The sequence below is a fragment of the Pseudooceanicola sp. genome (genome assembly GCF_041987405.1).
Classification (GTDB): domain Bacteria; phylum Pseudomonadota; class Alphaproteobacteria; order Rhodobacterales; family Rhodobacteraceae; genus Pseudooceanicola.
Genome location: NZ_JBHIWR010000006.1, coordinates 1 through 55,198 on the forward strand (window position 1 = coordinate 1; position 55,198 = coordinate 55,198).

Annotated in this window: 54 protein-coding genes, 1 tRNA gene and 1 pseudogene (1 of these 56 cut by a window edge); 31 read left to right on the forward strand and 25 right to left on the reverse strand. The window is 62.9% G+C overall.

The window, feature by feature from the left end; translation table 11 throughout:
* Window positions 1-157: 157 nt before the first annotated feature.
* The 4 genes from ACFC2Y_RS14660 (at window position 158) to ACFC2Y_RS14675 (ending at window position 4,301) form a co-directional block, all read left to right on the forward strand.
* A complete protein-coding gene (locus tag ACFC2Y_RS14660; RefSeq protein ID WP_375176055.1) occupies window positions 158-394 on the forward strand; it encodes a BrnT family toxin in 237 nt (78 codons plus the stop codon).
* 1,036 nt (window positions 395-1,430) lie between these two features.
* Window positions 1,431-2,321, forward strand: coding sequence for a sce7726 family protein (locus tag ACFC2Y_RS14665; RefSeq protein WP_375176056.1), 891 nt, complete (start codon window positions 1,431-1,433; stop codon window positions 2,319-2,321).
* Between the two features lie 7 nt (window positions 2,322-2,328).
* Entirely contained in the window at window positions 2,329-3,264 is a 936-nt protein-coding gene (locus ACFC2Y_RS14670; RefSeq protein ID WP_375176057.1) for a sce7725 family protein, read from the forward strand.
* 5 nt (window positions 3,265-3,269) lie between these two features.
* Window positions 3,270-4,301: an RES family NAD+ phosphorylase gene (locus ACFC2Y_RS14675; RefSeq protein ID WP_375176058.1), complete on the forward strand. Its 1,032-nt coding sequence runs from the start codon at window positions 3,270-3,272 to the stop codon at window positions 4,299-4,301.
* 96 nt (window positions 4,302-4,397) lie between these two features.
* Here ACFC2Y_RS14675 and ACFC2Y_RS14680 read toward each other — a convergent pair whose 3' ends face one another.
* The 4 genes from ACFC2Y_RS14680 to ACFC2Y_RS14695 form a co-directional block, all read right to left on the reverse strand.
* Window positions 4,398-5,870, reverse strand: a complete 1,473-nt coding sequence (locus ACFC2Y_RS14680) for an N-6 DNA methylase (protein WP_375176059.1) — start codon at window positions 5,868-5,870, stop codon at window positions 4,398-4,400.
* A gap of 73 nt (window positions 5,871-5,943) precedes the next feature.
* Complete coding sequence (locus ACFC2Y_RS14685; RefSeq protein WP_375176060.1) at window positions 5,944-6,783, reverse strand: hypothetical protein; 840 nt, start codon at window positions 6,781-6,783, stop codon at window positions 5,944-5,946.
* Window positions 6,780-8,354, reverse strand: a complete 1,575-nt coding sequence (locus ACFC2Y_RS14690) for a hypothetical protein (protein WP_375176061.1) — start codon at window positions 8,352-8,354, stop codon at window positions 6,780-6,782. Before ACFC2Y_RS14690 ends, ACFC2Y_RS14685 begins: the two co-directional genes overlap by 4 nt.
* On the reverse strand, window positions 8,351-10,924 hold the full coding sequence (locus ACFC2Y_RS14695) for a DEAD/DEAH box helicase family protein (RefSeq protein ID WP_375176062.1): 2,574 nt from the start codon (window positions 10,922-10,924) through the stop codon (window positions 8,351-8,353). Before ACFC2Y_RS14695 ends, ACFC2Y_RS14690 begins: the two co-directional genes overlap by 4 nt.
* Before the next feature lie 560 nt (window positions 10,925-11,484).
* Between ACFC2Y_RS14695 and ACFC2Y_RS14700 the strand changes: the two genes are divergently transcribed.
* The 3 genes and pseudogenes from ACFC2Y_RS14700 to ACFC2Y_RS14710 form a co-directional block, all read left to right on the forward strand.
* The gene (locus ACFC2Y_RS14700) at window positions 11,485-11,841 is read left to right on the forward strand and encodes a hypothetical protein (protein ID WP_375176063.1); all 357 of its coding nucleotides are present in this window, start codon (window positions 11,485-11,487) and stop codon (window positions 11,839-11,841) included.
* Window positions 11,831-12,232 carry a hypothetical protein gene (locus ACFC2Y_RS14705; RefSeq protein ID WP_375176064.1) on the forward strand — a complete coding sequence of 134 codons (402 nt, stop codon included), beginning with the start codon at window positions 11,831-11,833 and terminating at the stop codon, window positions 12,230-12,232. Before ACFC2Y_RS14700 ends, ACFC2Y_RS14705 begins: the two co-directional genes overlap by 11 nt.
* Before the next feature lie 560 nt (window positions 12,233-12,792).
* A pseudogene (locus tag ACFC2Y_RS14710) lies at window positions 12,793-13,260 on the forward strand (recombinase family protein); the annotation flags it as partial.
* Between the two features lie 171 nt (window positions 13,261-13,431).
* Here ACFC2Y_RS14710 and ACFC2Y_RS14715 read toward each other — a convergent pair.
* Window positions 13,432-13,662, reverse strand: a complete 231-nt coding sequence (locus ACFC2Y_RS14715; protein WP_375176065.1) for a hypothetical protein — start codon at window positions 13,660-13,662, stop codon at window positions 13,432-13,434.
* Here ACFC2Y_RS14715 and ACFC2Y_RS14720 point away from each other — a divergent pair.
* Window positions 13,606-14,361, forward strand: coding sequence for a zinc ribbon domain-containing protein (locus tag ACFC2Y_RS14720; protein ID WP_375176131.1), 756 nt, complete (start codon window positions 13,606-13,608; stop codon window positions 14,359-14,361). The genes ACFC2Y_RS14715 and ACFC2Y_RS14720 overlap by 57 nt on opposite strands.
* Here the strand turns inward: ACFC2Y_RS14720 and ACFC2Y_RS14725 are convergent.
* A tRNA-Thr gene (locus tag ACFC2Y_RS14725) sits at window positions 14,324-14,399 on the reverse strand. The two genes, ACFC2Y_RS14720 and ACFC2Y_RS14725, sit on opposite strands and share 38 nt — an antisense overlap.
* Before the next feature lie 41 nt (window positions 14,400-14,440).
* Window positions 14,441-16,126: an ABC transporter permease gene (locus tag ACFC2Y_RS14730; RefSeq protein ID WP_375176066.1), complete on the reverse strand. Its 1,686-nt coding sequence runs from the start codon at window positions 16,124-16,126 to the stop codon at window positions 14,441-14,443.
* A 92-nt stretch (window positions 16,127-16,218) separates the two neighbouring features.
* Here ACFC2Y_RS14730 and ACFC2Y_RS14735 point away from each other — a divergent pair, with 92 nt between their 5' ends.
* Window positions 16,219-17,094, forward strand: a complete 876-nt coding sequence (locus ACFC2Y_RS14735) for a hypothetical protein (protein WP_375176067.1) — start codon at window positions 16,219-16,221, stop codon at window positions 17,092-17,094.
* 25 nt (window positions 17,095-17,119) lie between these two features.
* Here the strand turns inward: ACFC2Y_RS14735 and ACFC2Y_RS14740 are convergent, their stop codons facing one another.
* Window positions 17,120-17,398, reverse strand: a complete 279-nt coding sequence (locus tag ACFC2Y_RS14740) for a DUF2312 domain-containing protein (protein ID WP_375176068.1) — start codon at window positions 17,396-17,398, stop codon at window positions 17,120-17,122.
* A gap of 121 nt (window positions 17,399-17,519) precedes the next feature.
* Between ACFC2Y_RS14740 and ACFC2Y_RS14745 the strand changes: the two genes are divergently transcribed.
* On the forward strand, window positions 17,520-17,735 hold the full coding sequence (locus tag ACFC2Y_RS14745; RefSeq protein ID WP_375176069.1) for a hypothetical protein: 216 nt from the start codon (window positions 17,520-17,522) through the stop codon (window positions 17,733-17,735).
* Window positions 17,736-17,745: 10 nt separating this feature from the next.
* On the opposite strand, the gene ACFC2Y_RS14750 is transcribed toward ACFC2Y_RS14745, so the two are convergent.
* On the reverse strand, window positions 17,746-19,776 hold the full coding sequence (locus ACFC2Y_RS14750) for an enoyl-CoA hydratase-related protein (protein ID WP_375176070.1): 2,031 nt from the start codon (window positions 19,774-19,776) through the stop codon (window positions 17,746-17,748).
* Window positions 19,777-20,007: 231 nt separating this feature from the next.
* Window positions 20,008-20,223 (reverse strand): hypothetical protein, encoded by a 216-nt coding sequence (locus ACFC2Y_RS14755; protein ID WP_375176071.1) that lies wholly within the window; start codon window positions 20,221-20,223, stop codon window positions 20,008-20,010.
* Between the two features lie 303 nt (window positions 20,224-20,526).
* Here ACFC2Y_RS14755 and ACFC2Y_RS14760 point away from each other — a divergent pair, with 303 nt between their 5' ends.
* The 4 genes from ACFC2Y_RS14760 to ACFC2Y_RS14775 all read left to right on the forward strand — a co-directional run bounded on the left by ACFC2Y_RS14760 (window position 20,527) and on the right by ACFC2Y_RS14775 (window position 22,774).
* Window positions 20,527-21,390 carry an MBL fold metallo-hydrolase gene (locus ACFC2Y_RS14760; RefSeq protein WP_375176072.1) on the forward strand — a complete coding sequence of 288 codons (864 nt, stop codon included), beginning with the start codon at window positions 20,527-20,529 and terminating at the stop codon, window positions 21,388-21,390.
* Between the two features lie 95 nt (window positions 21,391-21,485).
* Entirely contained in the window at window positions 21,486-21,911 is a 426-nt protein-coding gene (locus ACFC2Y_RS14765; protein ID WP_375176073.1) for a YeeE/YedE family protein, read from the forward strand.
* Window positions 21,911-22,345, forward strand: coding sequence for a DUF6691 family protein (locus tag ACFC2Y_RS14770; RefSeq protein WP_375176074.1), 435 nt, complete (start codon window positions 21,911-21,913; stop codon window positions 22,343-22,345). The genes ACFC2Y_RS14765 and ACFC2Y_RS14770 overlap by 1 nt, the downstream gene beginning before the upstream one ends.
* A gap of 9 nt (window positions 22,346-22,354) precedes the next feature.
* Window positions 22,355-22,774: a TIGR01244 family sulfur transferase gene (locus ACFC2Y_RS14775; protein WP_375176075.1), complete on the forward strand. Its 420-nt coding sequence runs from the start codon at window positions 22,355-22,357 to the stop codon at window positions 22,772-22,774.
* Window positions 22,775-22,807: 33 nt separating this feature from the next.
* On the opposite strand, the gene ACFC2Y_RS14780 is transcribed toward ACFC2Y_RS14775, so the two are convergent.
* The 5 genes from ACFC2Y_RS14780 to ACFC2Y_RS14800 form a co-directional block, all read right to left on the reverse strand.
* A complete protein-coding gene (locus tag ACFC2Y_RS14780; RefSeq protein ID WP_375176076.1) occupies window positions 22,808-23,968 on the reverse strand; it encodes a FliM/FliN family flagellar motor switch protein in 1,161 nt (386 codons plus the stop codon).
* 113 nt (window positions 23,969-24,081) lie between these two features.
* The gene (locus tag ACFC2Y_RS14785) at window positions 24,082-26,763 is read right to left on the reverse strand and encodes an ATP-binding protein (RefSeq protein WP_375176077.1); all 2,682 of its coding nucleotides are present in this window, start codon (window positions 26,761-26,763) and stop codon (window positions 24,082-24,084) included.
* Entirely contained in the window at window positions 26,763-27,047 is a 285-nt protein-coding gene (locus ACFC2Y_RS14790) for a hypothetical protein (protein ID WP_375176078.1), read from the reverse strand. The genes ACFC2Y_RS14785 and ACFC2Y_RS14790 overlap by 1 nt, the downstream gene beginning before the upstream one ends.
* Window positions 27,044-27,412: a response regulator transcription factor gene (locus ACFC2Y_RS14795; RefSeq protein WP_375176079.1), complete on the reverse strand. Its 369-nt coding sequence runs from the start codon at window positions 27,410-27,412 to the stop codon at window positions 27,044-27,046. Before ACFC2Y_RS14795 ends, ACFC2Y_RS14790 begins: the two co-directional genes overlap by 4 nt.
* 80 nt (window positions 27,413-27,492) lie before the next feature.
* Window positions 27,493-28,809, reverse strand: coding sequence for a helix-turn-helix domain-containing protein (locus tag ACFC2Y_RS14800; protein ID WP_375176080.1), 1,317 nt, complete (start codon window positions 28,807-28,809; stop codon window positions 27,493-27,495).
* Between the two features lie 215 nt (window positions 28,810-29,024).
* Between ACFC2Y_RS14800 and ACFC2Y_RS14805 the strand changes: the two genes are divergently transcribed.
* The 9 genes from ACFC2Y_RS14805 (at window position 29,025) to aat (ending at window position 39,485) form a co-directional block, all read left to right on the forward strand.
* Window positions 29,025-30,368, forward strand: a complete 1,344-nt coding sequence (locus ACFC2Y_RS14805; protein ID WP_375176081.1) for a substrate-binding protein — start codon at window positions 29,025-29,027, stop codon at window positions 30,366-30,368.
* A 121-nt stretch (window positions 30,369-30,489) separates the two neighbouring features.
* Window positions 30,490-31,521 carry a branched-chain amino acid ABC transporter permease gene (locus tag ACFC2Y_RS14810; protein ID WP_375176082.1) on the forward strand — a complete coding sequence of 344 codons (1,032 nt, stop codon included), beginning with the start codon at window positions 30,490-30,492 and terminating at the stop codon, window positions 31,519-31,521.
* A 3-nt stretch (window positions 31,522-31,524) separates the two neighbouring features.
* Window positions 31,525-32,721: a branched-chain amino acid ABC transporter permease gene (locus ACFC2Y_RS14815; RefSeq protein ID WP_375176083.1), complete on the forward strand. Its 1,197-nt coding sequence runs from the start codon at window positions 31,525-31,527 to the stop codon at window positions 32,719-32,721.
* A 12-nt stretch (window positions 32,722-32,733) separates the two neighbouring features.
* The gene (locus ACFC2Y_RS14820; protein ID WP_375176084.1) at window positions 32,734-33,498 is read left to right on the forward strand and encodes an ABC transporter ATP-binding protein; all 765 of its coding nucleotides are present in this window, start codon (window positions 32,734-32,736) and stop codon (window positions 33,496-33,498) included.
* 84 nt (window positions 33,499-33,582) lie between these two features.
* Window positions 33,583-34,338 carry an ABC transporter ATP-binding protein gene (locus ACFC2Y_RS14825; protein WP_375176085.1) on the forward strand — a complete coding sequence of 252 codons (756 nt, stop codon included), beginning with the start codon at window positions 33,583-33,585 and terminating at the stop codon, window positions 34,336-34,338.
* Window positions 34,339-34,433: 95 nt separating this feature from the next.
* Window positions 34,434-36,383, forward strand: a complete 1,950-nt coding sequence (acs, locus tag ACFC2Y_RS14830; protein ID WP_375176086.1) for an acetate--CoA ligase — start codon at window positions 34,434-34,436, stop codon at window positions 36,381-36,383.
* 332 nt (window positions 36,384-36,715) lie between these two features.
* On the forward strand, window positions 36,716-37,204 hold the full coding sequence (gene accB / locus ACFC2Y_RS14835) for an acetyl-CoA carboxylase biotin carboxyl carrier protein (protein WP_375176087.1): 489 nt from the start codon (window positions 36,716-36,718) through the stop codon (window positions 37,202-37,204).
* 9 nt (window positions 37,205-37,213) lie between these two features.
* Entirely contained in the window at window positions 37,214-38,563 is a 1,350-nt protein-coding gene (gene accC / locus ACFC2Y_RS14840) for an acetyl-CoA carboxylase biotin carboxylase subunit (RefSeq protein WP_375176088.1), read from the forward strand.
* 259 nt (window positions 38,564-38,822) lie between these two features.
* Entirely contained in the window at window positions 38,823-39,485 is a 663-nt protein-coding gene (gene aat / locus ACFC2Y_RS14845) for a leucyl/phenylalanyl-tRNA--protein transferase (RefSeq protein WP_375176089.1), read from the forward strand.
* Here aat and ACFC2Y_RS14850 read toward each other — a convergent pair.
* Genes ACFC2Y_RS14850 through ACFC2Y_RS14860 form a run of 3 tightly spaced genes read right to left on the reverse strand, consistent with a single transcriptional unit; the run spans window position 39,440 to window position 40,681 of the window.
* Window positions 39,440-39,826, reverse strand: a complete 387-nt coding sequence (locus ACFC2Y_RS14850; RefSeq protein ID WP_375176090.1) for a DUF2155 domain-containing protein — start codon at window positions 39,824-39,826, stop codon at window positions 39,440-39,442. The genes aat and ACFC2Y_RS14850 overlap by 46 nt on opposite strands.
* Entirely contained in the window at window positions 39,826-40,278 is a 453-nt protein-coding gene (mlaD, locus tag ACFC2Y_RS14855) for an outer membrane lipid asymmetry maintenance protein MlaD (protein ID WP_375176091.1), read from the reverse strand. Before mlaD ends, ACFC2Y_RS14850 begins: the two co-directional genes overlap by 1 nt.
* Before the next feature lie 19 nt (window positions 40,279-40,297).
* Window positions 40,298-40,681 carry an NADH:ubiquinone oxidoreductase subunit NDUFA12 gene (locus ACFC2Y_RS14860; protein WP_375176092.1) on the reverse strand — a complete coding sequence of 128 codons (384 nt, stop codon included), beginning with the start codon at window positions 40,679-40,681 and terminating at the stop codon, window positions 40,298-40,300.
* A gap of 172 nt (window positions 40,682-40,853) precedes the next feature.
* Between ACFC2Y_RS14860 and ACFC2Y_RS14865 the strand changes: the two genes are divergently transcribed.
* Window positions 40,854-42,611 carry an FkbM family methyltransferase gene (locus ACFC2Y_RS14865; RefSeq protein ID WP_375176093.1) on the forward strand — a complete coding sequence of 586 codons (1,758 nt, stop codon included), beginning with the start codon at window positions 40,854-40,856 and terminating at the stop codon, window positions 42,609-42,611.
* 46 nt (window positions 42,612-42,657) lie between these two features.
* On the opposite strand, the gene ACFC2Y_RS14870 is transcribed toward ACFC2Y_RS14865, so the two are convergent.
* The 4 genes from ACFC2Y_RS14870 to ACFC2Y_RS14885 form a co-directional block, all read right to left on the reverse strand.
* A complete protein-coding gene (locus ACFC2Y_RS14870) occupies window positions 42,658-43,017 on the reverse strand; it encodes a RidA family protein (protein WP_375176094.1) in 360 nt (119 codons plus the stop codon).
* Between the two features lie 64 nt (window positions 43,018-43,081).
* Window positions 43,082-44,350: an ATP-dependent Clp protease ATP-binding subunit ClpX gene (gene clpX / locus ACFC2Y_RS14875; protein WP_375176095.1), complete on the reverse strand. Its 1,269-nt coding sequence runs from the start codon at window positions 44,348-44,350 to the stop codon at window positions 43,082-43,084.
* A gap of 236 nt (window positions 44,351-44,586) precedes the next feature.
* Window positions 44,587-45,222, reverse strand: a complete 636-nt coding sequence (locus ACFC2Y_RS14880; protein WP_375176096.1) for an ATP-dependent Clp protease proteolytic subunit — start codon at window positions 45,220-45,222, stop codon at window positions 44,587-44,589.
* Window positions 45,223-45,419: 197 nt separating this feature from the next.
* Window positions 45,420-46,991 (reverse strand): 2-isopropylmalate synthase, encoded by a 1,572-nt coding sequence (locus ACFC2Y_RS14885; RefSeq protein ID WP_375176097.1) that lies wholly within the window; start codon window positions 46,989-46,991, stop codon window positions 45,420-45,422.
* A gap of 295 nt (window positions 46,992-47,286) precedes the next feature.
* On the opposite strand from ACFC2Y_RS14885, the gene ACFC2Y_RS14890 reads away from it, so the two are divergent.
* The gene (locus tag ACFC2Y_RS14890; protein ID WP_375176098.1) at window positions 47,287-47,949 is read left to right on the forward strand and encodes an SDR family NAD(P)-dependent oxidoreductase; all 663 of its coding nucleotides are present in this window, start codon (window positions 47,287-47,289) and stop codon (window positions 47,947-47,949) included.
* A gap of 10 nt (window positions 47,950-47,959) precedes the next feature.
* Here the strand turns inward: ACFC2Y_RS14890 and ACFC2Y_RS14895 are convergent, their stop codons facing one another.
* Both ACFC2Y_RS14895 and purE read right to left on the reverse strand, forming a co-directional pair.
* On the reverse strand, window positions 47,960-49,033 hold the full coding sequence (locus ACFC2Y_RS14895) for a 5-(carboxyamino)imidazole ribonucleotide synthase (RefSeq protein ID WP_375176099.1): 1,074 nt from the start codon (window positions 49,031-49,033) through the stop codon (window positions 47,960-47,962).
* A complete protein-coding gene (gene purE / locus ACFC2Y_RS14900; protein WP_375176100.1) occupies window positions 49,026-49,514 on the reverse strand; it encodes a 5-(carboxyamino)imidazole ribonucleotide mutase in 489 nt (162 codons plus the stop codon). Before purE ends, ACFC2Y_RS14895 begins: the two co-directional genes overlap by 8 nt.
* Before the next feature lie 174 nt (window positions 49,515-49,688).
* Here purE and ACFC2Y_RS14905 point away from each other — a divergent pair, with 174 nt between their 5' ends.
* The gene (locus ACFC2Y_RS14905; protein WP_375176101.1) at window positions 49,689-51,809 is read left to right on the forward strand and encodes a DEAD/DEAH box helicase; all 2,121 of its coding nucleotides are present in this window, start codon (window positions 49,689-49,691) and stop codon (window positions 51,807-51,809) included.
* Window positions 51,810-51,833: 24 nt separating this feature from the next.
* Here the strand turns inward: ACFC2Y_RS14905 and ACFC2Y_RS14910 are convergent, their stop codons facing one another.
* Entirely contained in the window at window positions 51,834-52,058 is a 225-nt protein-coding gene (locus ACFC2Y_RS14910; RefSeq protein ID WP_375176102.1) for a YdcH family protein, read from the reverse strand.
* Window positions 52,059-52,211: 153 nt separating this feature from the next.
* On the opposite strand from ACFC2Y_RS14910, the gene ACFC2Y_RS14915 reads away from it, so the two are divergent.
* The 5 genes from ACFC2Y_RS14915 to ACFC2Y_RS14935 form a co-directional block, all read left to right on the forward strand.
* Window positions 52,212-52,625 (forward strand): Hsp20 family protein, encoded by a 414-nt coding sequence (locus ACFC2Y_RS14915; protein ID WP_375176103.1) that lies wholly within the window; start codon window positions 52,212-52,214, stop codon window positions 52,623-52,625.
* 4 nt (window positions 52,626-52,629) lie between these two features.
* Complete coding sequence (locus tag ACFC2Y_RS14920; protein WP_375176104.1) at window positions 52,630-52,854, forward strand: DUF1150 family protein; 225 nt, start codon at window positions 52,630-52,632, stop codon at window positions 52,852-52,854.
* 177 nt (window positions 52,855-53,031) lie between these two features.
* Entirely contained in the window at window positions 53,032-53,895 is an 864-nt protein-coding gene (locus ACFC2Y_RS14925; protein ID WP_375176105.1) for a glycosyltransferase family 10 domain-containing protein, read from the forward strand.
* Window positions 53,896-54,206: 311 nt separating this feature from the next.
* Entirely contained in the window at window positions 54,207-54,545 is a 339-nt protein-coding gene (locus ACFC2Y_RS14930; RefSeq protein ID WP_375176106.1) for an ArsR/SmtB family transcription factor, read from the forward strand.
* A 128-nt stretch (window positions 54,546-54,673) separates the two neighbouring features.
* A protein-coding gene (locus ACFC2Y_RS14935) for a DUF1045 domain-containing protein (protein WP_375176107.1) crosses the window boundary here: on the forward strand, window positions 54,674-55,198 show its 5' portion. 162 nt of this gene lie beyond the right edge of the window; only the first 525 of its 687 coding nucleotides appear in the window; its start codon is at window positions 54,674-54,676; the stop codon falls past the right edge of the window.

A 55,198-nucleotide genomic window follows, 5' to 3' on the forward strand; every position in this document is an offset into this window, starting at 1 on the left:
GAACCGCTCAAAGAACGCCCACTCCTCGTCCGACATCAGGTCTCGTGCCAAGCTGGTCTCCATCGCAGATATCAGCTTGAATCACGATTAGTCCGCCCTGTGAATCCTTTTTGTCAACACTACCTAAGTGAACACAGAATGGGACTAACAGAAGCGATTGAAGACCCTGAGCGAGCGAGGCCTCGATTTCGCCGATCTTCAATACGCTGATTGGACCGAGGCCCTGACCGTCGAAGACAGCCGCGATCAATATGGTGAAATTCGCTATGTCAGCCTGGTCCCACTCGATGCGCGGCTCTGCGTGGTGGCGTGGTGTTGGCGCGGCGGGAACATGCGGATCATCAGCCTTCGGAAGGCCAATGCAAGAGAGGTACGGATATATGACCAAAGCTGAGCCATACATCGGATCGGACGGAGAGGTCCGCGAACTAGACGATGCTTTCGCCAAAAAGGCAAAACGCGGGCGTCCCGCTCTGCCCGCAAAGGACAGGAAAGTCCGAATGAACTTCATGATTGATCCGGACCTCGCCGCTGCGCTTGAAGACCATGGCAACAAGAGCGCGGTCGTGAACGACGCGCTTCGAAAGGCGCTATCCTGACGCATCCTCACCGGCAATCTAGACGGGGCGTCCAACTCCCGAGATGCAGACCGGCTCGCCGTAGCCCGCCCCCCTTCCCGCGCCCGATATGGGGGATTTTTGGGCATCTGAACCTCCAAAACCCGGCGTTTGGCAAGGAAGTTGTTGGAAATGCTCTGTTCGTAAGGGGGCGATTTTCCCTATTTTACCGCGTTTAGCGGACGTTTCGGGAAATCCCATGGTGCCCCCAAGTGTAGAAACATTGAACTCAGTGCGTGAGGTGTTGGTCGGGTGGCAACGAGTTCTCCAAGCTCTCCCGGGAGAACTGTGGAGCATGAGGGGATGAGGAAAAAGTCCAAAGTTCCTCAAGGCCTCACCGAGGTTGGCGCCGAGGCACGACAGGTCGTTTTTCCCTGAGCGGTCGTTCGATTGAGGACCGATTTTTTCGCCCTCGCGAGCGCTCGCGTCATAACTTTTTCCGTGGGAGGACGTGGCCAAAACTGATGGGGCGAGAAGTGGCTGATCGACAACGTGAGAAGATTCGCGGATCACCTTCTTCACTCATTGCTGCGCGTCGTGCGGGGGTGTGCACAGCCAGCCGGAAGAGCATCGAGCCAGTTGCAACACCTTCGCTCGGGCAAAGGTACGCTGCTGGCCCGGGGTCGCCAGGACAGTGGTGGGCAGCGTGATCTTGAGCGCTCAAAGCCGCAACAGCTGCAAGCGGTTGGGCTTGCTCGGGAGAGCCCCATCGCCCTTCCGGACCTAATCGGTTAAAAACTCGATTCCTAAGCGCGACGCTTTACGCTAACAAGTGAATGCGTTGACGACGCAAGGACAGGTTTCGGTAGAAGAATGACAGTCAACAGCACAGCGCATCTTTCTGCCCTAACGCGGCTGTTTTCAGCAACGGTATACCGTGAAATGGCGAAGAAGGGCCGATCCGGCTTGTTCCGTCGACTCATCGAGCAGACCGATCTTGTCCAACTTGTGGATTCACGGGCATCGGTCGGCGACACCTTCGATTTTGCATTCGATATCTTGAAAGTTGCGGGACACAGGGACGAATACGTCTATCGAGCCGCTATCAGTCACAAGGTGTTGATGGGAAAGCATTCATTACGAACCGCGTCGATGCTCAATGAGTTTCGTACCGGTGCCTGCAAGGCGGATCTTGTAATCCTCAATGGCACTTCAACCGTCTATGAAATTAAGTCGGAGCGGGATTCGCTCGCGCGCCTCGCAAACCAGGTCGAGAACTACAAGCGCGTGTTTGCGAAAGTAAACGTTATTGCAAGCGAGAACCATATCGACGGCGTGATGGCGACGGTTCCAGATGACGTGGGGGTGATGTGCCTCTCAAAGCGCTATCAGATCAAGACTGTGCGCGAAGCGCTTGAGTGCCCGGAGCGGATCTGCCCGGTCACTGTTCTCGAATCCCTGCGCAGCGCCGAAGCCGACGCGATCCTGAGGGCAATGGGCATCGATGTTCCCAACGTCCCCAATACTCAGCGTCACACCGCGATGCGTGGTCTCTTCGCCGCGCTTGATCCTGGAGCGCTTCATGTCGAAATGGTTCGGACCCTCAAGCGAACGCGTGATCTCGCACCACTTAGCTGTCTCGTTGATCGTCTGCCAGCATCCTTGCACGCTGCGGCACTGTCAGTATCGGTGCGGCGAGCTGACCATCAGAGACTGATCGACGCCGCCGAAACTCCGCTAAATTCGGCCTTGGCTTGGAGCTAAACGGCGTATGTACCATCCATATTTCCGCGGCAAGCAATTCGAACTGATAACGATCCGTGAAATGGCGCCTTTGCTCGCCGAGAAGAACTTCGTGCCCGTGATCGAACCGGTGCGCGAGTCTCTCGGCGGCCTGAAGAAGGCTTTGAATGCAGTATGCATCGCCGGAGGACGTGCGATCGTAATCGTGAACCCCTTCCATGGTGATCATCAGGAAGACGGGGCAAGCCTTACCGGCCTCTTTGAAAACGACTTTTGCGGCTACGACAATATTGCCGCCGGGATACTTCTGCGTAGCGACATGACCATCGAGGAAGTGATGGCTTGTTATGTCGATCATGCAGAGCATAGTCCCGTTCTGATCCACGCCGGCTTCACAGCGCCGAAGGAGCTGGTGGCGAAACTCGCAGACGATATGCCTAACCTCATAAACGTTTTCGTCGAGGATCATGCCAAGCTGCTCTATCGGAAACACTTCGTTCAAAGCACGCGTATTCTTCTACGCGACGGCTTCAAGAGGCAAAGAAATGCTGACTATCCAGTGATGGAGGAATTTTCCGATCTTCATGTCACGTATGCTGAACTCGGTATGGCCGGCTTCGGTGATTTTCTGACAGTCGGCGATGTCTATAGTGAGGGCGGAGGTCCGGCCTACGCAGTCGCGATCCATCTTACTTTTATTGATCCGGATAAAGATGAGGTTATGTATGTTTATCACTTCGTTTCGGATACAAAGGACACTCCCACCGATCCTGCCGGAAAGTTTGCCCAAGCTTTAGCGAAGCTGATCGCGAAATTGGACAGTGGAACCTCTAACATCCTTGAGACAGAAGCGATCCAAGAATTTCGTGACCTCCACGCCAAAGGCCATTTCCCGGGCCTCGGCTACATCAAGAAGCTCTCGATGAAACACCACATCGAAACGCTTGCCGACTATGTGACTTGATTCTCATGGCTCAGCGCTTTTGCTGCCCGGAGTGTTTTGATGATCGCGAATTGCGCAATCATCTCTTTCCGTCTCTCGATCCGGATCGTGGCACGTGTGATTTCTGTGGAACAACCGACACCCAACTCGTGGCTCCGGAGAAGCTTGCGGATTACTTCGAGCCGTTGGTCAATGTCTATGAACTGAGCGAAGACGGGAAGTCCCTCGTCGAGTGGATGAAGGAAGACTGGCAGCTCTTCACGCATCCACGCATGGATATGGCCAACGCTAAGGACTTGCTGGGTGAGATCCTTGACGACGGTGAGATTGTCCGTAACGACTTCGCCCCCTCGGCCACCTATTTCAGCGAAGGACTCGCGCGGTGGGACGAGCTTCGTGACGAACTGATGTACGCCAATCGATGGTTCCTTGACGTTGAGATTGACCGAGAGCGTCTCCGACAACTGCTCGAAATGCTATTGGCTCCGCCGTTGCCCTCCAAATGGTATCGAGCGCGCATTTGCGCTGAAGGTGTGGTCTTTGAGATTGAGAGTATGGGCACACCACCGAAGCGGCTGTCGTCTCATGGGCGAGCCAATCCGGCCGGTATCCCATATCTATACTTGGGGTCGTTACCCGCTACGGCGGCCGCTGAGATAAGGCCGCATACTGGTCAGCTTGCTTGCGTTGCTGACTTTGAGGTTCCCGAAATCAAAGCTGTGGACTTGCGCAACCCACGCAAACTTGTCTCTCCCTTTATCCTTAACGATCCGAGTTCGATCGGCCAGCTCCGTGCAGACTTACCGCTCCTTGAGCGATTGGGAGAGGAATTGACTCGACCAGTTCAGCCAGCGGGAGCGGCGATCGACTACATTCCGAGCCAATACCTTTGCGAGTTTATCAAAAAGAGTGGTTTCGACGGCGTGGTTTATAGTAGCTCCGTCAGCGACGGCTTCAATTTGGCGCTATTCGATCCGGATTTAGCAAACGGGGGCGCGGTGGTGCTCTACAACGTGTCCAAGGTTTCCGTTGAGGTAGCCCCAGCGCAAATATGTTGAACTCAAGCCGCGGCCAAGGGCGGCGAACGCCTTTAGGAGGTTTTGGAAGTCACATTATTCATGAGGCCATAGATATTCATGAGGCCATAGATCTACTTAGTGGTCACCAACAGCCTCAAAGCTTTGTAAGGCCGACCGAAGGTTCTCCATGATTTCCTCTGCCAGCAGCTCGGGCTCCGGCAGGTTCTCAACGTTGGTCATAGAGGCGTCGCGTAGCCAGAAAAGATCGAGGCTGGCCTTGTCACGGGCCAGTAGTTCCTCCCGGTCGTAGGGGCGCCAGCGTCCGTTAGGACTTTCTTCTGCCCACGTCGGGCGGCGCTCGTGGCGGTTGTCAGGATTGTAGCAAGATACAAATTCCGCGAGATGCGCGTATGTCAGTGGCTTCTGCTTTAAGGTGTGATGCACGTTTGTCCGATAATCATAATACCAAACCTTGGAGGTCTGCGGATCGGGGCTTGCGGCCCGGTTATCGAAGAATATCACATTCGCCTTGACGCCCTGCGCATAGAAGATTCCCGTGGGCAAGCGGAGAATAGTATGTAAGTCTGTTGTTTGCAGCAGCTTGCGTCGGATGGTTTCTCCCGCGCCGCCTTCGAAAAGAACATTGTCGGGCACGACCACGGCAGCGCGGCCGGTCGTTTTCAGCATTGTCCGGATGTGCTGAACGAAATTCAGCTGCTTGTTCGATGTAGTGGCCCAGAAATCCTGCCGATTGTAGGTCAGGTCGTCGGTTTCTTGCTCGCCTTCGGCGTTGGTGAAGCTCATGGAGCTCCTTTTACCAAAGGGTGGGTTGGCCAGAACGTAGTCGAAGGTCTCTGATGGCGGCGAAACAAGGGCGTCGGCGGGTGAAACCAGCGTATCTCCGGTCATCTCCCCGATCCCATGCAGAAACATGTTCATCAGGCAAAGGCGCCGCGTCCCAGCGACGATCTCGTTGCCGAAGAAGGTTGAGTGCTTCAGGAACGCCTTTTGGTCCTTGTCGAGCGCACGTTGGTCTGGGTCTGTCAGGAAATCGTGTGCAGCGAGGAAGAAACCGCCGGTGCCGCAAGCCGGATCGGCAATGGTTTTGCCGGGATCGGGGCGAACGCATTCGACCATGGCGCGGATAAGGGCGCGTGGGGTGAAATATTGGCCGGCGCCGGATTTGGTGTCCTCCGCGTTGCGCTCCAGCAGTCCTTCGTAGATGTCGCCTTTCACGTCAGCACCCAGCGTAACCCACTTGGTGCCGTCGACCATGTCGATCAGGCGGAACAGCTTTGCCGGGTCCGTAATCTTGTTTTGAGCCTTGGTGAAAATCTGGCCAAGCATGCCTGGCTGCTCGCCCAATTTCCGCAATAGCGTGACGTAGTGCGCTTCCAGTTCCGCCCCTCGCCGGGAGGTCAGGCCCGTCCATCCGAAACCCTCTGGGATGCCCACGTCCCGGTTGTAGGGGGGCTTGGCGTACTCGTCTGCCATCTTGAGGAAGATGAGGTAGGTCAGCTGCTCCAGGTAGTCGCCATAGCCGACGCCGTCGTCACGCAACGTGGTGCAGAAACTCCAAACCTTGGAGACGATGGGGGCAGTGTTCATTCTTCTACTCCAAGCCTTTCACGATTGACCGGCGATTACGATGTCTCATGGGATTGAATGCGCATCATACCGACTAAGTCTCGAGGCGCTTCAGCAACCAGCGTGCCGTGACGACCACAAGCTGCAGGCGGAACATAGCGTCGTGCTGCGTGGAGATCCCGGGATGCGCACCATCGGGGTGCAGAAGCTTTGCAAGACCAGGCAAGAAGGATTGCTTGTTTCCGTCCCCGAATTCATGCTTCTCACGTGACAGAAACCCGTGATCCGCAAGCAACTGTCTCTTTTGCAGGCCACTGGCCCGGCTCGCGGCCTCGGTGGGGTAGAGCTTGTCTGAGATCGCATCGGTAAGAGCCTCAAGGAACGTGCGGCACTGACTGTTTGCGGCCTCCCAGTCGGCCTGGGCGATGTTTTCCTTAGCGCTTGCCAAATGGCGCTGCGCTACCGAGAAGCCATTCCTTTCCAGAAGGATATCGACCTCGCTACCGGTCTCGGGAAGTGCCACGAAGCCCGGCATAGCCACCGTGAATCCGGTAACTGTCACCTCGTCGTTGAACATGCCTTGCTTGACGTCTTTAAGCAGAGCGAAGCCATCCAAGTTAAGATAGCGCTCCAACTTTTTCCACTGCTCTGTCCCGACATTTCTCCCGCCAAGGCGGATCGCCTCGCCGATTAAGAGTTCGGAGAGGGTCTTTTCTCCGTAGTCTGTGCGAACCATAAAGGTGGGGTTCTGAGCCGCGAAGTTCTTCAGGTTCAGAAGCGTCTTGGCGATGGAGCCGCCAGCCGGCACAAAGTCCGACAGGCCGTATTCGATCAGAATACTCTCCAAATCGACGTTGGTTTTTATCGCCCCTTCCAGGATGCCACAGGCAGAAATGACGGCGCCTCGACCAATTTTGGGATTGGATTTGGTCATGCCAAAACCCTCCGCCGTTTTGCCTTGGGAGCTTTGGCGCGGTCAGCTTTGATCCGCTCGAGCAAAACTGAGGCGGGTTCATCGTTGGGATCCTGGGTAACGAGGCGGCCGGAGAAGGCTTTTTTCAGGATGGATTGGCGCAGGGCGTCGGCGCGTGTGAGGGCCGCGTCGATCTCGGCCTCAAGCGCGGCGGCGGCTTCGAGTTTTTCGTCGAGGATGCGGACGATTTCGGTTTGTTCGGCAGAGGAGCAGATAGGCACGAGTAGTTCTTCGAGTTCCTTGGCGCTGATGTTGTTCACGCCGCTCGTAGATTTGGCTTTCGCCTCGATCTGCCCTCGAATGTTTGGCTCAATCATCAAGTAAACAAGGTTCTTGGGCAGTAGAGATGTTAAAATGGGGCGGAGCCGTATGAGGTACCCAGCGAAAAGAAAGTCTGTATCCGATCGCCCTACGAGCGCCGGTTTGCCCACTATAGAAAGACTGCCATTGGATCGGACGGTGAGAACGTCCCCTTCCATTAGGCGGTATTGCTCCACTTCGGCATCATCAAAATCAGCGGACTTGAGATCGCTCGCGTCAATTCGCTCGGAGCCGATGTTTGGAATTCTCAGCACTCCCTTCGACCCTGCTTCGTAGCCACACTTCTTCGAAGTGCCGTAGGTCGGGGCATCAATCAGCAGACCGAGCGGCAATTTCGTCCATCCAGGAATACCGATGTCAAGCGCTTCGGCTGCAATGTCCCGAGGTCGCTTCGGCTTTGCCGGTTTCTTGCCTTTCTCGCCATCGGCGCGCCATTCGGCGAAGGCGTCTTGCCAGGCGTCGAGGGCGGCTTTGTAGCGGGAGTCGCGCTCGGCTTGGATGCGGGCAAGGAGGGTTTCGGGGGTTTCCAGTTTGTCGGCGTTCTGCGCGCGCCAGTCGGCGGTGAGGCGGCCTTCGAAGGCGGATTTCAGCAGGGACTTGCGATAGAGGCCGAGGGTGGTGCGCGCCGTTTGCAGGCTCTGGATGCCGGCGTCGATCTCGTCGAACATCGCCTCGATCTTCTCCACGATGCGGCGCTGTTCGTTGATTGGAGGGACAACAACTGGCAGTTGCCCAAACCGGCCGTGCGTCAGGTTTAGGCCACTGTCGTTGATACCTGTCTTCATTGCATCAATGCGCAACTGCGTATCGTGAAGCCGAATGAAATGAGAAAGATAGCGTGCGTCCAACACCGCTGGGTGAGGCCGGAAGCGATACATCTTGCCGGACATCATCAAGCGGGGCCGGGTCTTCTCAACGAGGCATGCAACCCCGCATCGGTTGCGCGGTCCGGCACAGGTCATAAGGACATCGCCGGGCATGATCTCGATCTGAGGGCGTGGGTCCAGCTTATCAGGAAGCGCCTTGTTTTCGTGGGCCCAGAACTCACCGTGTTGGATGGCAGTGGTCTTGACCACGCCCCATTCGTTGTCATCTGCAGGGCGGCTCTCACACTGCGGACTCCAGCCTTGTTGGAAGGGCTTGCCGTTTTCTTGAGGTTCTACGAGTTCAGCAATCTCGGAGGTGATCCAACTGCTCGGGAGTTCCGTCATGCCGACAGTGCCTGATTCATCTCGGTCATGACCTCGTCCATCCCATCGCCAAATAGCGCATACATCTGCCCCATTCCGCCCTTGCCGTCAAAGGGGGCCATTTCCAGATCGTCACGCTCGATGGTAAACGACGTGGCGAGGTGGTCGCGGATCATGCGCAGCCAGTCCATCTGTTCTTCTGTGAATTTCTCGCCCGCGCCAGAGTGGCGGTTCAGAATCCAGTTCTGGAAGTTACGCCGCACCCGCTCGGAATGGCGGGTGAGCGTATCATCCAGTCCGGTAACCCGACGGATCAGCGCCACGAGGGCAGTCAGGCCGCTGGCCGGGTTGCTGCCCTTGTAGTCGTCGAGATGCGCATAGGCGCGCCAGACGGTTAGCGGGGCCAGGCGCGGGCGATCCTCGGTCAGTTTCTTCAGCACCTCCTTGATCATGGAATAGGTGACCTCAGACCGGCGGGCGGGCGTGTTGAAGTAGATCGAGAGTGCCTCGATCTCGTTGCGGTTCTCGGTCAGATACTCCTCGAACTCCTGCGCGATCTGCTTGGCGTTTTCAGCCACGTCGCCCGCCCATTCGGCGCGCAGGAGCGTGTCGAGGTTCTCATGGTCGATGGTCTGTTCGTTGTCGCGGCGGATCGTGTCCATCAGGTTGATGAGCGGGCCGGTGAAGACGTTGGCGGCGTCCTTGATCCGTCTTTCGCGCGCAGTGGTCATGGCGGCATCGTCGGGCTCGGGGTGGCCCGCAGCCTTGGCATCGGCCGCCACCTTGTCGGGGTCGATGGCGTCGAAGAGATCACGCACGATGGCGGTGAGGGAGGTGCCGGCCTCGTTCGTGATCTTCTCCTGATCCTCGGCCCCGAGCTTGTTGTCGAGTCGTGACAGGCGCGCGGCGAGCGAGCTGACGGTTTCCTCGGACCGGTCGCCCATCATCAGCCCCATGGCGAGGTCCTTGAAGGGGATCGAAGGCTTGGTGTCGAGCGGCTGGCTGGCGGTCTTGAGGGATTTGGTGACGCCCACGGCATCGACGATGACGTAATGGGTCTTGGCCTGAGCAGAGGGAGAGACCTTTTTCAGGTCGTCGGGTTTCAGGACACGTGTGCCGCGGCCCTTCATCTGCTCGAAGTAGTTCTTCGACTTCACGTCGCGCATGAAGATCAGGCATTCGAGCGGTTTGACGTCGGTGCCGGTGGCGATCATGTCCACGGTCACGGCGATGCGCGGGTAGTAGTCGTTGCGGAAGGCCGAGAGCGATGACTTCGGGTTCTTCGCGCCGTTGGTGATCTTGCGGCAGAAATCATTCCCCTCGCCGAATTCCTGCCGGACGGTCTGGATGATGTCGTCGGCGTGGCTGTCGGTCTTGGCGAAGATCAGGGTTTTTGGCAGTTCGTTGCGGCCCGGGAAGATCTCGGGCCACTTGTCATGGAAGGTGCGGATCACGGTGCGGATCTGGTCGGGATTCACGACGGAACGGTCAAGCTGTGTGGCGGCGTAGGCCTCGTCTTCGTCCTGTGTCTCCCACCGTTTAGCGCGGGTGTCGCGCTCACGTTTTTCGACCAGTTGTTCTGCCTTGAGCGTCTCACCGCCCTGGGTGATCTCGGTCTCGATCAGGTAGATTTCGTTGCCGACGTTGACCTTGTCGGCGACGGCCTTCTCGTGGGTGTACTCGCTTACGACGTTTTTCTGGAAGAACCCGTAGGTGCGGTTGTCGGGCGTGGCGGTCAGGCCGATCAGGTAGGCGTCGAAATACTCGATGACCTGACGCCAGAGGTTGTAGATCGAGCGATGGCATTCATCGATGACCACAACGTCGAAGTATTCTGGCGGCAGCTTGGCGTTGTAGACGACCGGCAGCGGTTCCTTGCGGCGCCATTTTTGCTCGGCCGGGTTTTCGTCCTCGGCGCCTTCGTTCAGCTCCTCGCCCTTGAGCGTGGCGTACATGCGCTGGATCGTCGAGATGACGACCTGGCTGTCGTTCGCGATGGAGGGCGAGGTGAGGCGCTGGACGTTGTAGAGCTCGGTGAACTTCCGGTTGTCGTCGTTCGGGATGAAGGCCATGAATTCCTGCTCGGCCTGTTCACCGAGGTTTTTGGTGTCGACGAGGAACAGGATGCGGCGCGCGCCGGCGTGTTTGAGTAGCCTGTAGACTTGCGTTATCGCCGTAAAGGTCTTGCCCGAGCCGGTGGCCATCTGGACGAGGGCGCGGGGCTTGTCGGATTTGAGCGAGGTCTCGAGGTTCGTGATCGCCTTGATCTGGCAGTCGCGCAGGCCGTCCGAGTTGAGACCCGGCAGGGCTGCGATGCCCGCGCGAAGGCTCTTTGGGGCCTGTGCCCATGACTTGAGGGTTTCGGGGCGGTGAAAGGTGAAAACCTCGCGCGATCTCGGATTGGGATCGCGTGCATTGGTAAACCGGGTGACCTGGCCTGTGCTCTCGTAGAGGAAGGGGAGCGGTTCGGCATTGGTGACCCATTTCAGCTTCGCATTGGCGTAGCCCTCGGATTGCTCCTCGACCGAGGTCAGGCGTACCCCCCAGTTGTCGGGCTTGGCTTCGACCACGCCGACAGCCTGTCTGTCCACGAAGAGGACGTAGTCGGCGGGTCCGATGTCTGTCTGATACTCGCGAACCGCCACCCCCAAGCCGGCATTAAAATCAAGCGCGTCCTTGTCCTGAACGTACCAACCGGCCGCCCTGAGACGATCATCGATCCGGTCACGGGCGAGCTGCTCGGGGGATTGATTGAGACCAAGAGACAAGTTGTCGTTCACTTCATTATTGCGGTCTTCTGGATACTGAGGGTCGAAGAAGCGGAATGCAAATTGTTGCTGATGGTGGTGTGGCCGGCCCTTCACGTCGTTGAACCCGAAGACTCAGCGACGGGGCGAAGCAATATACTCGGTCGAATACCTTCGAATTCATCGACCGCCGACGTCACCCCCCCTCAAAAAAGCTGCTGACACGAAAAAAGTTCTTCGCCTTTGCGTGGCTCGGCCAATGTTCTCCCTATCAGCACCGGGAAGACGGAGAAGAGCACACTTATAGGAGAACGCGAATACCCGAACAACCTTCGCCATGCCGCACTCATGAAGCCGAAGAATAGGCACCAAGCCGAGTTCTCGCATGAAAAGGAGGTTCCCACATGCTCAACACTTTCAACGCCAACGCCAACGCCGACCAGGCAGCCTACGACAGGATACGGGATACAGAAACGCATCTGCGTCGTCATGGCCGCGGTCTCTGCGACCTTCTCGATGCCCTCGATGCTCCCGGAGGCTTCGACGCTCTCTGCGAACTTCATGGTTTCTTCGGGACCCAGCACCCGAACGCCGACGAAATCGCTGAGGCGCTTGCCGAGATCGAACGTGCGCTGGAGGCGCAGACTGCATCCGCAGCGGACAGGATCGCACGGGACTACTGCTTCGATGCATCGTCGGCAATCCGGTGGCATGGAGCGCGGATATCGGAGCTGCGTAGGAGGTTTCAGGATGCAAAGTAAATCCGCGCCTGTATGCCGACTTCAGCTCCAGAAGCAACGTCGACTGAGCGTCTCCCCCAACCATTTCGGATTAGAACAGGACATCTGTGACATCACATTATGGCTGGTGGAAAAATTCAAGGTGCCATCAGTCCATCTCTGGGTCGATCGGCACTACGTGCACGAAGGCCGCCAGATCGCGGGTGTTACTGCGATGATGTTTCATCGAACGCCGAATCGGCTGACGCCTGCTGCGTATGACGCCTTCCGGGCGTTAGGCTACGAGATCGAAGACACCGGCGCAGACATCTACGCACATGAAATATGTGACGGCAAACATTCTCGGCATGAGGCTCTAAAGGCCTTCGGTCGGATCCAAGCGGCGCTAAGATCTTGGCCTCAAAAGACATAGATTTAAGCGCCGCGACACGAGTTGGGGGCGGTCACGGCCGCCCTCATTTCCTCGAAAGCCTGAAGCCTGCTTGACGAAACAAAGAGAGAACGCTAAGCAGGAATTGCAGCAGAAAGGCGGCGCAACGTCGCGCCTTTCACTTCAACGGCCGCAAGAGCCGTAAAACCTTTAATCTTTTGCCTACCGAACGGATATGTTCGGTTTAGGAAGGGTAGCTGCATATGTCGCAAATCGCGAGTTCACACTTCTTGCCCGATGCGGTCTCTGCGTTTCAGGGATTGGAAGCATCCGAAACACCTCATCCCACAATTCAGATCGACGTCGACCGATACCAACGGATGATAGACGATCCCAGACTGACTGCTGAGCAAAGAGAGCAAGTGGTTCTCACAATTTGGTCTCTGCTGATGGCGATGGTCGATTTTGGATTGGTCTTGGGAACTCAGCCCCACGAGTCTGAACTTGAGAGAAAGAGCTGACATTCTGAACGAAGCGATGGGAAGAGGATGACCTCTTTCCATCGTGTCTGGCAAATTTTGGAGGGTAGTTGAGTGTTTGAAATGGAGTTTTCCCAAGACATCAAGATCAAAGCAGTAATCTACTGCCGCGTGTCGTCTCGCCAACAGGTGCGCGAGGGATCTGGCCTTGATTCGCAGGAGCAGCGTTGCCGCGAATTTGCGAAGAAGGCGGGACTGGAGGTAGTTCAAGTATTTAGGGACCACAAAACCGGCGGCGGCGATTTCCTGAAGCGCCCAGGAATGCGTGACCTTCTCAGCTTTGTCGGTCAAAAAAAGAAGGAGATGTATGTCGTCATCTTCGATGATCTAAAACGGATCTCCAGGGACACCATGCACCACTGGAGGCTGCGTGAAGCTCTTGCTTCCCGAAATGCTCTACTTCGATGTCTGAATCATGTTTTCGATGATACGCCAGAAGGGCGGTTCTTCGAGACACTATTGGCAGCGCAGGGACAGCTCGAAAGAGAACAACAAGGGCGCCAGACGAACCAGAAAATGCGAGCCCGATTGGAAAGCGGGTATTGGGTTTTCAAAGCTGGGCACGGTTACAAGTATGAGAAAGCCAAGGCTGGCGGCGGAAAAGTTCTTGTTCGGGATGAGCCCCTTGCAACAATTGTCCAGACGGCTTTGCAAGGTTTTGCCTCAGGTCGGTTCGCGACTCCTGCCGACGTAAGGATTTTTTTAGAGAGCAAAGAGGAGTTCCCCAAGGCAAATGACACGGGGGACGTGCGTTACGAAGCGGTAGACCGACTGCTCCGCCGCGTTCTCTACACCGGTCATCTTGAACACGCTGATTGGGGCATCTCGCTTCGACCTGGCCATCATCCGGCCCTGATCACCTTGGCCGAGCATCAGTTGATACTCGACAAACTGGACGGAAAGAAAAGTGGTTTCACCCGCAAGGATGAACATCCGGACTTTCCTCTGCGTGGGATCGTGGCGTGCGGCGACTGTGGCAAGCCGATGACCGGCGGATGGACGACGAAACCCAACAGTAGATACGCCTATTATCGCTGCCAGACGAAAGGTTGCCCCTTCAGCGGGAAGTCTGTTCCTCGGAAAAAAATCGAGGAGGACATGTGTGATCTCTTGGAGAGGGTGACACCTTCCAAACAGCTCCTGAAGGTCGCAGAGGCGATGATCGGTGACGTCATCGAGGTCCAGGAGGCCGAGACCCTGCAAGCAGCAAGATCAGCATCAAAGGAGATGGAAAAACTTGAAGCGTCCATCTCAGCCTTGGTCGACCGGATTGCCACAACTTCGAATGCAAACTTGATCGAAGCATACGAGAGACGCTTGATTGAACTTGAGGGGCAGAAGCCGTTTTTGGCAGAGAGGATTGCTGTTCTGAAAACAAGAGAAGGGCAGCGAAGCGAAAGTATTGAACTCGCGATGGGCCTCCTGGCAAACCCTTGTGATATATACAAAAAAGGGAATCATAAGGTTAAGAGATTAGTCGCAAAACTGACTTTCGAGGGGCCAGTCGAGTACAGCAAGGATGGAGGTTATAGAACCCCAAAATTGTCCTTACCGTTCAAGGCTTTAAGCGAAAAATCTGCACCGTTGTGCGAAATGGTGCCCCCACACGGACTCGAACCGCGGACCTACTGATTACAAATCAGTTGCTCTACCAGCTGAGCTATAGGGGCATTCCATGGTGGCGCGGTCTTACGCGCTCGTCCCGGGCCAATCAAGCGGAATTCGTCTCTTGGTTGGCACGGGCCAGGAAAGCGACGGCGACGAGGCCCACGAGCATGATCAACACCGCCCCCGGGGCCGCGCGGGACAGCTGTTCCAGGCTGGCCTGTTCATGCACCCGCGTGGCCAGAGTGTCGTAGTTGAAAGGCCGCAGCAGCAGCGTCGCGGGCAGTTCCTTCACGCAGTCGACAAAGACCAGCAGCAGCGCCGAGGCCAGCGTGCCACGCACCAGCGGCGCATAAACCGCTCGCAGCACCCCGGCCCGGTTGCGGCCAAGCGAGCGCGCCGCCATGGGCAGAGAGGGCGAAACCCGACCGAACCCCGCATCCGCCGCGCCCTGGGCGATGGCGAAGAAACGCACCGAATAGGCCAGCACCAGCGCAAAGGCCGATCCGGTCAGCACCAGCCCGATGTCCACCCCGCTCAGCGCCTCGACACCATCGGCCAGCCAGTGGTCCAGCCGCGCCAGCGGGATCAGGATGCCGACGCCCAGCACCGCACCCGGCGCGGCATAGCCGATTGTCGTCACCGGCATAAGGCGCCGGGGCAGCGAGCGGCCCGACAGCCGCACCCCATAGACCAGAAAGACCGCCGCCAGCACCGTCACCAGCGCCGCGATGCCGCCAACCGTCACCGTGTGCCACAGCGCCAGCAGAAGCCCCGGATCGACCCAGGCATCCAGCGCGTGGAGCGCGTGGTGCAGGATCACCCCGGCGGGCAGGACAAAGCCCATCAGGATCGGCACGAGGCAGAGCGCGGTCGCCAGCGCCCCCGCCGCCCCGGTCAGGTCGCGTTTCAGCACCGGGCGGTGACGGCTCGACAGCATGTAGAAGCGCGAGCGGCGGCGCGAGGCCTTTTCGACCAAAACCAATGCCACGACCAGCGCCAGAACCACCCCGGCGATCTGGGCCGCCCCGGCGGCGGAGTTCGCCTCAAGCCAGGTGGTGAAGATCCCGGTCGTCAATGTCTGCACGGCGAAATAATCCACTGTCCCGAAATCATTGACCGATTCCATCATCACGATGGCCACCCCCGCGGCAATCGCAGGCCGTGCCAGCGGCAGCCCGACCCGCCAGAACCGCGCCAGCGGCCCGACGCCCAGGGACATGGCGACCTCCTCGCCCCCGCCGGACTGTTCGCGCAGGGCCGCGCGGGTCAGCAGGTAGACGTAAGGATAAAGCGCCGCCGACAGCACCAGGATCGCCGCGCCGAGCGAGCGGATCTCCGGAAACCAGTAGTCGCGCGCGGTCTGCCAGCCGAAGACCCCGCGCAGGAAGGTCTGCACCGGCCCGGCATATTCCAGGAAATCCACCAGCGCATAGGCCCCGACATAGGCGGGCACGGCCAGCGGCATCAGCAGCGCCCATTCGATCCAGCGCGCGCCCGGGAACCGGTAACGCGCGATCAGCCAAGCCGCCCCGGTGCCGACCATCGCCGTCAGCAGCCCGACACCGAACATTAACGCGACCGTGGTACGCAGGTAGCGCGGCATGGTCGTGGCCCAAAGGTGCCCCCAGACCGATGGCCCCGCGCCCGCAGTCCCCCCGGGCGCCAGCGCGATCCAGATCACGGCGATGATCGGGGCCAGAACCACGCCCGCAATGACGACCGCCCCCGCCGACCAGGGGGAGAAACCGCGCGCCCGTGCGGCGCGAGTGGAGGAGGAGACCGCGACCATGCGAAGCGTCCTGCCCGAAACAGGTTTTACTGTCCAGCAGAACCCCTATAGTCCACATCCGACCCAGTGACCGGGCAACGGAGGACCGGGGTATGAAAATCGCCCTTCACGCAGGCGCACATTGTACCGACGAAGGCCGCATCGGCCGGACCCTGCTGCGCAATCGGGAGGACCTCCTGCCGCAACGCATCTCGGTGCCGCCGCTATCCAACTACACCGTCCTGATACGCGAGGCGATCCACGCCCTGGACCGCAGCGCCCCTTCGGAAGACTCGCAGGAGGTGCTGCTGGACACCATCCTGGAGGAGGACGAGGCCGACCGGCTGGTCCTGACCAACGAGAATTTCTTTGGCACCCCACGCATGACCATGAAATACGGGCAATTTTACCCCGAGGCCGAGGACCGGATCGGCGCGCTCTGCCAGCTTTTCCCGGATTGCGAGATTGAGCTCTTTCTGGCGATCCGCGATCCCGGCACCTTCATCCCCGCGATACACACCATGGCCAACAAGGTGCCCCTTCACGCCGTGCTGAACGAAACCGATCCCGGCACCCTGCGCTGGTCACACCTGATCACCCGGCTGCGCGAGGCGGAGCCGGATGTCGCCATCACTGTCTGGTGCAACGAGGACAGTCCCCTGATCTACGGCGAGCTGATCCGGACCATGGCGGGCCTGCCCGACAACGCCAAGATCAAGGGCGCCTTCGATCTCTTGTCGGAAATCATGTCCGGCGAGGGAATGAAGCGCTTTCGCAGCTATTTTGCCGAAAACCCGACGATGACCGAGGCGCAGAAGCGCCGCGCCATGACGGCCTTCCTCAAGAAATACGCCATCGAGGAGAAGGTCGAGGAAGAGCTCGAGCTGCCGCCCTGGCCGCTGGAGGTCTTCGAGTATCTGACCGATGCCTACGAGGAAGACACCGAGGCAATCGCACAGATCCCCGGCGTCCGCATGCTGACGCCCTGAACGGCCGCGCCGCCCGGGGCCGCGCTCAGGTCATGCCGAGCGCTTCCTTGTACATCTCCAGCACCGCCTCTTCCTCGGCGATGTCGTCCTTGTCGCGCTTGCGCAGGGCCACGACCTTGCGCATGACCTTGGTGTCATACCCGCGCGCCTTGGCCTCGGCCATGACCTCTTTCTGCTGCTCCGCGATATCCTTCTTCTCGGCCTCCAGCCGTTCGAACCGTTCGATGAACTGCCGCAGCTCGCCCGCGGTCACGCGGTAATTCGCGTCGGCACCGGAATCGATCACGTCGGGATTGTCGGTCATTGGCCTTGCTCCTGCTCTGCTGCACCGCCCAAGAAGGCCCTCTGACTACCGCCCGGACCGGGACTTGGCAAGCACTCGGCAATCGCTTAGTCGGGGGTCGGCGGAACGGGGGAATACACTTATGGAAACGCTTGTCTGGATCGGTGCGGCCATCTCTGTCGCGGGGCTCTGCGGGCTGCTTTATTGCATCCTGCGCGTGTTCAAGGCCAAGAAGGCAGGGCTGGACGACGAGGCTCTGCGCGCGGCGGTGGCCAAGGTTGTTCCACTGAACCTCGGCGCGCTTTTCCTGTCGGTGATCGGGCTGATGATGGTGATCCTGGGGATCTTCCTCGGCTGAGGCGCGCGGCTCAGGCGGCGCGGACATCCGCGTCGCGGTGATCCAGATCGCGGAACTGCAGCCCGTTCACGAAGAATTCCTGCAACATCGGATGCGGCCGCCAGAGCTCCGCATCTATGGGCACGAAGGCCTTGCACAGCTCCAGCACGCTGCGCAGCCCGGTCAGATCGGCCTCGGCCATGGGGCCGCCGTGCCGACGCGGATAGCCGAAGCCGTGCAACATGACTGCGTCAATCTGCATCGGGCGGACGGCCGCGCCCTCGGCGATCAGCCGACAGCCCGTATTGGCCAAGGCCGCCGTCATCGCCCCTGCGATCTCCGTATCCGAGAGGGGCAGCGCCGCGGTTTCGATCATGTCCGCCGCCACGTAATCCAGCATCACGCTGGTCTTGCCGTCCACGACCGGCGCGATGGATTCCGTCACCACACGATGTGACAGCCCCATCCGAAGCCGCCGGTTCATCGTGCGCGCCAGATAGGCCGCGCCGTCCGCCTGCATCAGCAGGGCATATGGGCTGCGGGCGAATCCGTGATCCAGCAACGCGCGTTCGATCCGGCCCGGGGATATGCTGCAGCGCACCAGACCATCCGCCGCCGCCATCATCGTGTCGAACAGCGTCGGGATCATCATCGCCCGCCCCGCCTGGCCCCGCACCACCATCCGGTTCAGCTTCCACAGCCCAGCCTGCACCAATGCCAAGACCGGGGCCGCCGCCCCCGCTGTCACCGAAACCTCCGCCGCGCGCGCCGGGAAATCCCGGTCCGTCATGGCCAGGGCAAAGACCCGGTCCTTCAGCTCCGCGGGCACGCTCGCGCCCAGATCCGACTGCTCCGACTGGCACAGGACCGCGGCCTCTTCCGTCAGATGCGGGGCCATCTCGCGCAGCGTGGCGCGCAGGGTCTCGCCCTGCCCCAGCCCCATGACCAGCACCAGTTGCGCCCGGCCCAGAGCCTCAGGATCGGAGGTCGCCAGCAGCGCCTCTTCCGCCGCTGCCACGCGGGCCGCCCCCTTGCTGGCCAGCATCGGCCGAACCTTGGTCAACAGATCTTCGCGAACCTGCGCCACGCGATCCCCGTCCGGATCGAACAGCGTCACGCCCAGATTGCCCAGCACCCCGGCCCCGCCGACCCGCAACATGCTGGCGGACGGCCCCAGGACGGCGATCCGCGTCACATCCGGGCCCGAGAGGTCGGTCAGGCGGTTGGCGCGCTGTTCGCTGTGCCGCGACCGGCGCAGCCCCTGTGACCGGGGCGAGGCGCGCAGATCATCGAAACACTGCGCCTCCAGCGCCAGCCCCGCCTCGAAGGGCAGCAGCTGCGCGGCCTCGACCGCCTCGATGATCCGGGCGGGAAGCTCATCGCCGGGCATCCGGAGTTGCGCGCGCCGCGCCCGGATCTGGGCCTGAAAGGTCATCGGATCCAACAACCCGTCCACCCGGTCACGGGTGCGGGTCCAACCGCCGCCCTCGACCAACTCGGCCGCCAGCAACACCGCCTCGTCCAGGGGGCTGGGGCCGGTGCTGATCCGGTCGATCAGCGGCTGGCACAATTGCGAGGTCGCGGCATGTGGCTGCGCCTCCAGCAGCATCTCCAACGCCGCCCCGGCCCCGATCAGGCGCGGCAGACGCTGTGTTGCACCGCCGCCCGGTGACAGGCCCAGGCGGAAATCCGGCAGGCCCAGTTTGGCGCCCTGGGTGGCAACACGTGCATGGGCGGAGAGCGCAATCTCCAGCCCCGCGGCGGCCACATGGCCTTCCAGCAGGGCGACGACCGGCTTCGACATCATCTCGATATGCTGACAGACCTCGCCGAGGGCCGGGCGCTCGATCCCCGCCTCGACCTCGTCCAGCGGGATGCCCGAGGCAAAGAGCCGCCCGGCCCCGCAGAGCACGACACCCTGGACCTGTGCATCCGCCGCGATGTCGTCCAGGCTGGACAGGATGAGGCGCCGCATCGGCAAGGACACGGCGTTCACGGGCGGATTCACGATCCGTATGATAGCGATTCTGCTCGCGCCGGAGTCTACGACCTCAAAGGTCATGCGACGAATCCCCGATTGCCCCTCTCACCGGCCGTTGACCGACCGTTTGGCCGGGCTGTCGCGGGGATCGCATCTGCGGTCAACCGGTCGGCCCGAGCCTTGTCCGGATACTATAGATGAAACCGAATATAAATCCACGCCGAAGTCGCGGCACCGCTACAGGTATCCGAACGCAGACTTGGACAGGCCGACACGGACGGGCCCCTCACACAGCTCTCTCCACCAAGCCCCTCAAACAGGCACGTTTTCGAACCGCGCCTCCACCGCCTCGGCGGTCAGTTCTTCCAGCAGGTTGCGCAGGGTCGGCGGGCAGGCGCGTCCGGCGCGGGAATAGGCAGCCATGAGCGCGTGCAGACGGTCAAGGAAGTGATGCCGCGCGCCCGGGGCCTTGTTGGCGATCGCGGTGATCAGTTTGCGCGTTTCGAGATCCAGTTCGTCAGCAGTCATGTATCGGTCTCCTCCCGATGAAGTCCATGCAGGGTCCGCGGTCCCCCGCGCCCCTCGTCTCGGCCTCTGCCCCCCGGCAGACATGCCGACGCCGTTTCGGAACCGTCGCCTGCCTATTCCTCCCGCGGCAGGGCAACGTAGCTCAACTTTACTCAACTCAAGGCGAAAAACCAAACACGGATTCCCGTTATCCACCGTTTTCGCAGGCCTCCGCTTATTCTCACGTCAATGGTTAACAAAACGACCTCTTGTATCACATTCTAATATTGCTATATGTGTGATCGAAGCAAACAGGAGATCACCATGTCCCCCGAAGTCACAGCCTTCTTTGACGAGGCCACAAACACCATTTCCTACGTCGTCCGCGACCCGCAGGGCAGCGCCTGCGCCATTGTCGATTCCGTTCTGGATTTCGATTATTCCTCGGGCCGGACCGACACCCGGTCCGCCGATGCGATCATCGCCTTCGTGACGGAAAAGGGCTATGAGGTTCAGTGGCTTCTGGAAAGCCACGTCCACGCCGACCACCTTTCTGCCGCGCCCTATATCCAGGAAAAGCTCGGCGGTCAGATCGGCATCGGCGACAATATCAGGATCGTTCAGGACACCTTCGGAAAGGTCTTCAACGAAGGCACCGAATTCCAGCGCGACGGCTCGCAGTTCGACAGGCTTTTCGTCGAGGGGGACAGTTTCCACATCGGCCAGCTGCGCGGCAATGTGCTGCACACGCCGGGTCATACCCCGGCTTGCCTGACCTATGTCATCGGCGATGCCGCTTTTGTGGGCGATACGCTCTTCATGCCCGATTTCGGCACCGCGCGCTGCGACTTCCCCGGCGGCTCGTCCGAGATGCTCTACACCTCGATCCAGAAGATCCTCGCCCTGCCGGACGAGACACGGATCTTCGTCGGCCACGACTACAAGGCCCCGGGTCGCGATGACTACGCCTGGGAAACCACGGTCGGCGAGCAGAAGGCGCTCAACGTCCACGTGGGTCAGGGCAAATCGGCCGAGGATTTCGTCAAGATGCGCGACGCCCGCGACGCGACGCTGGCCATGCCCAAGCTGATTATCCCCTCGCTGCAGGTGAACATGCGCGCGGGCCAGATGCCCCCGGCGGATGAAAAGGGCGACGTCTATCTCAAGGTGCCCGTCAACAAACTCTGACGGAAACTTACAGCGTATATTTGGGGCCATCGCGCCCCGAACCAAGTCGTCGCGCGCCCGGCGCGGCGTGAGCAAGGATTTCAAAGGAAACGCACATGCAACCTGAATGGATCATGGGCCTGATCGGCGGCATGCTGATCGGGCTGGGCGGCGCCGTGCTGCTGCTAGGCAACGGCAAGATCATGGGGGCCTCCGGTATCATCGGCGGGCTGGTCGACGGCTCCGGCTTTGGCGACAGATGGGAGAGGATCATCTTTCTCGCCGGTGTCCTCCTGACGCCGATGGCGCTCGTCCCCTTCGTCGGCACGCCCGACACCCATGCCACCGGCAATATCGCGGTGCTCGTCGCCGCCGGTCTTCTGGTCGGCATCGGCACCCGAATCGCCAATGGCTGCACCTCGGGGCACGGGGTCTGCGGGATCTCCCGTTTTTCCTTCCGCGGTATGATTGCCACGGTCTTCTACATTCTCGCGGGCGGCCTCTCCGTGGTCCTCTTCCGCCACATCCTGGGGGTGATCTGATGAACCTGCTCATCTCTCTTGTATCTGGCGCGCTCTTCGGCGCGGGCCTCTATATCTCCGGCATGACCGACACGACCAAGGTACAGGGTTGGCTGGATGTCTTTGGCCAATGGGACCCGACCCTGGCCTTCGTGATGGGCGGCGCGATCATCCCGATGGCCGTGGCCTGGCGCCTGACCCACGCGGTGCGGCGTCCCGCGTCCGGGGGCCAATTTCCGCCCGCGCCCTTGCCGGAGCTGGATCGGCGCCTGATCGTCGGCTCGGTCCTCTTCGGGGCGGGCTGGGGCCTTGCCGGGCTCTGCCCCGGGCCCTCCATCGCCTCGCTCAGCTTCGGCGGCATGCCGGGGATTGTCTTTTTCGGGGCCATGGTGACCGGCATGTTCGTCGCCCCGCAGCTGAAAGCGCGGCTGGACAGACCGGTTCCGGCGGAATAAGCCATGCGCATGGACATCCGTCAGGTCACCCCCCGCTACTCCGTCTCGCCGCAGATCGCGCCCGAGGATATGGAGACCATCCGCGCCCACGGTTTCACCACCGTGATCTGTAACCGCCCGGACGAGGAAAACCCGCCCGCCATGCAGGCCGAGGCCATGGCCCAGGCTGCAAAGGCCGCCGGTTTGACCTTCGAGGTCATTCCGCTGACCCATCAGACCATGACGCCCGAGAATATCGCGCGTCAGGAGGCGGTGGTCGCCGCCTCTGAAGGTCCGGTGCTGGCCTACTGCGCCTCCGGTACGCGCTGCACGGTCATCTGGTCCCTTGCCCGCGCCGCCGACGGCATGGGCGCGGACGAGATCCTGGGCACCGCAGCCAAGGCGGGCTACGACCTCTCCGGTCTGCGGCCCCGGCTGGAACAGGGCTGAGCCCCGCGTAGCACGACAACGCCAGTCCGATCGTCAATCGATGATCGGGAGGGCGGCCATCGGCATCGCGCCGATATCCGGTAAATCTCCGCTCTCCTCGCCCTCCTCCGTGGTGGCGTCCAATCCCGACAGATCACCCAGATCCGGAAGATCGCCCAGCAGATCATCCTGCTGAGGCATTGGCGCCGGGGCAAAGCCCTCCTCCGTGTCCAGCGAAGTTCCCGGCATGGGCATGGACAAGCCCTCGTCGGTCGCCACCTCCATGTCGGCTGGCCCGGGCACCGCGACCTCGGGCGCCGCGAGGGCCGCCTGTCCCGGGTCCCCCTGCCCCTCGGGCGGAGTGTCCTCCGCCTCCCGCAGCCTGAAGCGCAGCGCCCGCATACCGTTCACCTGACCAAGGGTGGTCGTGCCGAGCGTCACCTCGCCGCCCACCTCGATCTCCGTCCGGGCCAGGGCCTCCCTCGGGATCGGCAGCACAGCCCCGACCTCCAGCCCGCTGACCGCCGAAAGCGGCATCGACAACCGGTGCAGCACAGCGCGCAGTTCGGTCGGCGCCTGCAGGATCTGGGCCTCCAGAGCACCCTGCCGCACTCCCTCCCCCCCGCTGGCCCCGGTGCCCGCGCCCGGCAGCTCCACCACCGGCAACATCAACAGCGCCTCCCCCTCCCGCCGGGCGGCGAGGTCGAGGGAAAACCGGATCACGTGGAAATCTGTCGCCTTCAGCGCCAGGGCCAGCATCCGCGCCGACTCCATCATCGTGCCAAAGCGATAGCCCAGGGCCCAGGGCGCCTGCCCTTCCTCCTGCAGCAGGGATTCGAACCGATGCAGCGTCTCGTCGATCAGGGGGGCGACCATGGCCGCGTCGGTCCGTGTGGCCGCCCGCGGCTCCGGCGGCAGCGTGCTGACCTGGCCGATTGTCTGCGCCTCCACCAAGCCCGAAACCACCGGAAAGGGCAGATGCGCCGCGCCCACGGCCCCCTCCGGCCCCTCCAGCAGCAGGATCAGCCCGCCCTCCGGCAGGCTGTCGACCGCGGCCTCCTGGCTTTCTTCCGTCAGGGCGATGCCGCTGGCCGCGACCGCCAGATCCCAAAGCTCATCCGCCGCGCGCGCAACAGACAGGCGCAGGGCCTTGGCTGGCGACATGGCGCGCGCCTGCCAGACCTCCTTCGCCGCATGGGCCTTGCGACGAAGCACTGAATTTGGGCTGGGACTTTCCATCGCCTCCGACACTGTGACCCGCACTTTCGGCCACACTAGGCAGGGATGGTTACTATCCTGTTGATCCGCCCGTCAGAGATACCGCTCTGCTACTGCGCCGCCATCGCCCCCGCGATCGGCAGGGTCACACGAAACGCCCCGCCCTCCTGCCCCGGCAGATAGGTGATCGACCCGCCAAGTCGCACCATGATCTCGCGGCAGATCGCCAGACCCAGACCCGCTCCGCCGGCCTGCTGTTCGCCCACGCGGCTGAATTTCTCGAAAATCATGTCCTGGGATTCAGCGGCCACCCCACTGCCGTTGTCGGTGAAGTCGATCATCAGCAACCCGTCCACCTCGCGCGAGGCGACGGTCAGCTCCGGCCGTGCCGCATCGCAGTACTTCTGCGCATTGGCGATGAGGTTGATGAAGACCTGTGCCAGCCGGTCCGCATCCGTGGTCAGCGAAATATCCTCGCTGCCCTTGCGCCGCAGCACCAGCCCGCCACGCTCCGCCCCCGTCGCCGCCACCGCGTGATCCAGGATATCGCCCAGCCGACCTCGGCCGATATTCATCCGCACCTGCCCGTTTTCCAGCACCGACAGATCCAGCAGATCATCCAGCAGTCGGGTCAGGCGTATCGCCTCGCCATGGATGATCCCGGCGTATTTGGCCTTGGCGTCCAGGTCGATCTCCTCCGTATCCCGCAGGATTTCCGAAAAAGCGCGGATGGAGGTCATCGGCGTGCGCAGCTCATGACTGATCTGGCTGAGAAAGGCGTCCTTCTGCACCGACAATGCCGTCAGCTTTTCGTTGGCCGTCCGCAACTGCCGCGCCGTGCGGGTCAGTTCGGCCGATTTCGCCTCCAGCTGGCTGGAATGCTCCATGATCTGCGCGGTTTCATCCGCCACGGCCAGCAGGTCCTCGACCGAGATATTCGCGCCCCCGGTGATCTGCGCAATCATCGCATGGGCCGTCGCCGCCCCGACCGACCCGGCCAGTTCCCGTTCCAGCAACAGCAGGAAGGTCGGCGTCGGTTCCGGCAGGTAGCCCTGCAACCCCTGCGCCTTGGCCTCGCGGCGGAACAGCTCCTGCGCCTCGGTCGCGCCCAGGATACGCTGCGCCATGATCATCAGGTCCTCGCTCTGCGCCATGCCGCCGGACCAGCCCCGCGTCGGAGCCGTATGGTCGAAGACATTGACGAACTGCGCGCCCTGCAGCCGCTCCAACGGCGTCGGAAAGGTGAAGATCGAGGCGGTCACAAAGACGACCGCATTCAGCAGCAGCGACCAGAACACCCCATGCACCAGCGGGTCGAGCCCCGATATCCCGAACAGAGCATAGGGCCGCAGCCAGCCGATGCCGAAGGGCCCCATCTCCATCACCGAGGCGGAGATCACGACATTCGGACCGAAGCTGGGCAGGAACAGGCACCACAGCCAGACCAGCCCCCCGGTCACCAACCCCGCCAGTGCGCCAAACCGGTTCGCCCCGCGCCAGAAGATCCCCCCGACCAGCGCCGGAAGGAACTGCGCCACCCCCGAAAAGGAGATCAGACCGATGGCCGCCAGCGCCGTGCTGCCCCCCGACACGCGGTAGTAAAGGTACCCCAGGGCCAGCATCGCGATGATCGACAAGCGCCGCGACAACAGGACCACGCTGCGCACATCGCCGGATACGATGGCCCCCGCAGGCTGGCGCGATAGCCAGATCGGCATGACGATATGGTTCGACACCATGGTCGACAGCGCGATGGAGGCCACGATGACCATCGAGGTGGCCGAGGAAAACCCACCCAGAAAGGACAGCAGCGCCAACCCGTTCTGCCCTTCGGCCAGCGGCACCGACAGCACGAAGAGGTCCGGGTTCGACCCCGGCGGCAGCAGGTCCAGCCCGACCACCGCGATCGGCACGACAAACAGGCTCATCAGCAGCAGGTAGAGCGGAAAGGCCCAGGAGGCGGTGCGCAGGTGCCGCTCTTCCTCGTTCTCGACCACCAGAACCTGGAACATCCGCGGCAGACAGAGGAAGGCCGCCGCCGACAGGGCCGACAAGGCCATCCAGCGATCCGGCTGCACCTGCCATTCGCCGAGCGCCGAGGCGTCGATCCGCGCCAGCGTTTGCGACACGCCCCCGCCCAGCCCCCAGACGACGAAGACCCCGACCGCCAACAGCGCAAAAAGCTTCACCACAGCCTCCACCGCGATGGCCATGACCACCCCGTGGTGCCGCTCGTTCGCATCCAGGTTCCGCGTGCCGAACAGCACGGTGAAAAAGGCCAGCCCGACCGCCACCCACAGCGCGGTGGAGTTCTGATCCCCCAGAGGTCGGACCGAGGCATCGGCGAGCGAGAAACTGGCCACCGACAGCGTGACCGACTGCAATTGCAGCGCGATATAAGGCGTGGTCCCGACCACGGCGAGGCCCGTAACCAGCACCCCCAGCAAGGTCGATTTCCCGTAGCGCGACGAGATCAGATCGGCGATGGAGGTGATGTTCTGGCTGCGTCCGATCCGCACCAGTTTGCGCACCGCCCAGAACCAGCCGACCATGACCAGCGAGGGGCCGATGTAGATCGTCAGATACTCCATCCCCGACCGCGCCGCATAGCCGACCGCCCCGTAGAAGGTCCAGGCGGTGCAGTAGATCGACAGCGACAGCGTGTAGACGATCGGCGACCGCAGCCAGGCCGCCTTCCCGCGCTTGGCGGCCCTTTCGGCGCCGAAGGCTACGAGGAACAGGACCGCCACATAGCCCAGACAGACAAAGATCAGCAGGTTGAGCGAGGCCATCAGCTGCCCCGGGCCGGATCGTCTTCGGTCTCGGCCTCCGACACGGTCGGATCAAGCCAGACCGCCAGCAGCCCCGCCGCCGCGACCAGCAGCAGCCAGCAGCCGAAGACATAGATCATCGCTGTGGAGGTCGTCGGAACATTCTCCGCCCCCTCCCGCGGCCAGAGCAGCGGCAACATCATCAACACCGCCCCCAATACCGGCAGCAACCGCGCCGCATCCGCCAGGCGGCGCTGGCGATAACTGCCGCGACCCAGGAACAGGGGGTTGCGCTTTTCGCTCATGGCCGGACCAGGTCCCGCACGGCCTCCAGCACTTCGGCATTGGAAAACGGCTTGGCCATAAAGCGGCTGGCGCCGAGGGTCTCTGCCATCTCTCGATCCTTGCTCTGCCCCCGCGCTGTCAGCATCAGCACCGGCAGATCCGCCGTCGCCTCCGCCGCGCGCAGCTCACGCAGGATGTCATAGCCAGACCGGCCCGGCAGCATCACGTCCAGGATCACCAGATCCGGTTTGCGCGCGCCCACGGCCCCGACCGCATCCACCCCGTTGGAATGGGTCGCTACCCGCCAGCCATCCCGCGACAGGATGAAGCTGATCGCCTCGATGATATTCGGCTCGTCCTCGATCAGAAGGACCGTCTTGTCCATCCCGTCTCCCCCTACGGCATAGAAACCCGGTAACCCGTGAGCGTTCAGCCTGCCCGATTAACCCTGCCAAGTCAAAGCAGTTACGCGCCGCGCGCCATGATCGACGGCTCGCGCCGCGCCGCGCAATCCTCGCGCGGGCAGATGCGGCAGCTTACCCCGACGCCGCGCGCCGCCTCCGCTTCCTCCTCGGCCGGCCAGAGCAGCATGTGACTGCGCAGGATCGGATCCTCGCCGATTTGCGGCGGCGCCTCCGCCTCCGCAATCGCGTAACAGTCGAACACCCCCTCGCTGCGCCCGGCCATCCGAACCCGCGCGCGGATCGGAAACATCGGGCGTTGCAGCGCCGAAAACAGCGGCCAGAGCGGACAGGCCGCGCCGAACCTTGGCAGGGGAAACCCGGGGATTTCCCGACGGTAGAGCAAAGTGCCCGAGGCATCCGCGATGACCAGACCGGGCCGCGCAGGCAGCAGATCCTCGACCAACTCGCCCGGCAGCGTCGCCAGCCGCCGCATCACCAGCGCCACCCCAAGGCCAAGCCGCGCGGCCAGAGCCGTGGGATCCGGCGCCTCCCCCGGCCCCATCCCGCGCAACGCCTCGATCAAGGCACCATGCGGCAGGGCCCGGGCATCCCTCGCCATCCGGGTCAGCCGGTCCCGCGCAAGCGTCACCGCGGCGGCCGAGGACAGCCCCGCCGACTGCAACACCACCTCAACTTCCGCGCCCCGCTCCAGCGCTGCAAACGCATGGGCATTGGCATCGAGAAAGGCATCCACCTCCTCCTGCGGGGAGTTCAGCGTCGCCTCCTGCCGCTGCCCCGCGTCCAATTCGTCCACCAGCCGCTGCGCACCTTCCGCCAGGCGCGCGCTGTCCTCGTGGATGTTGCGGTGGAACCTCTCCCGCCAGGCCGGTTCCAGCTCCTGCGTCTCCACCAGGATGGAAGACGAGGAATGGATCGCCGTAACGGTCGACAACACCTCGTGCAGCGAGGCGGCGAGATGGGGGTCATGGGCCAGGCGGTCGGTCAGCGCCTCCACCGATTGTTCCAGCCGTCCGATCCGTGCATGCTGTTCCGAGACCAGCCGCGCCCAGCCCGGAAATCGCCCTGCAAACTCGTCCACCGCGTCGACCTCGGCGCCTGCGCCAGGGCCCTCCGCAGCGGCCTCGCGCAGCGATCCGGTCAGCGCCGCCTCCGCCCCCTCGGCCAGCAGCGCCGCCTCGACGCCCAGCACCTGCGCGATGTCGAGCAGCAGTTTCCCGCCGATTCTGCGCCGGTTGTGTTCGATCAGATTCAGATAGGAGGCAGATATCCCCGCCCGCCGCGCCAGTTCCGCCTGCCGCAACCCCAGGATCACCCGCCGCTCGCGGATCCGGCTGCCCGTCAAAACGGTACGTGCCATCCCATTTCCTCCGCTGTTTCAAGGGGTTTCTGCACTGCGAAATAATTTATTTACCAATCCTACCACCGCATTGTGGATTTGTTTACAAAAAAATTGAACGATTAAAGCCTCTTGTTGATTTGTTTACGGCGACCTTGCGATAACTGCTTTGCACAGTAGTGCCCGCGGTCCGCACAGAGGAGGTGCGCCGCACATAAACAATCGGGAGGATACTCATGACCAAGAATCTGTCGCGTCGCGGCGTTCTGAAGACCGGCGCCATTGCAGGCGCAGGTGTCGCGCTGCCCACGATCTTTACCGCATCGTCTGCAGCCGCCTACACCAACGAGCCGACCGGCGGCACCGTAACCCTGGGCTTCAACGTGCCCCAGACCGGCCCCTATGCCGAAGAAGGCCTCGACGAACTGCGTGCACAGGAGCTCGCCGTTCAGCACCTTAACGGTGAGGGTGACGGCGGCATGATGAACACCTTCAGCTCCAAGGCGCTGAAAGGGAACGGGATCCTCGGCAAGAAGGTCGAGTTCGTCACCGGCGATACCCAGACCAAATCCGACGCAGCCCGCGCATCCGCCAAGTCGATGATCGAAAAAGACGGCGCCGTGATGATCAACGGCGGCTCGTCCTCGGGTGTGGCCGTTGCTGTGCAGGGCCTCTGCCAGGAGGCCGGCGTGATCTTCATGGCCGGTCTGACCCACTCCAACGACACGACCGGCAAGGACCGCAAGGCGAACGGGTTCCGCCACTTCTTCAACGCCTACATGTCCGCCGCCGCGCTGGCACCGGTGCTGAAGAACGAATACGGTTCCGACCGCCGTGCCTACCACCTGACCGCAGACTACAACTGGGGCTGGACGCAGCAGGAATCGATCGCGGCCGCGACCGAATCCATGGGCTGGGAAACCGTCAACAACGTGCTGACGCCGCTGGCCACCACCGACTTCTCGTCCTACATCACGCCGGTCCTGAACTCCGGTGCCGACGTGCTGGTCCTGAACCACTACGGCGGAAACATGGTGAACTCGCTCACCAACGCCATCCAGTTCGGCCTGCTCGACAAGATGGTCAACGGCAAGAAGTTCGAAATCGTCGTGCCGCTCTACTCCGAACTGATGGCCGCCGGTGCGGGTGAAAACGTGCAGGGCGTGATCGGCTCCATGAACTGGAACTGGCAGCTGCAGGACGAGGGGTCCAAAGCTTTCACCAAGTCCTTCGGCGAGAAGTACGGCCGCCCGCCGTCGAACTCCGCACATACTTGCTACGTGCAGACCCTGCTCTACGCGGACGCGGTCGAACGTGCCGGCACCTTCAACCCCTGCGGCGTGGTCGAGGCCCTCGAAGGCTTCGAATTCGACGGGATGGGCAACGGTCCGACCACCTATCGCGCCGAAGACCACCAGTGCTTCAAGGACGTGCTGGTCATGAAGGGCAAGGAGAACCCGACCAACCAGTACGACACGCTGGAAATCGTCGAAGTGACGCCGCGTGCGCAGGTCGAGTACGCGCCGGATCACCCGATGTTCGCCGGTGGTGAGCTGGGTGAGTGCAACCCGGGCGCCTAAACCAGCCAGATCGGGGTGCGTGTCTTCACGCACCCCATTCCACGCCCCGGCCGCCCAGGCCGGGTCCGTAGGGTGCGTGCCTTGCACGCACCTTCGCATGCACCTGTAGGGGAACGGGACCATGGACGTCATCATTCCGCAAATTCTCAACGGCCTCGACAAGGGGTCCGCCTATGCGCTGATCGCTCTCGGGCTGACACTCATCTTCGGCACGCTCGGCGTGGTGAACTTCGCCCACGGGGCGCTCTTCATGATCGGCGCCTTCTGCTCGGTCGCGCTGTCCAAGCTGCTCTCTGCCAGCTACGTCACCGAAGACCCCACCCAGAAGGACTTCCTGGGCAACCCGCTCAAGGTGGAGACCCCCTATGTCGAAAGCTGGTTCGGCCCCGAGCTTGGCGGCGCCATCATCGACTGGTCGGTGCCGCTGGCGATCCTCTTCTCGATCCCCATCATGATCTTCGTCGGCCTCGCCATGGAGCGCGGGCTGATCAAGCATTTCTACAAACGCCCCCACGCCGACCAGATCCTGGTGACCTTCGGCCTGGCGATCATCCTGCAGGAACTGGTGCGCGGCGTATACGGCGCCAACCCGATCCAGACGCCCGCCCCGCAGGCCTTCAAGGGCTCGATCGACTTCGGCGCGGCTTTCGGCTTTGATCCGAACGTCATCATCTATCCCTACTGGCGGATGATCTACTTCTGTTTCTCGGCCGTGGTGATCGGCGGCGTCTTTGCCTTCCTGCGCTTCACAACCTTCGGGATGGTGGTCCGCGCCGGCATGGCCGACCGCGCCACCGTCGGCCTGCTCGGCATCAACATCGACCGCCGCTTCACCATCATGTTCGCCATCGCGGCCGTGGTCGCGGGCTGGGCCGGGGTGATGTACGCGCCGATCAACGCGCCCAACTATCACATGGGCATGGACTTCCTTGTCCTCAGTTTCGTGGTCGTGGTGGTCGGCGGCATGGGCTCCCTGCCCGGCGCGGTCGCCGCGGGCTTCCTGCTCGGCATTCTGGAGAGCTTCGCCTCCATGACCGCGGTGAAGGAGCTGCTCGACGGGATCGACCAGATCATCATCTACCTCGTTGCAATTATCATTCTGCTCACACGTCCGCGTGGCCTGATGGGCAAAAAAGGCGTGATGGAGGACTAATTCATGCTGGGTCTCGACAAAAAAGATACCGGGCTCCTGCTCGTCGTGATCGCGCTAGCCCTGTTCGCGCCGGTTATCCTCAACATCTTCCCCAAGTACTCGGGCATGGCCTTCTTCAACGGCGGCTACCCCGACCTGATGCAGCGCTTTGCCATCTTCGGCATCTTCGCCATCGGCTTCAACATCCTGTTCGGCCTGACCGGCTACCTCAGCTTCGGTCACGCCGCCTTTCTTGGGGTGGGGTCCTATGCGGCGGTCTGGATGTTCAAGCTGCTCAGCTACAACATCCTGCCGGGGCTGATCCTGTCGGTCATCGTGGCCGGCCTGCTGTCGGTCGTTATCGGCTTCATCTCGCTGCGCCGGTCGGGCATCTACTTCTCGATCCTGACACTAGCCTTTGCGCAGATGATGTATGCCATCGCCTATTCCGACCTCTTCGGGCGCTGGCTGGGCCTCACGGTGACCAACGGTGAAACCGGGCTTCAGATCTACAACAATGATCCGCAGATCCTGCAGGGCAACGGCCCGAACGTGCCGCACCTCTTCGGGCTGGAAATGCGCGCCCACTACGATCTGGTCGTGGGCCCCTGGGAATTCACCTTCCCCGTCGGCTATTACCTCTGCGCCATCCTGCTGATCCTGGCCTTCTACCTGTCGATCCGCATCTTCCGCTCGCCCTTCGGGCTGATGTTGCGCGCGATCAAGTCGAACCAGACCCGGATGAGCTATACCGGCCTGAACGCCAAACCCTACACCCTGGCGGCCTTCGTCATCTCGGGCATGTATGCCGGTCTGGCAGGCGGCCTTCTGGCGGCAATGGACCCGCTGGCCGGGGCGGAGCGGATGTACTGGACCGAATCCGGCGCGGTGGTGATCATGACCATCCTCGGCGGCGTCGGCACCCTGATCGGGCCGATCCTGGGTGCGGGCACCATCAAGTACATGGAGAACATCGTCTCCAAGATGAACGAAAGCCTGCTGGAACAGTGGTTCCACATCTTCCCCGACTGGCTGGGCCATTCCATGGTCTGGGTGGCGACCTGGTTCACCGGCGAAGGCTGGCACATGACGCAGGGCCTGCTTTTTGTCCTGGTCATCATCTTCCTGCCCGGCGGGCTGGTCGAGGGTGGCAGGAAAATCACCGGTCTGTTCGGGCGCAAGCGCGCCAGGACCCAGACCAAGCCCGAACCGGCAGAATAAGGAGACGGACAGATGGGAATTCTCGAAGTCAAGAACGTGAACAAGCGGTTCGGCGGCCTCAAGGCCCTGTCCGAAGTGAACCTCAGCGTGGCCGAAAACACCGTCCACGCGATCATCGGGCCGAACGGCGCGGGCAAGTCAACCCTGCTGAACTGCCTGGTCGGCAAGCTGATCCCCGACACCGGATCGGTGATGTTCGACGGGCAGTCGGTGCTGGGCCGCACGCCCTATGAGATCAACCAGATGGGGATTTCCCGCGTATTCCAGACACCGGAAATCTTCGGCGACCTGACCGTCATGGAAAACATGATGATCGCCTGTTTCGCGAAACGCGACGGCGCCTTCTCCTTCCACGCCATCGGCGGGATGATGAAGGAGAGGGACGTGGTCGAAAAGGCGGAACAGATGCTGGAGAGCATGAACCTCGCCGACAAGCGCGAAATGCACACCGCCTCGATGTCGCGCGGCGACAAGCGCCGGATGGAAATCGCCATGTGCCTGGCCCAGGAACCGCGCCTGCTGCTGCTGGACGAACCGACCGCCGGCATGTCCCGCTCCGACACCAACAACACCATCGACCTGCTCAAGAAGATCAAGCAGGACCGCGACATCACCATCGCGATCATCGAACACGACATGCATGTCGTCTTCTCCCTGGCCGAGCGGATCACCGTGTTGGCCCAGGGCACGCCGCTGGTCGAGGATACGCCGGACAAGATCAAGGGCCATCCGAAGGTGCGCGAGGCCTACCTCGGCGAGTCGCAGGTCGCTGCGTAAAACCACGGTGCGGTGCGTGCCAGCACGCACCCTACCCGCCCGTAGGGTGCGTGCTGGCACGCACCGTATCGAAAGGACAGAACGATGAACGTCAAACCCGACTTCTCCAAGGGCAAGAACTACGCCGAAACCGCCCCGGCCTTCCTCTCCGTCTGGAACATGGAAGCCTACTACGGCGAAAGCTACATCGTGCAGAACATCAGCTTCAACGTGCACGAGGGCGAGATTTTGGCCCTGCTCGGCCGCAACGGCGCGGGCAAGACCTCGACCCTGCGCTCGATCGCGCGGATGGACAATCCGCAGGTCACCCATGGCGAGATCTGGCTGGACCACCAGCCGCTTCACACCATGAAAAGCCACGAGGCCGCCCAGGCCGGGATCGGCCTGGTCCCCGAGGATCGCTGCATCATCCCCGGCCTCACGGTCGAAGAAAACATCCAGCTCGCCCAGATCGCCCCGCCGATCGGCTGGTCGCTGGAGCGGCTCTACGAACTCTTCCCCCGCCTCGGCGAACGCCGCAAGCAGGAGGGCGTGACCCTCTCGGGCGGCGAGCAACAGATGCTGGCCATCGCCCGCGCCCTGTCGCGGGACATCAAGGTGCTGCTGCTGGACGAACCCTACGAAGGGCTGGCACCGGTGATCGTGGACGAAATCGAAAAGACGCTGCGGATCATCAAGGAACAGGGGATCACCACGATCCTTGTCGAACAGAACGCCGTTCGGGCGCTGGAGCTTGCAGATCGCTCCGTGATCCTTGATACCGGATCCGTCGTCTTTGACGGCAGCGCGAAAGAGGTTCTCGGCAACGCCGAACTGCGCGCCGAGTATCTGGCCATCTGAGGATGGTCCCGGCCCCGCGCCGAAGAGGAGCGGCACGGGGCACCTTCCCGCCCGACCGGGCACGACATTCTGTTTCAAGACCAAGAGGATCTGTCATGACCGACCAGACCTACCCGCCCTCCGCCGAATTCGTGAAAAACGCCCATGTGGACGAAGCAAGGTACAAGGCGATGTACGAGGCCTCGCTCGCCGATCCGGACAAGTTCTGGGGCGACGAAGCCAGGACGCGGCTGGACTGGATCACCCCCTTTACCAAGGTGAAGGACACGGATTTCACCCTCGGCAATGTCTCGATCAAATGGTTCGAGGACGGGGTGCTGAACGTCGCCGCCAACTGCATCGACCGCCACCTGGCCACCCGCGGCGATCAGACCGCAATCATCTGGGAACCGGACGAGCCGGGCGACGAGGCCCTGCACATCACCTATAACGAACTGCACGAGAAAGTCTGCCGCTTTGCCAATGTCCTGCTGGCCCAGGGCGTGATGCGCGGCGACCGTGTGGTGATCTACCTGCCGATGATCCCCGAGGCCGCCTATGCCATGCTGGCCTGCGCCCGCATCGGCGCGATCCATTCGGTCGTCTTCGCCGGCTTCTCGCCCGATGCGCTGGCCAACCGGATCAACGATTCCGAGGCCAAGGTCGTCGTCACCGCCGACACCGCCCCGCGCGGTGGCAAGCGTACGGCGCTGAAGTCCAACACCGACGCCGCCCTGCTGCATTGCTCGGACAAGGTGCGCTGTCTTGTCGTCAAGCACACCGGCGACCAGACAACCTGGATCCAGGACCGCGACGTCGACGTGAAGGCCATGATGGCCGATGTCGCGCCCGATTGTCCGGCCCGCCCGATGAACGCCGAAGACCCGCTTTTCGTGCTCTACACCTCCGGCTCCACCGGCAAACCCAAGGGCGTGGTGCATTCCTCCGGCGGCTATCTGCTTTATGCGGCGATGACGCAGCAGATGACCTTCGACTACCGGGACGGCGATGTCTTCTGGTGTGGCGCGGATGTGGGGTGGGTCACCGGCCACAGCTACATCATTTACGGCCCGCTGGCGAACGGCGCGACCACGCTGATGTTCGAAGGCGTGCCGACCTATCCGGACGCGTCGCGTTTCTGGCAGGTGATCGAAAAGCACGGGGTCAACCAGTTCTACACCGCCCCGACCGCGATCCGCGCGCTGATGGGCCAGGGGGACAAGTTCGTCGACGGCTACGAGATGTCGACGCTTAAGGTGCTGGGCACCGTGGGCGAGCCGATCAACCCCGAGGCCTGGAATTGGTACAATGACAAGATCGGCAAGGGAAAATTGCCGATCGTGGACACCTGGTGGCAAACCGAAACCGGTGGCCACATGATCACCCCGCTGCCGGGCGCGATCGCGACCAAGCCCGGCTCGGCCACCCTGCCCTTCTTCGGCGTGCAGCCCGTCGTGCTCGAACCCACCTCGGGCGAGGAGATCACGGACACCAAGGCCGAGGGCGTGCTGGCCATCAAGGACAGCTGGCCCGGCCAGATGCGCACCGTCTGGGGCGATCACGAGCGGTTCGAGAAAACCTACTTCTCCGACTACACGGGCTATTACTTCGCCGGGGACGGCTGCCGCCGCGACGAAGACGGCTACTACTGGATCACCGGCCGGGTCGATGACGTCATCAACGTCTCGGGCCACCGGATGGGCACCGCCGAGGTCGAATCCGCCCTCGTCGCCCATGCCAAGGTCGCCGAGGCCGCCGTGGTCGGTTATCCGCATGACGTGAAGGGCCAGGGTATCTACTGCTACGTCACCCTGATGAACGGGATCGACCCCTCGGACGAGCTGAAGAAGGAGCTGCGCGACTGGGTCCGCACCGAAATCGGCCCGATCGCCAGCCCCGACCTGATCCAGTGGGCCCCCGGCCTGCCCAAGACACGCTCCGGCAAGATCATGCGCCGCATCCTGCGCAAGATCGCCGAAAACGACTACGGCGCGCTTGGCGATACCTCCACCCTGGCCGACCCGTCGGTGGTGGACGATCTGATCGACAACCGCATGAACCGCTGAACCACGGGTCAGAGGTCACGACATCCAAGGGCCGGTCCTTCGGGATCGGCCCTTTGCCGTTCCGGCCCCTCAGTTTGCGACTTGAAAACTCGCATGATCATCTGGTTACCCTCCAAGTTTGAAGGCCTGCGTCGCACCGGGGTCGCCATTAACCCGACGCGGGGCGCAGGGCCTGGGGGCAAATATAGTATCGACAAGCCGCCCTGTCGGAGAGGACTGTCAAAATCAGCGAACGACTATGCTTTCCTCCCCGTTTGACATCGCCTATAACCCGCCCCAGTCTGGAAACGAGCAGCCGCCGATCTGGCGCGCAACCTCTGGCGAGGACCCATATGACCAATAAGACGACCGAAGCCGACGTGGCCTTCATCAAGGCGCTGGCAGAATTGCTGCGCGAAAACGACCTGACCGAAATCCAGGTGAAACGCGACTATGGCGAGGATGACAGCATAAACGTCCGCGTCTCCAAGAAGGTGGAGGTCGCCGCCCCGGCCCCCGCGCCGGTGCACGCCCCGGTCTCCGCCCCCGTGGCCACATCGGCCCCCTCGGCCGCAGCCGCCGCCACGGACGAAGACCCCGCCCAGCACCCCGGCGCGGTGACCTCGCCCATGGTGGGCACGGTCTATCTGCAGCCCGAACCCACGGCCCCCGCCTTCGTCAAGGTGGGCGACAGTGTCTCCGAAGGGGACACGCTGCTGATCGTCGAGGCGATGAAGACCATGAACCAGATCCCCGCCCCGCGCTCCGGCACGGTCAAGCGTATCCTCGTCGAGGACAAGGCCGCCGTGGAATACGGTGCGCCCCTGATGATCATCGAATAAGGCCAGCCGATGTTCGACAAGATCTTGATCGCCAACCGGGGTGAAATCGCCCTCCGCGTCATCCGCGCGGCCCGCGAGATGGGCATTCGCTCTGTCGCGGTCCATTCGACGGCGGATGCGGATGCCATGCATGTGCGCATGGCCGACGAATCCGTCTGCATCGGCCCGCCCCCCGGCACCGACAGCTATCTGCACATCCCCGCGATCATCGCCGCCGCCGAAGTCACCGGCGCGCAGGCGATCCATCCGGGCTACGGCTTCCTGTCGGAAAACGCCGGCTTCGTGCAGATCGTCGAGGATCACGGCCTGACCTTCATAGGCCCGACCGCGGAACACATCCGTGTCATGGGAGACAAGATCACCGCCAAGGACACGATGAAGGCGCTTGGCGTGCCCTGCGTCCCCGGCTCCGACGGCGGCGTCCCCGATCTGGCCGAGGCCAAGAAGATCGGCAAGGACTTCGGCTATCCCGTCATCATCAAGGCCACGGCCGGCGGCGGCGGACGCGGCATGAAGGTTGCCAATTCCGAAGCCGAGATGGAGCGCGCCTTCCAGACCGCGCGCGCCGAGGCCAAGGCGGCCTTCGGCAATGACGAGGTCTATATCGAGAAATACCTCACCACGCCGCGCCATATCGAGATCCAGGTCTTTGGCGACGGCAAGGGCGGGGCGGTGCATCTGGGCGAACGCGACTGTTCGCTGCAGCGCCGCCACCAGAAGGTCTTTGAAGAGGCCCCCGGCCCCTGCATCACGCCAGAAGAACGTGCCGAGATCGGCAAGACCTGTGCCGAGGCGGTGGCCAAGATCAACTACGCCGGCGCCGGCACGATCGAGTTCCTCTACGAAAAGGGCGAATTCTTCTTTATCGAGATGAACACCCGCCTGCAGGTGGAACATCCCGTCACCGAGGCGATCTTCGGCGTCGATCTGGTGCGCGAACAGATCCGCGTGGCCGAAGGTTTGCCCATGTCCTTCACCCAGGACGATCTGACGATCAACGGCCATGCGATCGAGGTCCGGCTGAACGCCGAAAAGCTCCCCGAATTCGCCCCGCGCCCGGGCAAGATCACGGCCTTTCATGCGCCGGGTGGTCTCGGCGTCCGGATGGATTCGGCGCTCTATGACGGCTATGTCATCCCGCCCTATTACGACAGCCTTATCGGCAAGCTCATCGTCCACGGCCGCGACCGGCCCGAAGCCCTCGCCCGCCTCAACCGCGCGCTTGGCGAGTTGATCGTGGACGGGGTGGAAAACACCGTGCCGTTGTTCACCGCGCTGTTGCAGGAACCGGACATCCACTCCGGCGAGTACAACATCCACTGGCTGGAACACTGGCTGGCCCAGGGCAAGTTGGGGTGAGGACCGTCTCGCAAACTGTCCAGTGGACAGTTTGAGGTCCGAACGGGCGGAGCCCAGGGGTCGAGCGGCGCCTAGGAAACGCTCCAGTGGAGCGTTTCAGCCGCGAACGGGCGGAGCCCAGGGGTTGAGGACCGTCTCCCGCAATATCCACGCAACGCCATCCCCTCCCCCTTCAGGGGGAGGGTCAGGGAGGGGGTAGCCCCTCGCATTTCCCCCGCCAACATGCGAAACTGTAGGCGGAGTTGGGTGCGGGCAGAGCATGAAAGACCACGACAGTGCGGACCTCACGGCGGACCTGCTGTTGCACGCCTATACGGCGGGCATCTTTCCCATGTCCGAACACCGCGCCGATCCAGAGGTCTTCTGGGTCGAACCCCGCCGCCGCGGGATCTTTCCGCTCGACGGGTTCCGCATCTCCCGCTCCCTCGCCCGGGCGCTGCGGCGCGATGACTATCAGGTCACAATCAACCGCGATTTTATCGGCGTTCTCGACGGCTGCGCCGATCGCGAAGAAACCTGGATCAGCGGGCGGATCGCCGATCTTTACATGCAACTGCACGACAGCGGCCATGCCCACTCGCTGGAGGTCTGGGAAGGCGAGCGGCTGATCGGCGGGGTCTACGGTGTTTCGCTCGGGGCGGCGTTTTTCGGCGAAAGCATGTTCTCCCGCCGGACCGATGCGTCAAAGATCGCCCTGGCCTGGCTGGTCGTGCATCTCAATCAAAGCGGCTATCACCTGTTCGACACGCAGTTCCTGACGCCACATCTGGCCTCCCTCGGCGCCTGTGAGGTCAGTCGCGGCGCCTATCGCTCGCAATTGGCCGAAGCCCTGGCACAGCACGCGGATTTCACCTCGCACCCCCTGCCCGCCAGCGGTCACTCGGTCGTGCAGGTCAACACCCAGATATCGAACCGGAAGTGATCCAGCGCGTTCAGCGCCGGGGAAGAGGCCACCATCCAGCCGGAAAAGATCGGATCGGAGGATTTGGCCGGTTCGGTGATCGTCATGAAGGCATAGGCATCGCCTGCCTGGTTCCCCTCGGGATAGCGGCATTCCCACATGGTCACCGACAGTTTGCCCACCATCGCGGCCGACCCCGAAGGCACCGTCACATCAACCCGCTGGCCCGTCATCTTGTCGAGACCGCGCAGCACCGCGCCGGTGCCGACCTCCACGTCCTCCTGTGCCGCGACGGGGGACGCGGCCAGACCAAGAGCCAAACCTAGGGACAGCGCGAAGGACGCCAGGGACATCAAACGCATCATTCGTCCTCGCCACCCCCGGCGACGAATTTCAGCAGCAGGGAAATCAGGCTGACGGCGCCCTGCGTATCCAGCACCTCGTCCCCCGCCTCGTAGTTGAAGGGCGACCCGCCGGGCAGGATTTCCACGAAATTACCGCCAAGCAGCCCTTCGGAGGAGATCACCACCGAACTGTCGTCAGGCAATGCGACGCCATCTTTCACCGTGAAGGTTGTATTGGCCCGGAAGGTCTGCGGATCCAGGTCGATGCCCGTCACCGTGCCCACCTTGACCCCGGCCAGGCGCACATCCGTACCCAGCCCCACCCCCTCGGCCGAGCGGAAGGAGGCGGTCAGCGGATAGCCCGCGCCCGCACCGCCGACACCGGCGACCTGCCCGGCATAGACGGCAAAGCCGACCGCCAGGGCCAGAACGGCCGCGCCGACTGTGATCTCGGTCGTGCTGTGGGACATGTGACCCCTAACTCCCGGCTTATTCGGGGCTCCAGGCCTCGTAGTCCTGCCGCGCCGCCGGTTCGGGGCGCCGGATCGACCCGGCAGGCGCATAGGCCTGGGCGGTGCCCGTCAGGTTGGGAAGGTGGTCCTTCTCCCAGGGCTTGTGCGCCAGCGGCTTGTCGGAGGGCAACTCGTTGAACGTGTGATGCAGCCAGCCATGCCAATCGGCGCTGATCCGGCTCGCCTCCACCTCGCCATTGTAGATGACCCAACGTTTCTTTCCGTCATTGGCGGAATAATAGACGTTGCCCAACTCGTCTTCGCCCACCCGAGTGCCTTTGCGGCGGGTGTAGAGCAGCGTGTTCAGGGTCCCGCCCTGCCACCAGGTCACTGCACGCAGGAAGGTGTTGAGAATGCCCATGGAAGCCTCCGTCAGATATTACACCCTCTATGGCGAATGCAGCCGGGTTCGTCCAGTGGCCTGACTGACGCATTCCCGTGACCCGGCGGGACTTTTTGCAGAAAACGCCTGTTTCGCCATGGGTCCTGTGGCAAACTCCCGCAATACGAGCCCGGAACAAGTGCGAGCAGCCATGACCGACGCCCCCTATGCCGCGATATGCAAGGGCATAAAGGTGCCACCCTCCCCCTATCTGACGGAGACCCGGATCAAGCGGATCGAAGAAGCCCGGTACGAGGGCGAAGAGATCGCCGGCGCCCTCTCTGTTGTCGGGCCCGAGGACCGCGTGCTGGAGCTGGGCGCGGGCCTGGGTATCGTCGGCGCGGTCACCGCCCATAACGCCCGGCCCGAGGCCGTGCTCTCGTTCGAGGCGAACCCGGGCCTCGTGCCGCATATCCGGGCGCTTTATGCACTCAACGGATTGGACGACCGGATTGAGGTGCGTAACGAGCTGCTGATTTCCGGCCCCGACCGCCCCGAAAGCATGACCTTCCACGTCCACAACAGCTACCTCGGCTCGTCACTGATCGACCGCGCCGGGCGCAAGACGACCCCGGTGGAGGTGCCGACCAGCGCCTTTGACGCGGTGCGCGCGGAATTCGCCCCGACTGTGCTGATCATGGATATCGAGGGCGGGGAGCTGGAGTTCCTGGCCCATGCCGACCTCAGGGGCATCCGCGCCGTGGTGATCGAATTTCACCCCGGCGTCTATGGCGTGGACGGCATGAAGACCTGCAAGGACGCCCTGCGCCGCGCGGGCTTTGCCAAGGTCAAAAGCACATCCACCCGCTTTGTCTGGACCTGCACCCGCGACGACGCCGCCTTTACCGAGCCGCGCCCCGAGGGCGGCTGGACCCGGCAGATCGTCAGCATCGACAATGGGGTCGTCGTGCCGCCCGACGCACGCAGCCATGTCCAGACCACCGGCGTCCTGACCAGCACCGGCACCGCCGTGCCCCATGCCGCCCTGTGGCGCGGGCAGCGCCTGTTGACCGAACGCCCCGAGATGCCGGACACGCCTGCGAAACGCCTGCCGGGCAAATGGCTCTGGGGTGGGGTCATGTGGCGCTATTTCCCGCATTTCATCACTGAAAGCATCACCCGCCTCTGGGCGCTGGACCGGATCGACCAGTCGGACCTTTCAGGCATCCTCTTTGTCCCCAAAAGCCCGGAAAATCACGACGAGCCGCCGGGGTTTCAGCGCGATTTCTTCCGCCTCATGGGTACCGATCTGCCGCTGGTGGAGGCGCGCGAACCCCTGTCGCCCGACCTGCTGATCGTGCCGGGTCAGGGCTTTGGCTTGGGCGACATCACCCGCGGCACGCTGGAGTTTCGCGCCGCCGTCAGAAACCGCTTTGCGCTGGATGTGAGGCCCGAGGGGCCGGGCAAGCTCTATATCAGCCGCTCGCGCCTTGGCCCGCAGCGCGGCGCGCTGTTGGGGGAGACCTTCCTCGATGCTTACCTGGCGAGAGAGGGCTATGAGATCTTCCACCCCCAGGAACATCCGCTGGAGGTCCAGATTGCCCGCTACCGCGCCGCGACCCATGTGATCGCCGCCGAGGGCTCCTCGCTTCACCTTTACGCCTTTGCCGGGCGGCCCGATGCCAAGGTGGCCATGCTGCTGCGGCGCAAGTCACGGGCGACGCAGCATATCGCCACCCATATCGAAAGCTTCACAGGGGTCACCCCGCGCTGGATCGAGCATCTGCGCCAGACCTGGAAACGCGTCGACACGCCGCGCAAACGCCTGCACATCAGCGAACCGGACTTCGCCGCAATCCAGACGGACCTCCGCGCGGGCGGGTTTATCTCCGGCACCGACCCGACCTGGGCGCAGCCTTCGCAGGCCGAATTGCAGGCCCTGCTCGGGACGAATTACGAATTGGCCTGACAGCGGGGGCGACGAGGCACCCGCGCAGGGCGTTTCGGCGCCGAACTCAGCGCGCCAGAGCCGTGACCTCGATCTCGATCCGGTATTTCGGGTCGATCAGCCCGCATTCGATCATGGTCGCGGCGGGCGGGCAGTCTTCGAAGGCCTCGGCCAGGATGGGCCAGCAGGGTTCGAACTCCGTCCGGTCGGGCAGATAATAAACCACCCGCACCACATCGGAGAGCGACGAGCCCGCCTTTTCCAGCGCATCCGCGATCACGCCAAGCGCGGAGCGGCACTGCTCCTGCACCGTGTCGCCCTGCCCGACGGTACCGGCCACATGCACGAAGCCCCCGGCGACCACCGCCCGGCAATAGCCGATCTTGGCCTCGAACTCCCCGCCCGAATGAATGCGTTGAATATCCATGTCTTTCTCCACAAAAATGGGCGGGATAAACACCCGCCCATGAAACCTTGATATGTTCGCCGGATCAGCCCGCCGTCGCCGGTTCTTTCTTCTGATCCGCATAGATCATCAGCGGCTTCGCGTCGGAGGTCACAGCCTCCTCGTTCACCACCACTTCGGACACGTCGGACATGCTGGGCAGGTCGAACATCGTGTCCAGAAGGATATCTTCGAGGATCGACCGAAGACCCCGCGCGCCCGTCTTGCGTTCGATCGCACGTTTGGCAATCGCCGAGAGCGCATCCTCGGTGAAGGTCAGCTTGGCCTCTTCCAGTTCGAACAGACGCTGGTACTGCTTGACCAGAGCGTTCTTCGGTTCGGTCAGGATGGTGACCAGCGCGTCCTCGTCCAGGTCTTCCAGCGTCGCCAGAACCGGCAGACGGCCGACGAATTCCGGGATCAACCCGAATTTCAGCAGATCCTCAGGCTCAAGCTCCTTGAACAGCTCGCCCACGCCGCGATCGTCATTGTCCCGCACATCCGCGCCAAAGCCCATGGCCGAACCCTTGCCGCGCATCGCGATGATCTTGTCCAGCCCGGCGAAGGCGCCGCCACAGATGAAGAGGATGTTGGTCGTATCCACCTGCAGGAATTCCTGCTGCGGATGCTTGCGCCCGCCCTGCGGCGGAACGGAGGCCACGGTCCCCTCCATCAGCTTCAGCAGGGCCTGCTGCACGCCCTCGCCCGACACGTCGCGGGTGATCGAGGGGTTTTCCGACTTGCGGGTGATCTTGTCGACCTCGTCGATATAGACGATGCCGCGCTGCGCCTTCTCGACGTTGTATTCCGACGCCTGAAGCAGCTTGAGGATGATGTTTTCCACATCCTCGCCCACATAACCCGCTTCGGTCAGCGTGGTCGCATCCGCCATGGTGAAGGGCACATCGAGGATCCGCGCCAGCGTCTGCGCCAGCAGCGTCTTGCCGCAGCCCGTCGGGCCGATCAGCAGGATGTTGGATTTCGCCAGTTCGATATCGTTGCCCGCCTTGGCCGCGTGGTTCAGGCGTTTGTAGTGGTTGTGCACCGCGACAGAGAGGACACGTTTCGCGATCTTCTGTCCGATGACATAGTCATCCAGCACGTCACAGATTTCCTGCGGCGACGGCACCCCTTCGGAGCTTTTCAGCCCTGTGGATTTCGTCTCCTCCCGAATGATGTCCATGCACAGTTCGACACATTCGTCGCAGATGAACACCGTCGGTCCGGCAATTAGCTTGCGCACCTCGTGCTGGCTCTTTCCGCAGAAGGAGCAGTAGAGGGTGTTCTTGCTGTCACTGCCTGAGTTGTTCGCCATCTCGTACCTTTCGCCCGTCAGGGGGCTATCCCTTTGGTCCCGATCGATACACCCGCAGGCAAACATCTGGGCGGGACCGTTGTAGACAGCCTAGGGTAGGCCCCGGCTATCCACAATGTCAAAAATACTTCACGACGGGATCGTGACCAGGTCACGACACGTCACACTCGTTCCAGACGCGGCCCGCGGCCCTGTCCCGACCTCGTCGGATCCCACGCGGGCCCTGAGAGCGCGCCTTATGCTTCGCCTTCCTCGTCGCCCTTCGGCCGGGCGGCGAAAATCTCGTCGATCAGGCCCCAGTCCTTGGCCTCCTCCGCGGTCATGAAGTTGTCCCGCTCCAGCGCGTCGACAACCGCCTCGAAGGTCTGACCGGTGTGCTTGACGTAGATGTTGTTCAGCCGTTCCTTCAGCCGCTCTGTATGCTTGGCGTGGATCATGATGTCCGTCGCCTGGCCGCGATAGCCGCCGGAGGGCTGGTGCACCATGACCTCGGCATTGGGCAGCGCATAGCGCATCCCGGCCTCGCCGCCTGCCAGCAGAAGCGAGCCCATGGAGGCCGCCTGCCCGATCACCAGCGTGCCGACCTTGGGCCGGATGTACTGCATCGTGTCGTAGATCGACAGGCCGGAGGTCACGACACCACCGGGGCTGTTGATGTACATCGAAATATCCTTGGTCGGGTTCTCCGCTTCCAGGTGCAGCAGCTGCGCCACGATCAGCGAAGACATGCCGTCATGCACCGGACCGGAGACGAAGATGATCCGCTCCTTCAGCAGGCGCGAGAAGATGTCATAAGCCCGTTCGCCGCGGCTGGTCTGTTCGACCACCATCGGCACCAGCGTATTCATGTAGTTTTCGTAAAGGTCGCTCATGTCCATCCCTGCTCGTGCTACCCGTCAGATCATACCCTGTCAGGGTCTAACAGAGTCTTAGTTATGCGCTCCCCGGGCTGCAAGGGCATGCGGCGCAAAGTGTAACCTCACGGTAAATGTCCGGGCAGAAAAATGACCCGGGCAGAAATGACCGGGTGGAATGAAAGGGCCCGGCACCTGGCCGGACCCCGCTGACGTCAGCTGACGTCCTTGTAGCTGATCTCGCGCTGATCGGCCCCCTCGCCGACCTTGCCGCGCCGCACAAGCAGCCGGTTGAGCGCATGGATATAAGCCTTCACGCTGGCCACGACCGTATCGGTATCGGCGGACTGGCCGGTCACGATGCGCCCGTCCTCGTTCAGCCGCACGCTCACCGTGGCCTGGGCATCGGTCCCCTGCGTCACGGCATGAACCTGGTAAAGTTCCAGCTTGGCGCCATGGGGGAAGATCTCCTTCACCGCGTTGAAACAGGCGTCGACCGGACCGTCCCCAGTGGTTTCGGCGCGTTTTTCCGCGCCATCCACCACCATGACCATATCCGCAGACTGACCGCCGGTGCCGCAGATCACCTTCAGCTCCTTCAGTTCCAGCCGGTCCGGCGTCTCGTCCTCCGCATCGCGCACCAGCGCCCAGAGGTCGTCCTCGTAGACCTCCTTCTTCCGGTCGGCGAGATCCTTGAACCGCACGAAGAGATCGTTGAGCTGGTTCGGCCCCAGTTCGATCCCGATCGCCTCAAGCTTCGAGCGCAGCGCGGCGCGACCCGAATGCTTGCCGAGGACGATGTTGTCCTCATGCAGCCCGATGTCGGCGGGCTTCATGATCTCGAAGGTCTCGACGTTCTTCAGCACGCCATCCTGGTGGATGCCACTTTCGTGGAGGAAGGCGTTCTTGCCGACGATAGCCTTGTTGTATTGGACCGGGAAGCCCGACACCGTGGCGACACGGCGCGACAGCTTCATGATCTTTGTCGTGTCGATGCCGGTCTCGAAAGGCATGATGTCATTGCGCACGCGCAGCGCCATGACCACCTCTTCCAGCGCGGTATTGCCCGCCCGTTCGCCCAGCCCGTTGATCGTGCATTCGATCTGCCGCGCGCCTGCTTCCACGGCGGCAAGAGAGTTCGCCGTCGCCATACCGAGGTCGTTGTGACAATGGGTAGAGAAGATCACCTCATCCGCCCCTGGCACTTTCTCGATCAGCATCCGGATCAGATCGGCAGACTCGCGCGGCGCGGTATAGCCGACCGTATCGGGGATGTTGATCGTGGTCGCGCCGGCCTTGATGGCGATCTCAACCACGCGGCAGAGATAGTCGTGTTCCGTCCGGGTCGCATCCATCGGCGACCACTGGACATTGTCGCACAGGTTGCGCGCATGGGTCACCGTCTCGTGGATCTTGTCGGCCATCTCGTCCATCGTCAGGTTCGGGATGGCGCGGTGCAGCGGCGAGGTGCCGATGAAGGTGTGGATGCGGGGTTGGGCGGCATGTCGGATGGCCTCCCAATTGCGGTCGATGTCCTTGAAGTTCGCCCGCGAAAGCCCGCAGATCACGGAGTTTTTCGAGTTCTTCGCAATCTCCGACACGGCGTTGAAATCACCCTCGGAGGCGATCGGGAAACCGGCCTCGATAATGTCCACGCCCATCTCGTCGAGGGCGGCTGCGATCTCCAGCTTTTCCTCGTGAGTCATGGTGGCGCCGGGGCTTTGTTCACCGTCGCGGAGGGTCGTGTCGAAAATCAGGACGCGGTCCTGGTCACTTGTCTTGGTCATGGGGTTCTCTTTCTTAATCCTGATGCCATGGCGCGAAGCGGCTACCCTCTGAGCGGTCGCGCCGGATCGGCACGCTCAGAGGCGGATTAGGATTAGACGCAGGGCGAGAACGCGCGCGGCGCGCGTGTCGATGGTGATATGCCCGGAACGTGTCATGGGGGTTCTATAACGCGCCGCGACGGGGTTGAAAACCCGGGAAACATGCTGCGGGGCAGCATGTGCCTTTGGCGAGGATATTTAAGGCAACGAGAAAGATGGAGTGATCCGCAGGCGCGGCGCCCGGCGTATTCCGTTTATGAAAACTGCACTGATTATCGGGGAAAGCGGAGCGGTAGGCGGCGCGGTAGCCGCGCGATTGCGCAGAGATGGCGTGCAGGTCACAGGCCTGTCGCGCTCCACCGACGGGCTCGACATCACGGATGGCGCGTCTGTCGCGACGGCACTGGAGGGGCTGGGGCCCTTCGATTTCGTCCTGGTCGCGACAGGCGCCCTGGAGATTGACGGCGCCGGGCCGGAGAAATCGTTGCGCGAGATCGACGCCGAAGCCATGGCCAGACAATTCGCGCTGAATGCCATCGGTCCGGCCCTGGTGCTGCGCCAAGCGGCGAGGCTTTTGCCGCGAAAGGGGCGATCGGTTTTTGCCGTTCTGACGGCGCGGGTCGGTTCGATCGGGGACAACCGCTTGGGCGGCTGGTATTCCTACCGCGCAGCGAAGGCCGCGGCGAACCAAGTGGTGCGCACCGCCTCTGTCGAGCTTGCCCGGACGCATCGGGAGGCCGCGGTCGTTGCCCTACACCCCGGGACGGTGGAGAGCGATCTGACACGGCGCTATCTGGGGCGACACCCGGCGGTAACGCCGGAGGTGGCGGCCGAGCGCCTGATCTCGGTGGTGCGCGGGTTGCGCGTCGAGGACACGGGAGGGTTCTTTGACTGGCAGGGCAAACGCGTGGAGTGGTGAAGGCTGCCTCTCACCCAACCCTGTTCACATGCCCCATTTTCCGCCCGTCCTTTACCTCGGCCTTGCCATATAGGTGCACCGCCACGCCGCGCTCCGCCGCCAGGGCGGGGACGCGGTCCATGTCGTCGCCGATCAGGTTCTCCATCACCACATCCGCGTGGCGCGCGCCGTCACCCAGGGGCCAGCCCGCCACCGCGCGGATATGCTGTTCGAACTGATCCACCGTGCAGCCGTTCTGCGTCCAGTGGCCGGAGTTATGCACGCGCGGGGCGATCTCGTTGACGATCAGACCGGCGGGGGTGACGAAAAGCTCCACCCCCATGACGCCGACATAGTCCAGCGCGTTCAGGATCTTGGCCGCCAGCAGTACCGCATCGGTCCGGGCCGAGGCGGGCAGAGAGGCGGGGACGGTCGTGGTGCGCAGGATGCCCTCGCGGTGGACGTTTTCGCCGGGGTCATAACAGCTTACCGCGCCGTCGAGGCCGCGGGCGGCGATGATGGACACTTCGGAGGTGAACTCGACAAAGCCCTCCAGCACCGCGGGCGCGCCCTGCATCTCCGCCAGCGCGGTCTCGGCGTCTTCGGGCGACTTCAGCCGCGCCTGGCCCTTGCCGTCATAACCGAAGCGGCGGGTCTTGAGGATCGCGGGGGTGCCGATCGTCTCCATCGCCGCAGCCATCGCGGCGGCATCGGGAATATCGGCATAGGGCGCAACCTTGAGGCCCAGCTCGGTCAGAAAATCCTTCTCCGTCAGCCGGTCCTGCGAAATACGCAGCGCCTCGCGCCCCGGGCGGATCGGTTTGAGCGTTTCGAGAATATCCAGCGCGGAGGTGGGAATGTTTTCGAATTCGTAAGTAATGACGTCCACACTCTCGGCGAAACGACGCAGGGCGGCGTCGTCGGTGTACTCGGCCTGGAGGTGAAAATTGGCGACATGCGAGGCGGGGCAATCCCCGCCCGGTTCGAAAATCACGGTCTTGAAGCCAAGCCGAGCAGCGGCGACGGAGAGCATGCGGCCAAGCTGACCTCCGCCGAGGATGCCAATCGTGGCGCCTGTCGGGAGCATTTCTACGGCGTCAGTCATTTGCGGGCTCATCGGGGATGGAGGCCGACAACGCCGTACGCCAGGCGTCCAGACGCTCTGCCAGGGCGGGATCGCTGAGGGCGAGGATACCAGCGGCCATGAGGCCCGCATTGGCGGCCCCGGCACTGCCGATCGCCATGGTGGCCACGGGGAAGCCCTTGGGCATCTGCACGATGGAATAGAGGCTGTCGACACCCGACAGCGCCCGCGTCTGCACCGGCACGCCGATCACCGGCACCCGGGTCTTGGAGGCCATCATCCCCGGCAGATGCGCCGCGCCCCCGGCCCCAGCGATGATCACATGCAGGCCCCGTTCCGCCGCGCTCTTACCATAGGACCAGAGCCGGTCCGGCGTGCGATGCGCCGAGACGATCTTGGCCTCGTAGGCGATCCCCAGCTCCTCCAGGATCGTCGCAGCCTCCTTCATCGTGGGCCAGTCGGACTGGCTGCCCATGATGATGCCTACCTTGATCTCGCTCATGATGCGTCCCTCGCAGCTTGAAACATGGGTTATACGGTGTTCGCGCCCGCGTGCAATTGCAGAAGGGACACAAGGGAAAATCTGCCGTATACAGGGGCAGCGGATTGCTGTACGAGGGCGCTTTCGCGGCGCCCCCTATCGCCCCCGCACCGCCCCTGAGAGATGACTTCCACCATGATCCAGACCCTGGCCGATGCGCTCGCCGAGCGCGGATACGAGACTTTGACCCCCGTGCAGGAGGCCGTGACCAAGCCCGAACTGGGCGAGGCGGACCTGCTGGTCTCCGCCCAGACCGGATCGGGCAAGACCGTGGGCTTCGGCCTGGCCATCGCCGGAACCCTGCTGGGAGAGGAGGCGCGCTTTGGCCCGCCCGCAGCGCCCCTGGCCCTGGTCATTGCCCCGACGCGGGAACTGGCCTTTCAGGTCAACCGCGAGCTTCAGTGGCTCTATGCCAAGGCGGGGGCGCGGATGGCGACCTGCGTCGGTGGCATGGACATGCGCGACGAACGCCGCGCGCTGGAACGCGGGGCGCATATCGTCGTGGGCACGCCGGGGCGGCTGGTCGATCACATCAAACGCGGGTCGCTCGACATGTCGGACCTGCGTGCGGTGGTGCTGGACGAGGCGGACGAGATGCTGGATCTGGGCTTCCGCGAGGACCTGGAATTCATGCTGGGCGAGGCCCCGGCGGAGCGGCGAACGCTGATGTTCTCGGCCACGGTGCCGCCGATGATCGCCACCCTGGCACAGCAGTATCAGCGCGACGCCGTGCGCGTCACCACCCTGACCGACAAGGGGCAACACGCCGATATCGCCTATCAGGCCCTGCGCGTCGCGGCCCATGACGTGGAAAACGCCGTGATCAACGTGCTGCGCTATCACGAGGCGGAAAATGCCATCGTCTTTGCCAACACCCGCGCCACGGTGAACCGCCTGACCGCCCGCTTTGCCAACCGGGGGTTTTCGGTCGTCTCGCTGTCGGGCGAGTTGAGCCAGTCGGAACGCAGCCACGCCCTGCAGGCCATGCGCGACGGGCGGGCCCGGGTCTGCGTGGCCACCGACGTGGCCGCCCGGGGCATCGACCTGCCCAAGCTGGAACTGGTGGTTCATGCGGAACTGCCGTCAAATGCGGAAACGCTGCTGCACCGCTCCGGCCGGACCGGGCGCGCGGGGCGCAAGGGGATCTCCGCCCTGATCGTGCCGCCCCGCGTGGCTAAAAAGGCCGAACGCCTGCTGAAATTCGCCAAGGTCACGGCGGAGTGGACCGAAGCGCCAGGCGCGGATGAAATCCTGCAGCGGGATGAGGAGCGGCTGCTGGCCGATCCCGCCTGGACCGAAGCGCCGACCGAAGCGGAGGCGGAGTTTGCCGCCCGCCTGCTGGCCGCGCAATCGCCCGAAACCATCGCCGCCGCTTACCTGCGCCTCTACCGCGCCCGCCATTCCGCGCCCGAGGATCTGTCGCCCCCCGATGCGCGTCCCGAGAAACGGCAGGACAAGCGGCAGGAGCGGCAGGACCGCGCCGATTTCGGTCCCAGCTCCTGGTTTGCCCTTTCGGTCGGGCACGACGACCGGGCGGAGGCGCGCTGGCTCCTGCCGCTCATCCTGCGCACCACCGGAATCGAGAAATCCGCGCTTGGCGCGATCCGGGTGCAACAGGCGGAAACCTATGTGGAAATCGCCGAGGCCAGCGTAGCCGAGGTCGAAGCCGTTCTGGCCAAGGGCGGGACCCTGGAAGAGGGGGTGAGCCTGCGCAAGCTGGACGGCGCACCCGACCTGGACGCGCCGCGCGGCAAGCCGGCCGACCGGCCCGCCCGTCCCCGCCCCGGCCCGCGGCCTGATGGTGCCACGGATCGCAGGCCCGCCAAACCACGCGGCGACCGGAAACGGGCCGACACCCCGACGGAGGCAACCGCCCCGTCCGCGAAACCGGATCGCGCGCCCGCACGCGGCGAGGACAGCCCGCGCGGCGAGACCAAGCGCGTCTGGACCGACAGCCCGCGTCCCAAGTCGGACCGTGGTGGCGACACCCCCCACAAGCCCCGCAAGACCGGTGGCAAACCTGACGGGCGCGCGCCTGGAAAACCTGGCCCCAAGGCAAAGGGCCCGGGTGGAAAATCGGGGTCCAAACCCTGGGAGAAACCGTCTGGCAAGGGCGATCGCGGCCGGGCCGAGGGCGCGCCAGCGGGCAAGCCGGGCGCGAAACCGGGAGGAAAACCCCGCGCGGCCGATACGTCCAAACGCTTCACCCCTCCGGGCAAGGCCGGAATGCAGCCACCAAAGCGGCGCAAGCCCTGAGCCGGGGACGACCCGGAAGGCAGGTCAGGCGATGATATCGGGGGTCAGACGATCCTCGATCCGGGCGATCTTGTCCTTGAGGATCAGTTTCTGCTTTTTCAGCCGCTTGATGGTCAGCTGATCTGCCACGCCCCGCACATGCAGCGCCTCGATCGCGGCATCCAGATCGGCATGCTCGCGTTTGAACACCTCAAGTTCGACCTTGAGCACCTCTTCGGTCTTCATTGAGATATCGCTTTGCGCGTTCATGATGCGTGTCTCCCATGGTGACAGGCTTTTGAATATACCTGTTCTTCCTTCTTCCCGCAAAGGTCTTGCAAGGCCGTCAACAGCCCCCCATATTTCTCACGGGGTCGCCGCAACGGGGCCCTGCGACTGTCGCTTAAAGATCAAGGACGTGTCATGACCAAAATGACCCTCGGGGCGCATCCCTACATGCTGGGTTTCGAGCAGCTTGAGCGGCTGCTGGAACGTTCCGCCAAAGCCGGAAACGACGGCTACCCTCCGTTCAACATCGAACAAACCTCGGACCAGTCCTACCGGATCACCCTGGCCGTTGCCGGGTTCCGCGAAGAGGACCTCTCCATCACGCTCGAAGACAGCCAGTTGGTGATCCGCGGCCGCCAGAGCGACGACAGTGAGGGACGACATTTCCTGCACCGCGGGATCGCCGCGCGCCAGTTCCAGCGCAGCTTCGTGCTGGCCGATGGTGTCGAGGTGGGCGATGCGGTGATGGAAAACGGTCTGCTCCACGTCGATCTGTCCCGGGTGGAACCGGAGAAGGTCGTGCAGACGATCCGGATCAAGAAAGGATAAGGTCATGGATACGAAATACGATATGTACAATGACGCCGGACGGATCGTCTATGTCCGCGCCGTGAAGGTCGAGGACCTGCCGGAAGAGGTGCGCGATCAGGTCCAGGGGCTGGAACAGCTCTACGCCGTCTGCGACAGTTCCGGCGAGCGTCTGGCCTTGGTCAAGGATCGCAAGATGGCCTTTGTCCTGGCCCGCCAGAACGACATGGCCCCGGTGACCGTCCACTGACCCCACGCCGGGACCGACACGCGCGGTCCCGGCAAAGCCTGCCTGTCGGTGGTGCGTGGCCATATTTGCCCAAAGGTGCAGGCCACGCGCATTCTGTGCGCAGTCGATGGCCAATCAACCGTTGCCCATGGGCGTCGCCCGGACTAAGCAGGGCCGATCCCGACGATCCGGATGGCCATGACCTCTGACCCAGCAATTGCAATCCTGCCCTATGGTCGGCTTTTCGGGGCCGGTTACCTCGGCATTGGATGCGATGACCTCCACTGGCCCCTCGGCCAGCCGGATCGCCTGCGCGGCAAGACCCTGCGGGATATGCAGCGGACGGATCACCTGATCGTCTACCCCCGTCCTGCCCTGCACCTGCGCCCGCTCTTCGGGCTGAAGGCTCGGCTGTCGATGATGGTGCAGGAACCCCGTGTCATCCACAACGACCACCGCAGGCTCTTGCGGGTGACACACCGGCGTTTCTTTCGGGTTCTCACCCATGACCGCGCTCTGATCGGCCGTATCCCGAACGGTGTCTTCGTCCCCTTCGGCACCACCTGGGTGCCGGAGTGGCGCGATCTCGACCTCACGAAATCCCGATCCTGCTCGCTCATCGCCTCCGCCAAACGCTCGCAGGAGGGGCACCGCGTCCGCCATGCCATCGCCGATCATATCCGCGACTCGGGGCTGGATGTGGATGTGATGGGCGGCGGCTATGCCCCCTTCGAAGCGAAATCCGACGGCCTCGCCCCCTACCGCTATTCCGTCGTGATCGAGAACGCGCGCGAGCCGGATTACTTCACCGAAAAGCTGATCGACGCGATCCTCTGCTTGTCGGTCCCGATTTATTGGGGCTGTCCGAACATCGCCGAGTATTTCGACCCCGCCCCCTTTGTCATCTGCGAAACGGAGGCGGAGATCATGGCGGCCATGGATCAGATGTCGGATGCGGACTACGCGGCGCGGCTGCCCGGGTTGCAGGCGTTGCGTGATCAGGCAGCGCGGTATGGCGACCTGCATCTGCGCACGGCCGAGGCGCTGCGCGACAGCCTCTGACCGGCCAGCGGCGCATGAGGTCGCTACTACGGCCCGTAATTCGAGCGCCCGGTACGCTTCGCGGCGCTTTTATTTCGGTCGGCCTCACGGGACAGGCTACAATCCGATGCGCAGGCTATCCGCACTAACAGATGTTGCGGGAGAAATGCTGATGAAAGTGGCCGCTTTCGCGCCCGCATCGCCACCACCGGCCACCACGAATTGAATTCAAGGTACGCGAATCCTTGAATAAATGACAGATTGTGTCAGTTATGAGCAACCGAACGATTCCGGAACGATAACACGGCGCGGGGCTGCCCGCGGAAATGCCCATGCCCCTGCCCGCCCTCAGCCCCGACATTTCCGACGAGGAAATGGACCGCATCGCCAGGAACGCCTCGGAGGCCTCCAATTTCCTCAAGGCGCTGAGCCACGAAGGCCGCCTGATGATCCTGTGCCATCTCGTCACCGGCGAAAAATCTGTGACCGAGCTGGAAGAGCTGCTCTCCGCCCGTCAGGCGGCAGTGTCGCAACAGCTCTCCCGCCTGCGCCTCGAAGGGCTGGTGGTGCCCCGGCGTGACGGCAAGGCGATCTACTACAGCCTGGCCGACGACCGCCCACGGCGCATGCTGGAACTCGTCTATGACATGTTCTGCGGCAAGGACACCTGACGCCCGGTTATGGCCGCCCCGAACCTGCGTCAGAGCTGACTGCGGCGGGCCATCGCGACGCCCGTCGCCAAACGCCCCTGTCATGCGCCCGTCACATCGGTATTGGATAGACCGGGAGGGGAGATCCGATGACCTACACACGTTACGCAATCTACTACACGCCCGACCCCGGCCCCCTGGCCGACTTTGGCGCGGCCTGGCTGGGCTGGGACATCGAGACCGGACAGGAGCGGCCGCATCCCGAGATACCCGGCCTGCCCCGCCCGATCGAAGAGATCACCCGCACGCCCCGGAAGTACGGCTTCCATGGCACGATCAAGCCGCCCTTCCATCTGGCCGAGGGGTGCACGGAAGACGGGCTGCGGCAGGCCGCCCTCGCCGCCTGCGCCGTCCGCGCCCCGGTTCGTCTGGAGGGGTTGGCGCTGACCCGGATCGGCCGCTTCCTCGCTCTCACCCCTCAGGGAGAGACCGGCCCCCTCGCCGACCTCGCCGCCGCCATGGTGCGCGAGCTTGACCCCTTCCGCGCGCCCCCGGGCGAGACCGAACTGGCCCGCCGCCGCGCCCGGCGCCTCAGCCCCCGGCAGGAGGAGCTGCTGACCCAATGGGGCTATCCCTACGTGATGGAGGAGTTTCGCTTTCACCTCACCCTGACC

Excerpts from the sequence above, each read along its gene's own strand:
- ACFC2Y_RS14665 (WP_375176056.1), top strand. The coding sequence starts at position 1,431 with ATGACAGTCAACAGCACAGCGCATCTTTCTGCCCTAACGCGGCTGTTT.
- ACFC2Y_RS14670 (WP_375176057.1), top strand. The coding sequence starts at position 2,329 with ATGTACCATCCATATTTCCGCGGCAAGCAATTCGAACTGATAACGATC.
- ACFC2Y_RS14675 (WP_375176058.1), top strand. The coding sequence starts at position 3,270 with ATGGCTCAGCGCTTTTGCTGCCCGGAGTGTTTTGATGATCGCGAATTG.
- ACFC2Y_RS14680 (WP_375176059.1), bottom strand. The coding sequence starts at position 5,870 with ATGAACACTGCCCCCATCGTCTCCAAGGTTTGGAGTTTCTGCACCACG.
- ACFC2Y_RS14685 (WP_375176060.1), bottom strand. The coding sequence starts at position 6,783 with ATGACCAAATCCAATCCCAAAATTGGTCGAGGCGCCGTCATTTCTGCC.
- ACFC2Y_RS14690 (WP_375176061.1), bottom strand. The coding sequence starts at position 8,354 with ATGACGGAACTCCCGAGCAGTTGGATCACCTCCGAGATTGCTGAACTC.
- ACFC2Y_RS14700 (WP_375176063.1), top strand. The coding sequence starts at position 11,485 with ATGCTCAACACTTTCAACGCCAACGCCAACGCCGACCAGGCAGCCTAC.
- ACFC2Y_RS14705 (WP_375176064.1), top strand. The coding sequence starts at position 11,831 with ATGCAAAGTAAATCCGCGCCTGTATGCCGACTTCAGCTCCAGAAGCAA.
- ACFC2Y_RS14715 (WP_375176065.1), bottom strand. The coding sequence starts at position 13,662 with ATGTTCATCCTTGCGGGTGAAACCACTTTTCTTTCCGTCCAGTTTGTC.
- ACFC2Y_RS14730 (WP_375176066.1), bottom strand. The coding sequence starts at position 16,126 with ATGGTCGCGGTCTCCTCCTCCACTCGCGCCGCACGGGCGCGCGGTTTC.
- ACFC2Y_RS14735 (WP_375176067.1), top strand. The coding sequence starts at position 16,219 with ATGAAAATCGCCCTTCACGCAGGCGCACATTGTACCGACGAAGGCCGC.
- ACFC2Y_RS14740 (WP_375176068.1), bottom strand. The coding sequence starts at position 17,398 with ATGACCGACAATCCCGACGTGATCGATTCCGGTGCCGACGCGAATTAC.
- ACFC2Y_RS14745 (WP_375176069.1), top strand. The coding sequence starts at position 17,520 with ATGGAAACGCTTGTCTGGATCGGTGCGGCCATCTCTGTCGCGGGGCTC.
- ACFC2Y_RS14750 (WP_375176070.1), bottom strand. The coding sequence starts at position 19,776 with ATGACCTTTGAGGTCGTAGACTCCGGCGCGAGCAGAATCGCTATCATA.
- ACFC2Y_RS14755 (WP_375176071.1), bottom strand. The coding sequence starts at position 20,223 with ATGACTGCTGACGAACTGGATCTCGAAACGCGCAAACTGATCACCGCG.
- ACFC2Y_RS14760 (WP_375176072.1), top strand. The coding sequence starts at position 20,527 with ATGTCCCCCGAAGTCACAGCCTTCTTTGACGAGGCCACAAACACCATT.
- ACFC2Y_RS14765 (WP_375176073.1), top strand. The coding sequence starts at position 21,486 with ATGCAACCTGAATGGATCATGGGCCTGATCGGCGGCATGCTGATCGGG.
- ACFC2Y_RS14770 (WP_375176074.1), top strand. The coding sequence starts at position 21,911 with ATGAACCTGCTCATCTCTCTTGTATCTGGCGCGCTCTTCGGCGCGGGC.
- ACFC2Y_RS14775 (WP_375176075.1), top strand. The coding sequence starts at position 22,355 with ATGGACATCCGTCAGGTCACCCCCCGCTACTCCGTCTCGCCGCAGATC.
- ACFC2Y_RS14785 (WP_375176077.1), bottom strand. The coding sequence starts at position 26,763 with ATGGCCTCGCTCAACCTGCTGATCTTTGTCTGTCTGGGCTATGTGGCG.
- ACFC2Y_RS14790 (WP_375176078.1), bottom strand. The coding sequence starts at position 27,047 with ATGAGCGAAAAGCGCAACCCCCTGTTCCTGGGTCGCGGCAGTTATCGC.
- ACFC2Y_RS14795 (WP_375176079.1), bottom strand. The coding sequence starts at position 27,412 with ATGGACAAGACGGTCCTTCTGATCGAGGACGAGCCGAATATCATCGAG.
- ACFC2Y_RS14800 (WP_375176080.1), bottom strand. The coding sequence starts at position 28,809 with ATGGCACGTACCGTTTTGACGGGCAGCCGGATCCGCGAGCGGCGGGTG.
- ACFC2Y_RS14805 (WP_375176081.1), top strand. The coding sequence starts at position 29,025 with ATGACCAAGAATCTGTCGCGTCGCGGCGTTCTGAAGACCGGCGCCATT.
- ACFC2Y_RS14810 (WP_375176082.1), top strand. The coding sequence starts at position 30,490 with ATGGACGTCATCATTCCGCAAATTCTCAACGGCCTCGACAAGGGGTCC.
- ACFC2Y_RS14815 (WP_375176083.1), top strand. The coding sequence starts at position 31,525 with ATGCTGGGTCTCGACAAAAAAGATACCGGGCTCCTGCTCGTCGTGATC.
- ACFC2Y_RS14820 (WP_375176084.1), top strand. The coding sequence starts at position 32,734 with ATGGGAATTCTCGAAGTCAAGAACGTGAACAAGCGGTTCGGCGGCCTC.
- ACFC2Y_RS14825 (WP_375176085.1), top strand. The coding sequence starts at position 33,583 with ATGAACGTCAAACCCGACTTCTCCAAGGGCAAGAACTACGCCGAAACC.
- acs (WP_375176086.1), top strand. The coding sequence starts at position 34,434 with ATGACCGACCAGACCTACCCGCCCTCCGCCGAATTCGTGAAAAACGCC.
- accB (WP_375176087.1), top strand. The coding sequence starts at position 36,716 with ATGACCAATAAGACGACCGAAGCCGACGTGGCCTTCATCAAGGCGCTG.
- accC (WP_375176088.1), top strand. The coding sequence starts at position 37,214 with ATGTTCGACAAGATCTTGATCGCCAACCGGGGTGAAATCGCCCTCCGC.
- aat (WP_375176089.1), top strand. The coding sequence starts at position 38,823 with ATGAAAGACCACGACAGTGCGGACCTCACGGCGGACCTGCTGTTGCAC.
- ACFC2Y_RS14850 (WP_375176090.1), bottom strand. The coding sequence starts at position 39,826 with ATGCGTTTGATGTCCCTGGCGTCCTTCGCGCTGTCCCTAGGTTTGGCT.
- mlaD (WP_375176091.1), bottom strand. The coding sequence starts at position 40,278 with ATGTCCCACAGCACGACCGAGATCACAGTCGGCGCGGCCGTTCTGGCC.
- ACFC2Y_RS14860 (WP_375176092.1), bottom strand. The coding sequence starts at position 40,681 with ATGGGCATTCTCAACACCTTCCTGCGTGCAGTGACCTGGTGGCAGGGC.
- ACFC2Y_RS14865 (WP_375176093.1), top strand. The coding sequence starts at position 40,854 with ATGACCGACGCCCCCTATGCCGCGATATGCAAGGGCATAAAGGTGCCA.
- ACFC2Y_RS14870 (WP_375176094.1), bottom strand. The coding sequence starts at position 43,017 with ATGGATATTCAACGCATTCATTCGGGCGGGGAGTTCGAGGCCAAGATC.
- clpX (WP_375176095.1), bottom strand. The coding sequence starts at position 44,350 with ATGGCGAACAACTCAGGCAGTGACAGCAAGAACACCCTCTACTGCTCC.
- ACFC2Y_RS14880 (WP_375176096.1), bottom strand. The coding sequence starts at position 45,222 with ATGAGCGACCTTTACGAAAACTACATGAATACGCTGGTGCCGATGGTG.
- ACFC2Y_RS14885 (WP_375176097.1), bottom strand. The coding sequence starts at position 46,991 with ATGACCAAGACAAGTGACCAGGACCGCGTCCTGATTTTCGACACGACC.
- ACFC2Y_RS14890 (WP_375176098.1), top strand. The coding sequence starts at position 47,287 with ATGAAAACTGCACTGATTATCGGGGAAAGCGGAGCGGTAGGCGGCGCG.
- ACFC2Y_RS14895 (WP_375176099.1), bottom strand. The coding sequence starts at position 49,033 with ATGACTGACGCCGTAGAAATGCTCCCGACAGGCGCCACGATTGGCATC.
- purE (WP_375176100.1), bottom strand. The coding sequence starts at position 49,514 with ATGAGCGAGATCAAGGTAGGCATCATCATGGGCAGCCAGTCCGACTGG.
- ACFC2Y_RS14905 (WP_375176101.1), top strand. The coding sequence starts at position 49,689 with ATGATCCAGACCCTGGCCGATGCGCTCGCCGAGCGCGGATACGAGACT.
- ACFC2Y_RS14910 (WP_375176102.1), bottom strand. The coding sequence starts at position 52,058 with ATGAACGCGCAAAGCGATATCTCAATGAAGACCGAAGAGGTGCTCAAG.
- ACFC2Y_RS14915 (WP_375176103.1), top strand. The coding sequence starts at position 52,212 with ATGACCAAAATGACCCTCGGGGCGCATCCCTACATGCTGGGTTTCGAG.
- ACFC2Y_RS14920 (WP_375176104.1), top strand. The coding sequence starts at position 52,630 with ATGGATACGAAATACGATATGTACAATGACGCCGGACGGATCGTCTAT.
- ACFC2Y_RS14925 (WP_375176105.1), top strand. The coding sequence starts at position 53,032 with ATGACCTCTGACCCAGCAATTGCAATCCTGCCCTATGGTCGGCTTTTC.
- ACFC2Y_RS14930 (WP_375176106.1), top strand. The coding sequence starts at position 54,207 with ATGCCCCTGCCCGCCCTCAGCCCCGACATTTCCGACGAGGAAATGGAC.